Genomic DNA, 57,671 nt, shown 5'->3' on the forward strand with positions numbered 1-57,671 from the left:
AGGCCGCCCCCCCATTGGGAACGGGCGCAGAGTCATAACCATTTCCAAGTGGTGAAAAGTTCACCGCCTGAACACTTTTTTTAAACAATGCTTCTAACTCCTTCCTAAAGCAAAAAGCCCGGCGCTGTCGGCCGGGCTTTCTGATTCATGTTTTATACTTTAAGCTGTCTTCGGCTTCTTATATAATGGTACCGTACTGCACGGCTCTCCATACATCAAGCTGCTTGTCACCGGCAAGAGTTTTCTCATAATCTCCACATAAGCATACGTAGGGACAGGTATACTTCCACAACCTTTCACTACTATTTTAGCATCGCGGTACTCCTCTACATCTATTTTAGCAATTGCCTCTTGCATTAGTGCCTGCTCTAGTGCCTCCAGATCTCCGAATACAAAGTAATTTGCATGGCCGGTAAGCTTAGTCGCCAATAGCATGTATGCCCATGTTGGTACTATGGCATCAGCAGAACAAATGATGGCTACGTTCTTTCCATCATACATAGACCAGTCGTGCTCTTTTACAAATGCTCTGAAATCTTTCTCCTTTAGTATAAGACCGTGAAACAGGTTTTCCTTTATATCATAAACCACTCGCTCTCCCGGGTGGAGCAGCTCTTCCAGGTTTATCGTAACCAATGCGCTTTGCGCTACTCTATTTATAAACTCAGACATTGTGTTAGTTTTTAGTTCGTGCTTTTGCTTGCACTTGTTATATAAACATCCTTTAAATAGAAGGGTTCATAGTAGGCAACATCTTCGAATATTTGTTTCTCATACTTGCGAAGGGCCAACTTACCTACTGGTATCGCCGACGGAACCACACCATCTACAAATAATGCATTGACATTGTTTTTGGCAAAGGTCTTGAACTTTTCGGCACCGCTGCCAAAGAAGATCACCTGGTTATTTTGCAGTAGCTCATGCAGAGAGTCTTCAGTAAGTATAACTGGTGCTATTGGCATCACTTCTTCTAAAGTATGGCTGAGCACACAAGTATAAACTTCCATTCTGCGGGCATCCAGCATGGGGCAAAACAGAAAGCGCTCGGGATTAGCTGTGTAATTTATAACCTGTGCCGCCATACTATATAATGTAGATACCTCTATCAACGGAATGTTAAGTGCATAGCATAATCCTTTGGCGGTTGATGTACCTATTCGCAAACCGGTATAAGAGCCTGGCCCACCTGAAACAGCCACTGCCTTTAGGTCATCCATTTTAAACCCGCAGTTATTTACGAGTTGCTCCATCATAACAGTGATATGAGAGGAATGAGATTTCTCGATCCGAAGCTCTGATGAACCTAAGAGGTGCTCCCCCTGATAAAGCGCTACTGAGCATACAGTGGTTGAAGTTTCTAAGGCAAGCAGTAATGGGCTTTCCATTTATATAGTATAGTATAAGTTCACGACAAAATTAAGTGATGCTTCTTAAGCTGCAAAACCCTAAGCTTTATACTTAAACTATAAAGCAGAAGAGCCACACTTAAAGTATGGCTCTTCTGCTTTATCAATCTATTATTACTTTACTTTAAGGTATGCATTATACTTCTGAGAATCATTTAACACCTGCTTTGCCATCAGAATATCCGGATCATCATCAAAAGTAGATTCGATGTAGCCTTTCTGCAGGTAGTAACGCGAAGCGATTTCCGCCTCCAGCATTTCCTTTATCTCAGGCTTAAAGCGTGTCAGGTCGTTTGCTTTATTATGCGACACCTTTTTCTTGATCGCCTCAAGTTCTGCTTTGATGTCATCGTAATGCTTACCGTCTTTTGCTTTTGCAGACAGATCCTGAAGCTCGCTTTCTATAGCTGTAGTATAGCTTACATCTTTGTTACCCAGGTAAGAAATAAACTGCTGGTACTCGTCATCAGTAAGCTTAAACTTTTTGGCAGCAGGTATAGAAGGATGCTCGGCTCTATACTTATTAGCAAACTCGAAGAAGTAGCCTTTGCGTGCAATGGTCTTCGTAATCTCTGAATAGTTTTGTTGCTCAACTTCTACATCCGGGCTTATACCGCCACCATCATATACTACACGGCCTGCCGCTGTTTTGAACGCTACACGCAATGAGTCAGCAATTTTGCCTACGCTACCATCTTCGTTGCGGTGCGCATAATCTATAGCCTGAATGCAACGGCCACTTGGGGTGTAATATTTAGCAGTAGTTACCTTTAGCTGAGAGTTGTAAGACAGCGGACGTGTAGCCTGCACCAAACCTTTACCAAATGTACGCTCGCCTACCAGCACAGCACGGTCGTAATCCTGCATTACACCAGCCACAATCTCAGAGGCCGACGCACTGCGCGAGCTAGTAAGAATAACTAGCGGTATTTCTTTATCCAGTGGCTCGTCTAATGCCTTATATGTTTTGTTCCACTCTTTTACTTTTCCTTTTGTGCTTACGATGTCCTTACCTCTGTCCACGAACACGTTAGAGATGTTAACCGCCTCGTGCAATAAACCACCTGGGTTATCGCGTAGGTCGAACACGATTTTCTTGGCACCCATTTCCTTCAGCTTCTGCACAGCCATCTTCACCTCCTTAGAGGCATCTACTGTAAAACCTGATAACTGGAAGTAGCCAATCTGATCATCCAGCATACCATAGTATGGCACATTATCCACCATTATATTGGCGCGATTAAGCTCTACTGTTTTGGATTTGCTTTGGCCGTAGCTGCGAACCTCCAGCTTTACCGGAGTATTTGCCTGACCTTTCAATAGTTTTGTGACATCACTGGTAGTTTTACCGGTTACGTCTACGCCGTTTACTTTTAAAATAACATCACCGATAACAAGACCTGCTTTGTGCGCGGGCGAGTTTTCATAAGGCATTTGTACCGTTATTTTACCATCGTGGCTGCCGATCAGGGCACCGATACCGCCGTACTGACCAGTAGTCATGGTACGAAAATCCTCGATGTCGTCTTCAGGAATATAGTTGGTATATGGGTCCAGCGACTTTAGCATGGCATCTATACCCGTGCGCATCATTTTGGCAGGAGGTACATCATCCACATAAAATGTATTTACCTCTTTAAAAAGCGTGGCAAAAACATCTAAATTCTTGGCTATTTCGAAATAACGCTCTGATTCTGTTTTAAAGGAGAAAAGCCCCAAGGTAAGTGCACCAATAAGCAGGGCAGCAATAGACTTCTTGTACATAATTTCTAGGTGTAAGGACGTGGTAAGACTACTTACTCAAACAACGTTCCAAACCTGAAATTAGTTTTTTTTGGATGATTTGAAAGGACTTTTTTTCTTTACCAATATAGAGAATACCCAGCAGTTGTGGTGCCTGCTCCGGATTTTGGTAAAGGAGATGCTTGTTAAGGCGATAAGCCTCACGTATTTGCCGCTTAAGGCGGTTACGATCTACGGCACGCTTAAAGTAGCGCTTAGAAACAGAAACGAGTACCTGGGTAGCACCCGAAGTCAAGTCTTGCGGAGTATAATATATAAACCGCAGCGGATACAAATTAAAAGAAGAACCCTTGCTAAACAGCAGCGCAATAAGGCGCTTGCTACACAAGTGTTCTTCTTTCGAAAATGTATAGAAAGTTGGCTGCTCTGCGTTGTGCTCGTTAGCTGGCTCTATTTGCATGAGCGCTACGAATGTACAAGCAAGGCATATCCCCTAAAGGAGATTAAGCCGCCTTATGTCTTTTCTCGTCAGAAACTGTTAGTCTCTTTCTGCCTTTGGCTCTTCTGCTAGCCAATACTCTTCTGCCGTTAGCGGTTTCCATTCTAGATCTGAAACCGTGCTTATTTCTTCTTTTTCTCTGCGAAGGCTGGAATGTTCTTTTCATCGTCTGCCAATGGTTTTATTATGGCCTGCAAAATTAGACAACCTTTTTTAATTAACAAAGCCTGCTTCAGAATTTTTACTAAAATGTATACTAAAGCTGCAGCAGTGCCTCTGTGGCTACACAAATCTGCATTCTCTTGATTACCTAATGACTAACTTGCTGTATCGTTAAACTGTTATATCAGCATCCAGTATACTTTGCAAACCAACAGTTTGACTATTCAGAAAATTTACGACTTTAAACTATGATCACATACCACCTTTCTTACCAGAACCCGCTTAGCCATTACGTTGACATCACACTAACTATAGAGGATAATAAAGCAGACAAGCTATACCTGCAGCTGCCTGCCTGGCGCCCCGGCCGGTACGAATTGCAGCATTTTGCCCAAAAGCTTAAAGCTGTAACTGCCTCTGCAGATGGCCAAAGTATCCATATCAGCAAAACAACAAAAGACCGGTGGCTAATAGAAGCTAACGGTGCAGCTGCCATCGAGGTAAAGTATAGCTTTTATGCCCGCCAAATGGATGCCGGAGGTTCATGGCTGGATGAGGAGCAGCTGTACATAAACCCAATTAACTGCATGATGGCTGTAGACGGTCGCGAATTTGAGCCATATTTTGTGCAGCTTCATATCCCTGAAAACTGGCAAGTTGCCTGTGGCTTACCAGAAGTACAGAAACACACGCTACAGGCAGCAAACTTCGATGAGCTGGTAGATAGTCCTTTTATAGCCAGTGCTAACCTAAAAAAGGAAACTTTTAATGAAGGTGGAGTAGACTTTCATATCTGGATACAAGGCGATTGCCAGCCGGACTGGGAGAGGATAAAACATGATTTTGCCGCTTTTACAAAAGAGCAGTTGGAGGTATTTGGCGATTTTCCGGTGCAGGAGTATCATTACCTGAATGAGATTCTGCCTTACCGCACCTACCATGGCGTGGAGCACGGCAATTCCACCGTCATCACATTGGGCCCCGGAGAACTGTTGATGACGCCTAGCCTGTACAAAGAGTTTCTGGGAGTAAGTTCGCATGAGCTATTCCATACCTGGAACATCAAGAAAATTCGCCCTGCTGAAATGATACCTTATAACTTTGCGCAGGAGAACTACTTTAAAACCGGCTACGTGGCCGAGGGCATTACCACTTACTACGGCGACTATATGCTGGCCAGATCAGGGGTATTTACAGCAGCGCAGTATTTTGACGAACTGAATACTACCCTGCAACGCTACTTCGCTGACTATAGCCGTGATAACCTCTCCGTAGCTGACTCCTCCTTCGATCTTTGGCTGGACGGCTACAAACCCGGCGCACCAGACCGAAAGGTATCTATCTATATAAAAGGCGCCCTCACAGCCTTGCTCTTGGATATGCAACTGAGACAGCAAACGAATAACAACGCCAGCGTGGACACTGTGATGCGCCTGCTTTGGGATCGTTTCGGTAAAAAAGGCAAGGGCTACACAGAGGCTGACTATGCTGAGTTGGTGGATGAAGTAGCTGGTACTTCTTTTGCTTCATACTTTGATAACTACATAAACGGCACTGCCCCTATTGAGCAGGCTTTGGATGAGGCTTTATACTTAGTCGGCTGCACGCTAAAGGAAACAGAAAACCCGATCATCAATGAAGGCAATTATGGCTTTAAGGTAACATCGGAAGGTGCGGCCAAAGTAACTGCCGTTGCACCAGGCTCTCCGGCTAGCGGTGTGTTAAGTATAGATGATGAGCTTGTTGCCTTGAATGGCCGCAAAATAGAAAATAACCTGCAGCACCTGCTGGCACTGCAACCGCAGCAAATAGAACTGACGCTGTTCAGGGAAAAGCAGCTTCGTAGTATAAAATTGGGTGCTGATAGTAACAGCTACTATAGCAAGTATACTGTGGAGAAACGTGCCGATGCGACTGATGAACAGAAGCAGAATTTTAAAGCATGGCTGAAGCAGGAGTTTTAAATGATGTGTTAACCGTTAACCCACTCCTAACCCCAATGCCATCAACTTAAGCTCTTTTGTCATCTCGACGATAGGAGAGATCTTTATAGAACTCCTTCTGCACTAATTCCAGATAGATTTCTCCCAGAGGTCGAAATGACAACTTAGCTTATATTTTCTCAAGTTGACAGCATTGGGGCTGGAGCGGATTGATAACTAGACTAGGCGCTAATTAAATAGCAACTTAAAGTAAAACGATGGCTGCTTCAGCTTTTCGCGTAGGTCCAGGTCGTTGAACATGCAGGAAATGGTCTTGGCTAGGGCTTGGTTTTTGGATGCTTTATCGGCGATCTGGTTGAACAGCCAGGGGTAATTGAGCAGCTTCTGCATCTGGCGGCTAAGTCTTAGCTCTTTCCAGAGACGGTTGTAAACGGCTTTGTCGTAGGCTTGCATGAAGCTGGCTGAAAAGTCCTGGTGCTGCAGGCAAAGCGCTGCCTGTGTTGCAGCCCAGCGGCCACTGATCATAGCATTGCTTACTCCTTCGCCAGTAAATGGGTCTATCAGCGCGCCGGCATCACCCACTAACATGTAGTTATCTCCGGAAAGGCTGCGTTTTTTAGAACCCAGTGGCAAGCCGTACCCTTTTATATCGCCCACCAACTCTGCATTAGCAAAGCGCTTCTGAAGCTCCGGGTGCGTTTCTATCATGCGCAGCATTTCCTTTTTCAGGTTAATCTTTTTGCTGCTGATGGCGCTGCTCAACATACCCACACCTACATTGGCAAAACCTCCCGGCAACGGGAATACCCAGAAGTATCCCGGCAGAAAATCCTTGAAGAAGTGAAGCTCTATAAAGTTATCGCCATCCAGATCCTGAACTCCTTTGTAATAAGCCCGCAAACCGGCACAGTAGTGCTCCGGCTCCTGCTGCAGACCTGCTACATGCCGCGCAAACCCCGACTGCGCTCCGTTTGCCACAATCAGCAATTTGGCCTCTACTTGTGGCTCACCTTCTTTTCCGGAAAGTATAAAACCCCCACCTGATAGCTGCTCATACTTTGCAAGCTCTACGCCCTCCAGCAACGTAATCTCAGAGCGCTGCTTTACCTGCTCTACCAGAAAGTTATCGAAGTGCAGGCGTTTGGAAATATAACCTGCCGGAGAATCCACATCACGGTTATAATTATACTTGAACGGCACACTCAGCTTTTGCCCGCCCGGCGATACAAAATGAATACCCCACGAAGGCAGCTGCTCCTCTTGCTGACTGAAGAGCCCAGGCAATTCATCAGAGATACGGCGCAGTTCATTTACTACTTTGCCGCTCAGGGCATCGCCGCACACTTTATCGCGCGGGAAGACAGCCCTATCCACTAATAGGCAGGATATGCCCATTTGCGCCAGGTGCAATGCTGCCGTAGTGCCACCGGGACCAGCACCAAGTATACAGATTTCAGTTTTGTACATGCAGAAAAGTATGAACAGAAGAAAGATAAGCAATTAGCCACACAACCTACACCTATAGGCACAAAAAAAGGAGGAAAACCTGTATGGCTTTCCTCCTCTGAGTTTTCATAGCTTATTTTGTTTACAAGTACACCCTACTTTTTATCATAAGGGGTATTGTTACCACCCTTCGCTAAGTTGCGATTAGGGTTCTGCACTTTGGTTGCGTCTTTGTTTAGTGCATTGCGGTTTGGACTATCGTTGATGTTACCCATCGGCTTCTTTGGATCGGCCTCGTTAGGGTTATTCTTCTTCAACTCATCCATTTTATTTTTATTCTGATTCTTTATGCTCATAATCCAATCTCCTCATTAATGTATACTTAGTTTTACCGCTTCCGACTGGATTTTGTTACAAATTTGACTAAAGTATACTCTACGTTAACCATTGCTTTAAACGAAAAAAGGAGAGGCCTCAGCCTCTCCTTTTCTGTGCAATTTTGATTTATACTTACTGCAGTACGGTATCGAACTGAACCAGGTTAACGAACTGCTGCACGCGGTTCTCAATCTCCTGGTGGCTCAGGTTTTTCAGGCGCTCAGTACCGAATTTCTCAACACAGAACGAGGCCATAGCCGAACCATAGATGATGGCGCGCTTCATGTTCTCGAAGCTGATATCACCAGTGCTGGCAATGTAACCGATAAAGCCACCCGCAAACGTATCGCCGGCTCCGGTCGGATCGAAAACTTCTTCTAACGGAAGGGCTGGTGCAAAGAATACTTTGTCTTCGTTAAACAACAGGGCACCGTGCTCACCTTTCTTGATGATCAGGAACTTAGGACCCATTGCCATTATCTTTTTAGCAGCTTTAACTAAAGAGTAGTCACCGCTAAGCTGGCGCGCCTCCTCATCGTTGATAGATAACACATCTACCAGCTTCAGCGTCTCTTTCAGCTCATCCAGGGCAATGTCCATCCAGAAGTTCATGGTGTCCATTACTACCAGCTTTGGCCGTTCGGTCAAGCGCTCTATCACTGTCTTCTGTACCTGTGGCGCCAGGTTACCCAGCATCAGGTATTCGCAACCCTGGTATGCATCCGGAATAATCGGATCGAAATCGCCTAGTACGTTAAGCTCAGTAACAAGCGTTTCGCGGCTGTTCATATCGTTAAAGTAGCGGCCAGACCAGAAGAAAGATTTCTCGTTCTCCTTTACCTGCACACCTTCGGTGCTGATACCGCGCTGGTGCATCAGAGCAATGTGGTCCTGGTCAAAGTCACCGCCTACTACTGATACTACATTTACCGGCTTCACAAAGTATGAAGACGAAAGCGAAATGTACGTTGCCGCACCACCTACAATTTTGTCTGTTTTTCCGAAGGGTGTTTCCAGCGCGTCAAACGCCATCGAACCTACTACTACTAAGCTCATATTTTTAAATTATGAATTACAAATTAAGAATTATGAATGGGTTTATACTTTAGATCAGCAGTTTAACCCTCCAGCAAGTTAGCAATTAAATAAATAAAAAAGCCCCTGAAGGTTTGCTTCAAGGGCTTGGGGTGGAAGATGGGGCTCGAACCCACGACCCCCAGAATCACAATCTGGTGCTCTAACCTACTGAGCTACAACCACCGTGTCTCATTTGAGAGTGCAAATATACGCATCAAATCACACAACGCAATACCTGAGGCGCAATTTTGTGTAAAAAATTTCAGCTACCTGCTTTGTACTTATGGTAACAGCGTAGAGTGTAAAGCAGTTCTGCAGCAAGCAACGGTAACGGCGCCAGGAACCATTTTGGCAGAGCTATCTCTGTCATAAATACTTGCAGAAGTATAAACAGAAGCCATACAGCAACAGCAGCTAACAAAAGCTGCATTCTACTTCTGCTGTTGTAGTTACTCTTGTAGATGTGCCAAATGGTAATTTTGCTCTCCATTCTAATTGAGTTTATACAGAATACTACTTATTCTTATTCGCTCAGTTTGCTGCCGCACCATGGGCAGTAGTTTATTACCACCATCGTAGCGCTGCCGTTATGCACGGGTATACCATAAAAGCCCTCATCCCACTTATTAATGATTACTTCTGGATCGTCGTACTTTATCTCTCCCTCCTCGTCCAGGCTTTCAAATACTTTATCAGCCATCATTATGCAGCAGTAGCTTTTATAGTCGAAGCCTTTGCTCTTTAGCTTTTCTGCGGTGGCCCAGTTATAACACGCCTCGTTTTCGTGAATGGCATCCAAATAAGCTTCATACTCCTCCGACTCCAGCACCTCCTGCGGCAGCTCTTTCCCGAAAAAGCGGGTGTGCAGCTCTTTAAATTTCTCCAGTTCCATACTACCTGTCAAATAGTAGTCTCTCCCCTTTTTTGCTCTCATCAAAAGTACCGTTGGTGAAAGCTAAATGTCCGGATACGATAGTATGCGCTATAGTTGAGTTGAAGGTCTGGCCTTCGAAAGGCGACCAGCCGCATTTGAAGTAGGTATTTTCTTTGGTAACAGTATAAGGTTTGTTCAGATCTACCAATACTAGATCAGCCCAGTAGCCTTCACGGATATAACCACGCTCGCGCACATTAAAAAGTATGGCCGGCGCATGGCTCATCTTCTCCACCATCTTCTCTAATGTCAGCTTGCCTTGCTTCACAAACTCCAGCATCATCTGCAGCGAGTGCTGCACTAGTGGTACTCCTGATGGCGCTTTTTTATACTTGCCCTGCTTCTCCTCCCAAGTATGCGGTGCGTGGTCGGTGGCAATCACATCCAGTTTATCCTCCAGCAGGCCCTTAAGAAGTGCTTCTTTGTGACGATGCTCTTTAATGGCCGGGTTACATTTTATCTGCGAACCATACTTATCGTAATCCTCTTTATCGAACCACAGGTGGTGCACACATATTTCGGCTGTAATGCGCTTCTGCTCCAACGGAATGTCATTTCGGAAAAGCTTCAGCTCTTCTTCGGTGGAGATGTGCAGGATGTGCAGGCGCGTATTGTGCTTTTCGGCCAGCTTCACGGCCAGGTAAGATGATTTAAAGCAGGCTGCCTCGTTCCTGATTTCTGGGTGGCATTTTACCGGAATATCCTCGCCGTACTTTTCCTCATAAAGTGCCATGTTGTCGCGGATGATCTGCTCATCTTCGCAATGCACAGCAATAGGCAGTTTGGCTTTTTCAAAAATCTCCTCAAGCGTCTGCTCATTATCTACCAACATATTGCCTGTAGAGGAGCCCATGAATATCTTAATACCACAAACAGTGTTGGGGTTAGTAATCAGCACTTCGGCCAGGTTATCGTTAGAGGCTCCCATGTAAAAGGAGTAGTTAGCCAGCGACGTTTCGGCAGCAATATTATACTTATCCTCCAAAAGCTCCTGCGTTAGCGCGTTAGGTACCGTGTTCGGCATCTCCATAAAAGAAGTGGTACCGCCTGCTACAGCTGCTCTGGCTTCAGTTTCTATGTTAGCTTTATGCGTAAGGCCTGGTTCGCGGAAGTGCACCTGGTCGTCGATTACGCCGGGCAACAGGTGCAAGCCTGTGGCATCAATGGTTTCGTCGGCTTCAGCGGCTATACTTTGCCCGATCTGCGCAATGCGTCCGTCTTTTACCATTACATCGGCAGTGGTTATACTTCCTTCGTTTACGAGTTGTGCGTTTTTGATGAGGATAGATTTCATGCTGCTAAGATACGGGAAGTGGGCGAAAGGGTAAAAGTTCTTATAACCTATTATTCAACAACATGCCTCCGTAACCATCATAGGTAGCATCAGTACATGTACACAGGCAGCACGTGCAATATATAAATCAAATGGAATCACAACACCTAACACTAAGAAGATTTAACCAGATACTGCTAGCCCTTTTGCTGCTTTTCGGATTGCTTTACCTGGGCAAAGGCTTCTTGGTACCGGTTGCCATTGGCGGATTGCTTGCCATGCTGCTGGACCCAGTGTGCCTGAAGCTTGAAAAATGGGGTCTGCCAACTACAGTTGCTGCTATACTCTGTGTACTTGTTTTGGTAGTGCTGTTGGTAGCTATGTTTTCTGTGCTGATAGACCAGTTAGTACAACTCGCAAACGACCTGACGGCGCTTGACGCAAGATTGAATGCACTGCTGGATGAGATCCATCGGTTTGTTAAGCGCACCATGGATGTCTCCAGAGAAAGACAGAATGAGTACATCAGGCAGAGCCTGAGGAATGCACTGCAGTTTACCGGCATCTATATCAGAAGCATACTCCTTTTTGCCGGATCTATCTTTGTAAGCTTTACCATTGTCATGATTTATACATTGCTGTTTCTGCTCTATCGCAGGCGGCTCAAGAACTTTGTGATCCAGCTGGCAAACTCTTACAACACAGACGCCAGGAAACTTATGGATAAAATTACTACCGTCGCCAGCTCTTATATTGCAGGCGTCTTCTTGGTTGTACTTATCCTAACGATTATCAACACGCTTGGGCTAATGATTATTGGCATAGAACACGCCCTGTTCTTTGGTTTACTGGCAGGCATCCTGAATATCATACCTTATATTGGATCGTTAACAGGAAGCCTGATACCGGTTGTGTTTGCCCTTCTAACCAAGGAGTCACTGCTCGTTCCGCTTGTTGTGGCCCTCTTCTTTTTAGTAGTGCAGCAGATAGAAAGCTATTTTCTCACCCCTAACATTACGGGTGGCAAAATTAAGCTAAATCCTATGGTAACGCTTATGGCGCTTTTGTTAGGAGGATTTGTGTGGGATGTAGCTGGCATGATCCTTTTTATACCCTTTCTGGGCATCGCCAAAGTTATTTTCGACAATATAAATCACCTTAAACCCTATGGCTACGTGCTCGGGAAAGATGATGAACAGCATAAGCTGAAGCACAGAGTTTTTAAGCCAGGCAAGAGGAACCGCCACTGACACGTAACCTAAAAATGGTAAATCCGAAGTCTTGTTACAGGAGAGGATGCTTACACCTTCAGGCCTACAATAACCTCCTTAAACTGCATTTGCCTTTTTTCCCGTACCTTTGTAGATCATCACTAAGTATAAATGATTACCGCCATGGCAGAAGAAGCAGAGAAAGAAGTGACTACCTTTGAGGATTTTAAGCTGAACAAGCAACTGCTAAACGCCATTAACGATGCCGGTTATGAGAAACCGACGCCTATTCAACAGCAGGCCATACCAATAATAAGCGGAGGTCACGATGTGCTAGGCATCGCCCAAACCGGAACAGGTAAAACAGCGGCCTTTTTACTCCCGCTGCTTATGAAGGTTAAGTATGCGCAGGGCCAGAACCCAAGAGCTTTAATCGTGGCGCCTACCCGTGAACTGGTGATGCAGATTGAGGAGAATATCACGTTGTTGGCTAAGTATACTGACATCCGTCACACCGCCATTTACGGAGGTCTTGGCCCTAAAACACAGATCGAAACCATTAATAAAGGTATAGATATACTAGTAGCCACACCTAAGCGTCTGATGGAGCTTTACCTGAAAGGTGACCTGATACTAAAAGAGCTAAAAACACTTATCCTAGACGAGGCTGACAAGATGATGGACATGGGCTTTATGCCTCAGATCCGTCAGCTGTTGGAGGTAATTCCGCGCAAGCGTCAGAACCTGCTTTTCTCGGCTACCATGCCCGATAAAGTGGTGCAACTGTCGGAGGAGTTTCTTGAATTCCCGACCCGTGTAGAGATAACACCACAGGCTACACCTGTTGAAACCGTAACCCAAACGCTTTACCGTGTGCCTAACCTGCGCACAAAAATAGAGTTGCTCGAACACATTATACAGGATGAGGAGACATTTAACCGCGTGATTATCTTTACCAGAAGTAAGAAAAATGCGGAGAGCGTGTCAAAATTCCTGGAGCACCGTAACTACGGCGAGGTAAGAGCTATACATGGCAACAAAGGCCAGAACACACGCATTAACTCGATGGAAGCCTTCAAGGGTGGCGATGTGCGCTTTCTGGTGGCTACCGACGTGGCTGCAAGAGGTATTGATGTAACCATGGTGAGCCATGTGATCAACTTTGATGTGCCTTTGATTTATGAAGATTACGTGCACCGCATTGGGCGAACAGGCCGTGCTGAGCAGGAAGGAGCTGCCATTACTTTTGCCACTGATGCCGAGATGTACCATGTAAACAAGATTGAGAAAATCATACGCATGCAGATACCGGAGGTGCCAATGCCTGCTGAAGTAAAGGTATTTGAAACGCCTTTCGAAGAACAGCAGGAAATGGCCATGGACATAGACCGCCAGAAGCGCCGCGAAAACCCTGACTTTAAAGGCGCTTTCCATGAGAAGAAAGGCAGGCACAAGTCTAACTTCGAGAAAGGCAAAAAGAAAGGAGATCCTAAAAACTCATTCTGGCAAAAGACGAAGAAGAAGGGTAGCCGTAAGAAATAAAAGCAAAAGGCCCGAAGTATAGACTATACTTCGGGCCTTTTACTTTACAGCTCTATGAACTGAGAGGCAAAATCGCCAAACTCAAACACCATCAGGTTGAGTAAGGTGCTCCACACAATAGCACTCCAGAGCATGTGCAGAAAAATCTGTTTGCGCGTAGCTCCAAATAAAGCAGCTACAACGGTTCCAACGATTGGTGTTAAAAGGATAGGTGTTAAGAAAGCAACTCCTGCCACACCAAAGTTTTTCCAGATCTTAATGATACGGCGGTTGCTTTTATTGAACACCGGTTTGTTTTTTGCACGGCGCCGCGCAGATATCCATTTAGAGAAGGCCCTGCCAATAATAGAGAAAATAATTACTGTGGTCATCATCCCCGCAATCGTTAATAAAACAGATTCCAGGTAAGTCAATCCCACAGTAACACCTGTCAGAGGCCCAGCAAAAAACTTAACCATACTTACCAGATACACCGACAGATACTTTAATATCTCTACCACTTCTATTCTCTCTTAAATTGTACTTTCACACAAAAAACACTCCTTACTTTATACTATACGCAATAAGCCTAGTTTAAAAGTATAAGTATATCAACAATCTATAGTTATTAACAAACTAAATCAAGCGTTTTATGGCTGCATTTGTAACCGGCCTACCCCACAATAAGTTCAGGATCAAATTTTTGGCCCAAATGCCAGGTCGCCGGCATCGCCTAAGCCAGGCACAATGTAAGACTTTTCGTTCAGCTTCTCGTCAAGCGCCCCAAGCCACACATTCGCCTCCGGAATCTCTTTTTGTATATACGCAAGTCCTTCGGGAGCGGCAATAGCAGCAGCAATATGCACCTGCACCGGCTTGCCGTGACGCAGCATTCCTTTGTAAGACTTAACCAAGGACCTTCCAGTTGCCAGCATAGGGTCAGCCAGGATCAGGATCTTGTCGTGCAGATCGGTAGAAGCCAGATACTCCATGTTGATCTGCAGTTCTGTGTTCTCCTCCTCTACACGGTAAGCGCCAACAAACGTGCTATACGCTTTATCAAAATAATTAAGCATGCCTTGGTACATAGGCAAACCCGCACGAAGTATGGTTGCCAGTACCGGCTGGTCGGCTAGTAGCAATGTTTCTGTTGTGGCCAGCGGAGTGGTTATCTCAACGGCTTTATAAGGCAGCGTTTTAGATATCTCGTAGGCCAGCAGCTCCCCGATACGCTCCAGGTTTCTGCGGAACCGCAGGCTATCGCCTTGCACGTGTATATTTCGCAGTTCTGCCACGTAGTGGTTAGCCAGCGAGGGCTTTTCGGTCAGGATATAGAGATTGCTTCTTTCCATTTTAGATACCAAGGCGTGTGTTGTCGTGATAAAGATAAATAGGTAACGGGCTCCGCACCAAAGTTAGCATAAAAATTAGCCACCGATGGTACCATACTGCCCTCAAAGTCAAGTATAATATTGTTGCCGGCAAACCGCTGTATCATGCTATCTAAAAGCAAGGTCATGGCGGCAGTGCGGCGCCCTTCTTCGCTAGCCCCCGAAAACAGAAAGATAAGCTTATCTGGCTGAAGTATAAAAAACGCGGCCACCACGGCTTCCCCTGCTTCGTTTACTACTTGCCACAGTTCTGCAGCTTTTCTGGCCTTTAAAACCTCATGAAGTTGCGCCAGTAGCCGGTAATGCTTTGCCTTTACCTCCGTCAGCTCCCTGCCTTTTGTATTCTTAAAAAGACGGATCAGCACTTCGATATTCTCCAGCGGTTTTACCTCTAAGCCACTGCGCCTGGCCTTGTTTAGCTTGTGCCGGTTTTTATAATTTTTCACCAGATCGTTGTAAGGCTGCCCCAACGGCAGGTGGTAATTGGTACGCTTACCTACTGCCAGGCCGGTGGCAGCTTCTCCAGCTTCAGTGTTGGCAGTATTTAGTTGCAGGTATACTCCTTTATACTTTGCAGGTATAAGCGCCAGGTAACTATCTATACTTTTATACTTGCTACAGGCTGTTGTAAACAAGCCCAACTGCTGTGTAAAATATGGTTGCAGCACTCCCAACTGCCCAAGGCGCCGGCCAAGCGGCAACGGAAAAACAGAAATATAATTCCCTTGCTCATCCTCCTCCACCACGGCATCCCAGCGTTTGCACACCACGTTCAGGTACCACGAGCAGGCATAGATTATTCTTTCGGCAGATGCCTCTAAGCAATTATCCCAGCTTTTTTCGTTGATCTCGTGGTGTGGCAGGTAGCGCAACATATAAGTTTGTGAGTAATCTTCCTGCTAAAGTATAAATTATACCCCGTTTATACAGAACAATAATTTTATAAAAGAGTACATTCGCACTTTAAAAGCTCCCACTTTCAGATCTTTATATGTCTAGAAGTATACTTTGTGCTGTAAGTATAGCACTACTCTCAGGTTTTGCCGCACAGGCTCAGGACACGTATGTACCCTACAACCGCGACGTTTACCATTGGATAGACCGCTATCAGATACTTTACGGTGACCAGGTGCCATCGCTGCAGACGGCAGTACACCCTTATGGCCGCCAGGACGTAGCAGACCTGGCTGAGGTAAGTGCCCGCAATGCCCGCACTGCAGTAGATGCATTTAACACACAGTACTTGCTAAACGACAACTGGAACTATACTAACCAAGAAGACAACAACAGCGACAGGCCAGTTCTAAAATACTTCTACCAGAACAAAACCGACCTGTACCACATTGAGAGCAACGACTTTACGCTGCGTGTGAACCCCGTGCTGCACTTGGAATTGGGCCACGACGGGGATGACTTAACATACGTGAACACACGAGGTGTGCAGATAGAAGGCTCTATAGATGAACGATTTGGATTTTATACTTTCATAGGCGAAAATCAAGCCCGCTTTCCGGGTTATGTAAATGACCGCATTTTGCGCGACGGAGTGGTACCACACGAGGGCTTCTGGAAAAGATTCAAAGAAAACGGATACGACTTTATTACAGCACGCGGCTATTTAAATTATGCCCTGAGCAAGCATGTAGAGATACAACTAGGCCACGACCAACATTTTATAGGTGACGGCTACCGCTCTTTGGCTTACTCCGATTATGCACCGCCTGCCTTTTTCCTGAAGCTAAACACCCGCGTTTGGAGGTTACATTATATGAACTTGTTCCAAGAGCTTATTTCAGAATTCGAGAGAGGCGGCGGCGACAAATTGCTACCAAAGAAATATATGGCGCTACACCGCCTGGGCATCAACATTACTGATAACTTTAATGTAGGAGTATTTGAGCAAGTGGTATTTGCCCGCGAGAAAGGAAAATTTGAGTTGCAATACCTTAACCCGGTAATTTTTTACAGAGCCATCGAGCAGGCCTTAGGCAGTGAAGACAACGCCATGCTGGGAGCAGATTTCCGCTGGAATATCTACAATCGCTTTCAGGTGTACGGGCAGTTGCAACTAGATGAATTCGTGCTGAATGAGGTAAAAAGCGGCAATGGCTGGTGGGCTAACAAACAGGCAGGACAGATCGGCGCTAAATATATCGACGCCTTTGGCCTGAGCAACCTGGACCTGCAGGGCGAGGTAAACCTAATCAGACCTTATACTTACCAGCATCGCAGCTCTGTTACGAATTACCAGCACTACCGCCAGCCGTTGGCACACCCTATGGGGGCAAATTTAGCCGAGTTTGTGGGTATTGTTTACTACCAGCCTATTCCGCGCCTGATGCTAACAGGGAAAGCTATTGCCACACGTTTTGGACAAGACATTGTTACCTCCTTAGATACGCTTAACTATGGCAGCAATGTATTGCTGCCATACACTACACGCGTATCTGACTATGGCAACGAAATTGGCCAGGGCATCACAACCAATCAGGTACATCTCGATTTAACAGCTACTTATCAGTTGCGCCACAACATGTTCCTGGATATCAAAGGTATAGTTCGCCGTACTGATGCGGAAGTAAATACCCTAGACCGTAATACCACCTTTGCCTCCTTCGCCTTCCGCTGGAACATACCGCAAAGACTGCACGAGTTTTAAGCTTTAGCCATAATAAGTTCAGACGAAGAGGTAGGGAAGAAATTTTCTACCTCTTTACTTTTCTACCTTTCTACCTTTAATTAAGTATCTTTGCGCCGGATTAGGCAAGACTGTCCATTTTTAACTTAAGTATAACTAAATCAGAATATTTACTGCTGCAGCTGTTGCTGTAGTTATAGTTGCAGGTTAGCCCCGGAGGCAGTGTGCAGAAGACCTAACCCCAACAAGACATACATCCATGAAGACATACCTTCGCATACTTCAGTTTGCCAAGCCTTACAGCAGGTTCGTACCGCTTTATACCATTTACACGGTGCTGGGCATCATCTTCGGTATTTTCAACTTTACCCTGATTATTCCGCTTTTGAACGTGCTTTTTGCACAGGTTGGCACCGAAGAGGCTGCAACAATGATAACACAACGCCCTGAATTTAGCTTCGACCTGAGCTTCTTTACTGATTTCTTTAACTACTACTTCGGGCAGGTAATACTGGAGCATGGTCGTGAGGGTGCTTTGCTTTTCGTGTGTGTGGTAGTAATCATCTCTATTTTCCTGGCTAACCTGTTCCGCTACCTAGCTTTCAGAATTGTGGGTGAGTTGCGGGCACACGTGGTAAAGAAAATGCGCCATGCCGTTTACCAGCGCGTAACAGAGATGCACCTGGGTTATTTTTCCAATGAGCGCAAAGGTGACCTGATGACGCGACTCACTGTGGATATCCAGGAAGTGGAAAGCTCTGTGGTGAGTACATTAACCGTTGTAGTGCGGGAGCCGATCGCTATCATAGCCTTTTTCACAGTGCTGTTTACCATGTCGGTTAAGCTTACTTTGTTTACCCTTATACTTCTGCCCCTGTCGGGTGGCGTAATTGCCGGCATTTCCAAAAGGCTAAAGCGCAAGGCACAGCAGGGCCAGGACTCGCTTAGCTTTATACTTACCATCATCGACGAGACCCTGAGTGGCATGCGTGTGATAAAAGCTTTTAATGCTGAGCCATTTATACTTAATAAATTTCATAATCAGAACGACCGATATGCCCGCATCCAGCGCTCTATTGCTCACAAACGCGATTTAGCATCTCCGTTGTCAGAGTTTCTGGGTGTAACTGTAGTGGCTGGTCTTTTATACTATGGCGGCAATCTGGTGCTTAATCAGCAGTCAGAGCTATCTCCGGCAGAGTTTATTACATACATCATCCTGTTCTCGCAGGTGCTGGTACCTGCAAAGGCTATGTCGGCCTCGTTCAGCAATATTCAGCGCGGCCTGGTTTCCGGCGACAGAGTGTTGCAAGTGATCGATACCGACCCTCAGATCAAAAACAAGCCAAACGCCAAAGAACTACCCGAGTTTAAGCATCAGATCGAGTTTATTGATGTAAACTTTGGCTACGGCAACAAAACAGTACTAAAGGACATTAACTTCACCATTGAGAAAGGTAAGACAGTGGCATTGGTTGGTCCATCGGGTGGCGGTAAATCTACACTAGCCGATCTGATACCTCGCTTCTATGATCCAACTGCAGGCGCCATACTTATAGATGGACATGATATCCGCAACTATACTATGGAGTCAGTGCGTGATAAGATGGGAGTGGTAACGCAGGAGTCTATACTTTTCAACGACACGATCTTCAGCAACATCGCCTTTAACAAGACCGATGCCACCATGGAGGAGGTAATCGCTGCTGCCAAAATTGCCAATGCCCACGATTTTATCATGAACACCGAAAACGGCTACGAGACTGTGATCGGCGACAGAGGCAGTAAACTTTCCGGTGGACAGCGACAGCGCCTAAGTATAGCCCGTGCCATACTTAAAAACCCTCCGATCCTTATACTTGACGAAGCTACCTCTGCTCTGGACACGGAGTCGGAGAAGCTGGTACAAGAGGCGCTAACAAACTTGATGAAGAACAGAACTTCTATCGTGATCGCGCACAGATTGAGTACTATTCAGCACGCAGATGAAATCCTGGTGTTGCAGGAAGGCCGCATTATTGAGCGAGGCACACATGAGGAATTGCAGCAACACAGCGGATTGTATGCTAAACTGACACAGATGCAGCTCACAGCATAACGGATAAATAGCATTATTTACAAACCAACAGTGAGCATATCAATGAATTAAGGGCATCGGTTACAAAATAACCATATTTTATTTGTAGCTTTAAGAGAACATGTTGTTGTACTAAAAATTCTACTTTAACATGAGAGCACTTAAAGCCACACTGGGGTTTCTTATACTCGTGTATGTTATCTTTACAGCATTGCTGCTTACGGCAATTCTTAACGAGCACACCATCTTCAACATTCGAACCGAAGAGCAGATCTTAACCATGTATAAAGCTTTGGTCGCCATCGGAGGTGTGCTGATGCTGGCCAGGCTACTGGTAACAAGGCTATACATTGCAGACATGAAGTATGACCGGCACATGGCGCAGCTAAAGATTAACGAACTGAAAGCTGACCTGTACGAGAAACGCCAGGCATTCCGAAGCAACAGTTATAAAGAAAGAGCCTCAGAGCCTGAAGTAGAATATTTAAAACAAGCATGACCGCTAAAACCATATTGGCAGAACTAACGCAGGCACAGGAAGTGCTTAGCGCCTTTTTATCAGACTCTAAAAACATTGCCGCCATTGAACTGGCAGCCGACGCCATGGCAGCATCGGTGCAGCAGGGCGGCAAAATCTTAAGCTGCGGCAACGGCGGCTCTATGTGCGATGCCATGCATTTTGCCGAAGAACTTACCGGCCGCTACCGCGAGGACCGCAAAGCCATCCCCGCCATCTCTATCTCAGACGTAAGCCACATGAGCTGTGTGGGCAACGATTATGGATATGAGTATGTATTCTCTCGTTACTTAGAGGCTTTGGGCAATAGCGGCGATGTGCTGTTAGCCATCAGCACCAGCGGTAACTCCGGCAACGTGCTAAAAGCAGCAGAGGCTGCCAAGGCTAAAGGCATGAAGGTAGTAGGCTTAACAGGCAAAGACGGTGGCAAACTTGCTCCGCTTTGCGATGTAGAGATACGTGTGCCGCACTTCGGCTTTGCAGATCGTGTGCAGGAAATTCACATTAAGGTCATTCACATACTTATACTTTTGCTGGAGCAGAAGTTAACATAGCAGATCATACAAAAGCTATACATCATTAGGAGAAGCCACGGTTAGTACCGTGGCTTTTTGACTTGTATGATAAAAGCTACTTACCGTTGTTTTCCAAAACTTATACCTATTATGCATTCTTTTATACTTTTAAAGTATAAACCGGAATTAAATGCAGGCACAGGGTGTTCCGCATCAAATTATATTCCTAATAGAACATGTTGATCAAAACGTACGGAAGTGCCGTTCAGGGCGTAAACGCCTATACTATTACCATCGAAGTAAATGTAAGCGCAGGAACAAAGTATACTTTAGTAGGCCTCCCGGACAACGCAGTTAAAGAGGGTGAACTCCGCATTGAGTCTGCGCTAAAGCAGTACGGTTATAAAGTGCCGCGCCAGAAGGTAGTGATCAATATGGCTCCCGCTGATATCCGGAAAGAAGGCTCAGCCTACGATCTGCCCATCGCCATGGGCTTACTGGCAGCTTCCGGGCAAATCAAACCTGACAGAGTCTCGCAATACATGATCATGGGCGAACTGTCGCTGGATGGTTCGCTTAGGCCAATAAAAGGAGTGCTGCCTATTGCCATACAAGCCCGCAAAGAGGGCTTTAAAGGCATTATACTTCCGGCACAGAATGCGCAGGAGGCGGCTATCGTAAATAACCTTGATGTAATTGGTGTTGCCAATATTTTGGAAGCAATTGAGTTTTTAGATGAGCACCGCAACATAGAACCGCTTGTTATCGATACCCGTGAGGTATTTCAAAATACCGTGGACCAATATGCTGCTGATTTTGCCGATGTGCAGGGGCAGGAGAACATAAAGCGCGCTCTGGAGATTGCTGCGGCTGGCGGCCACAATGTGATCATGATCGGCCCTCCGGGTGCAGGTAAAACCATGCTGGCCAAGCGCCTGCCTTCGGTGCTTCCTCCGCTGTCTATGCACGAGGCGCTGGAAACAACTAAGATACACTCTGTAGCAGGCAAATTAGGCGAAGCTGCCTCTCTGCTAACTACACGCCCTTACCGTTCGCCACACCATACTATATCGGATGTAGCTTTAGTTGGGGGTGGCAGTATCCCTCAACCCGGAGAGATTTCGCTGGCACACAACGGCGTACTTTTTCTCGACGAGCTGCCGGAGTTTAAGCGCACCGTGCTGGAGGTAATGCGGCAGCCACTAGAGGAGCGTCGTGTAACCATCTCCAGAGCCAAAACCACTCTAGATTTTCCGGCAAACTTCATGCTGATTGCAAGTATGAACCCGTGCCCCTGTGGCTACTACAACCATCCGGAGAAAGAATGTGTATGCGGCCCCGGTGTAGTACAGCGTTACCTGAACAAAGTTAGTGGCCCGCTGCTAGACCGCATAGACCTGCACGTAGAAGTTACGCCTGTTACGTTTGATGAAATGACAGCTACCCGCAAGTCAGAAGAGAGCGCTACAGTACGAGAGCGTGTGGTACAGGCCCGGGAAAGACAGACACACCGTTTCAAGGAGGTTCCGCAGATACATTCTAATGCTATGATGCCCTCGCAAATGGTAAAAGAAGTTTGCCAGATAAATGATGCCGGTCGCACCTTGCTAAAGACGGCTATGGAACGATTGGGTCTCTCAGCCAGAGCCTACGACCGTATACTTAAAGTTAGTCGCACCATTGCCGATTTAGCCGACAGCCCTGAAATAAAAATTGAACATTTAGCAGAGGCCATTCAATACAGGAGCCTTGACAGAGAAGGCTGGGCAGGATAAAACACTAGTTACCAAACAACTGTTAAATAACTATTTACACATATCAAGCGGCCTTTTGAGCCGCTTTTTTGTTTACTTTACTTATCAAAGCCTCCGTTCAACGCGCAGAATCGTCAACTATAAAATTGCACTCCATTTCATACCCGCACGTATAGCTTCATGGCTTTGGCCTTTACATTTTTAGTTGTAAAGCACCAAAGCCGCTATTTTTAACTAATGTGTTGAATCATGAAAAAGACTATATTATTATTTGTATTTGCTATAGTAACAACATTAACTGCACAAGCACAAATGCAGGCACCTGGTGTGGGCATCAGGGCTGGTGCAAACTATTCCGGCTTCTCCGGCGATGATGCAGACAATCTGGATAGGATGTTTGGCTTTCATGCAGGCTTGACCTCACAGTTTTACTTAACCAGCGACAACTTCTTTGCCATACAGCCAGAGCTACTGTTCTCCACAAAGGGAGCTGAGTCTAAAGACGATACTTTCAAGTATAAAATAAGCTATTTGGATGTGCCCGTGCTGGCACGTATTAATGCCGGTCCGCTATATTTTGAAGGTGGCCCACAAGCCTCTTTCAGAATTGGCGGCGACATAGAGTCTAATAACGTGAACATTGACGATGACCTTGATCAATTTAAGAGAACCAGCTTTGGCTATGCTGCTGGCATAGGCCTGGCCGCTACTTCACTCGGTTTAAGTATAGGTGTACGTTATAATGGCGATATTTCAAAACTAAATGAAAACGATAACGTTTCAGATGCAAGAAACGACGTTTTCATGTTGACCCTTGCCTACATGTTCTCAGGCAGATAGCGATGAACTGTCTTTAGTATAAAATATAAACTATGGAATGGAAAAGCCCTGCCCTAGCAGGGCTTTTCTCTTTTTGCCAGATAAGATTATATTATCTGTTCCACCCGCTGCCACCCCATTATAGTATCCTCTAAACAGAGCTTTTATATTTAGATTAAAAATATTTATGCTAACTATATAGATTTACACTATACTTTTGGCCTACTTGTTGCTATGGGTGTATCTGCATGCGAAGAGGCTTTAGACACTAAAATTCTAGTATTCTAGATTTCAACTGTTTACAGCATCAACTAAAAATTTGTACTAAAATTTAAACCTTAAAGTATCTTATTAACCGTATACTGCTCGTTTAACAGAGCGTAACAAACAATTTATGATTATGAAGAAGTTATTATTTGTATTCGTTTTTGCACTTTCAGGTATCTCGGTTGCCCAGGCGCAGTCGTTTGGTGTCCGTGGTGGTGCTAATATTTCTAACTTGTCTGGCGACCTTCGCGACGAGAGCAGATTTGAAAATAAAGTAGGTTTCCATGCAGGTGCCATACTTAACTTCGGTATCGTTGATGACTTTTTCTCTATCCAGCCAGAGTTACTGTACTCTGTAAAAGGATTTAAGAACAGCGACGAAGTTTATACTACCGTTCTGCTGCAGCAGAGAAGACGAGAAGGCAAAGTAAATTACAATTACCTTGACCTACCTGTACTGGCCAAAATTAAGGCTGGTCCATTATACTTTGAAGCAGGCCCGCAGGCTAGTTATTTATTGAGCGTAAACAACGAAACCAAAACCTACGACGGCAACGGCAACCTGATTACCAGCACCCGCGATGAGAAGAGCAAAGAAGGTATCACTGAGTTTGAGTTAGGCTATGCTGCTGGTATTGGTTTAGCCTCTAGAAATGGTATCAGCTTTGGTGTGCGTTACAACGGAAGCTTAACTGATTTTGCCAAAGATGCTCCGTCAGATTACTTTGATGGAGATCTTGCCAATGCAAGACATTCTACAATTATGGTTACAGTAGGCTTCTTATTACCATCAGCTAAGTAACACAAGTATAACCTAACACAATTGCCGGCCTTATCAAGTATAAGGCCGGCAATTTTATTTTAACTGGAGATAGCCAACAATTTTATAGCCGGTTTAGTAAAACATAGTGCCGTACCCCATAACCTCTAGCACTATGAAAAAGACATTACTCCTCCTGTTACTTATACTTTCTGCAATACAACTGGCACAAGCCCAGTATGCACGTTTTGGCGCCAAGGCTGGAGGTGGCTACACCAGAATGTATGGCGACGATAGTTCATCGGATGTGATCAATTCCTTACCGGGCTTTCATGTGGGACTTATAGGCAGCTATGAGTTTGTATCTAGCCTGGCACTGCAGGCTGAACTGCTTTATGAGCAAAAAGGCCTCACTTACGACGGCTACCCTATCAGCACCTCCGAGGCCCTGATTGATGACCAACGGCTGCACTACATTACGTTGCCGGTTTTAGCCAAACTACAGAAGGGCGGTTTTTTTGTGGAGGCTGGGCCCTATGTCGGTTATCTAATTGAAGAGACCACAAAAGTAAACATTATAGACCAGGCCAGTGTAAACGATCCGAATCCTGTTATACTTGGTGAATATGGTTTTGAAATGAGTGACTTTGAGCGCTGGGACTACGGCTACAGAATTGGGTTGGGCATTCAACTGGAAAGTGGCTTTTTTATGAGTGTACACAACACAGGCGGCCTTAGATCATTCTCGAAACAATTAGACCAGAAGAACCTCGGGTTTATGCTAAGCGTGGGATACATGCTGGCCCCTCGCCTGCCATAGGCAACAAAAAAGCCCGCTTTAACAGCGGGCTTTTTTGTTGTTATACTTATACTTGCTATTTCTTCTACTTGCTATTTCTTCATCTCAGCAAAGTGCTTGTAAAACATCGGTATTGTCTCGATGCCTTTCATGTAGTTAAAAATACCAAAGTGTTCATTTGGCGAGTGTATCGCATCAGAATCTAACCCGAATCCCATCAGCACAGAGTCTAAGCCTAGCTCAGACTTAAACATTGCCACAATCGGAATAGAACCACCGCTGCGTACCGGAACAGGCTTCACGCCAAAGGTATCTTCATAAGCTTTGGCGGCAGCCTGGTAAGCCACAGAATCAGTGGGTGTAACAACCGGCTCACCACCATGGTGCGGCTTTACCTCTACCTTCACACTTTTTGGTGCTATACTTTCGAAGTGCTTCTTAAATTTCGCTGTGATCTCTTCAGAAGTCTGGTCAGGCACCAGACGCATAGAAATTTTAGCATAGGCCTTTGAGGCAATAACTGTTTTGGCACCCTCGCCGGTATAACCACCCCATATACCATTCACATCAAGTGTAGGGCGGATAGAGTTACGCTCCATGGTTGAGTAGCCGGCTTCGCCGTGCACATCACCTAAGTCCAGCGCTTTTTTATACTTATCCAGATCAAAAGGTGCACGGGCCATTTCTGCACGCTCCTCCTGGCTTAGCTCCTGCACATTGTCATAGAAACCAGGTATGGTAATGTGGTTATTCTCGTCATGTAAAGAGGCAATCATCTGGCAAAGTATGTTGATCGGGTTTGCCACAGCACCACCGTACAAGCCGGAGTGCAGGTCGCGGTTTGGTCCTGTTACTTCTACCTCTACGTAGCTCAGGCCACGCAAACCAGCCGTAATAGAAGGCGTGTCATTGCCCAGCATACCTGTATCTGAGATCAGGATCACATCGCCGGTTAACCTGTCTTTGTTCTCTTTAACAAAAGTAGCAAGGTTTACAGAGCCTACTTCCTCCTCGCCTTCGATCATAAACTTCACGTTGCAGGTTAGTGTGCCTGTCTGCATCATGGTTTCAAAGGCTTTTACGTGCATATACATCTGGCCTTTGTCGTCGCAGGCGCCGCGCGCGTAAATCTTCCCGTCTTTTATTACCGGCTCAAACGGAGGCGAAGTCCAAAGTTCGTACGGGTCTGCTGGCTGCACATCATAGTGGCCGTACACAATTACCGTTGGCAGGCTTGGGTCTACTATCTTCTCGCCGTATACTACAGGGTTTCCGGCTGTTTCTACCAGCTCTACGTTGTCTGCACCGGCATCTATCAGTCGCTGCTTCACAAACTCTGCTGTGCGCATTACATCCTGCTTAAACTTTGGGTCGGCGCTTACAGAAGGTATGCGCAGCATATCCAGCAACTCGTCTACAAAACGGTCTTTGTTCTTGTTGATATATTGGTTTACCATAGCTAGTGGTTACGTTTTGGTTCTGACTTAAAGTTACAAAAAAAAGCCACCCTTGTATGTAAGGATGGCTTTTTAGCATATCGTTAAAGTATAACTCTTATTTTTTTCGGCCTATACCGATGTTGGCTTTGCTTTCTTCGCCGGCTATCAGGCGGTTTATGTTTTTGCGGTGCGTTAAAACCACTACGGCAAAAAGCACAAATCCGAAGATGATCAGGATCGGGTTATCCGGGTGAAAGCGAGGATGTAGCAGCAACAGCATCGGGAAAGCAAGTGCTGCGATCATAGAGCCAAGCGATACGTAGCGCGAGGTAAACAGCACGATCACGAAGATCACCATACACACCAGCGCCACTTCCGGCTGCACCGCCAGCATCATACCTAATAAGGTAGCTACGCCTTTACCGCCTTTAAAACGCTCATACACCGGGAAAATGTGACCAACTACCGCCAAAGCACCAAAGATCAACTGGAAGATAACGAGGTTATTTGCAGGTATGGCATCAAAAATAACCAACAGCCCCGCTAGGGAGGTTGCAGCCCAGCCTTTAAAGATATCGATCAGCATTACAATGGTTCCCGGCTTTTTGCCCAACACCCTGAAGGTGTTGGTGGCACCGGAGTTTCCACTACCGTGCTTTCTGATATCAATACCATAGTAGGCCTTGCCTAACCATACAGCCGTGGAAATAGAACCAATAAGATACGCAACTACGGCTAAAACCGCTATTAACAGAAAATCCATGTGTAATCTAATCTTTATCCCTAATTAGGGTGCCCTTGTAACTGCAAACTATATATTTTTAGTTCACGCAGTGCTTCGGCAGAAACAAGCCCAAATATAGCTAAAACTTAATTTAAACTCCAAAAATCAAGCTTTATACAATCGTATACGCGGTGCTTATAGCTCCTGGTTATTGGTTATTGCTGCCCTCTTCTTCAATGGGGTCACCTTTGCCCTTCTTGCGCTTCTTCTTCTTTTCCTTACCCGTATCTTCCTCTTCGGCAAAATTTACATTGTTTACTGGCTCGCTGGATGGCTGTCCCGTCGCAATTTTAAATCCGTCTTCACCGTTCAAATAGTTTTTACGGAAGTGCTCCAGGAATGTATTCTTATCAATGTCACTGCCTTCGTAAACTCCGTAGCTAGAAGTAGATCCTCTACTGCCCTTCGACTTTGACCTAACCTGCTTGTTCAGTTTTTCGTCGGCAGAGGCAATTGTTAAGGAATTCTCCAGGAAGCTAATGTAATACCACGAATAAGGGTTTGCCTGTAAGTATAAATTTACTGCCGGTTCGCCGTTCATGTCCTGTCTTACTTCAAGGTAACCATTTAGTTGTGCGTTAATGTCTTCTTTCAGCATGCTGGCCACGCTTATCTTGCCCACACTGTACCATGCCTTCAATTCATTAGACCAACGCAGGTCCGCTTTATTTATAACTAGGCTACGGATTAATTTCTTCGATAGCTTAGGCAGCGGAACATACTCTATACTTGCACCATAGTCTCTCGCTCCCTTATCACCGATAAATTCGGCAAGCTTATACATGGTGGCATCACTCTTATCAAGTGCTTCGCCTGCTCCTCCTACATTTTCTTTTAAAGAGGAGGCCATTGTATTTAGGATGTTCGGGTGTGCAGATAGGTCAAAGGCCATAAAAGCATCTAACTTATAACGGCTGCTATCCACATTGGCATCGCCACTACCAGAAGCTTCTACATTGAAGTTCTTCATTGGTTTAACCAGGTTCATCTTACCCTCAAACCTAACTGTGTTGGAAGCTTCGTTGTAGAGTAGCAGGTTGCCTTCATAAGACCCTTCGTAGGCACGGCCCTCTCTGCCCATCTTAAACTCTGTTTTCTCTTTGTTATAAGATAGCAGTCCGTCCACTGTAAAAAGATCAAGATCTTCGGGAGCCTGTTTTTTAGATACGAAAGTGTTGTACAGCTTAGAGCTTCCTACTGCAATGTGCAAACCAGTGTGAAGCGGCGTACCATCGGCAGCTTTAGGCTTTGTGATCGGGATACGTACGTTAGCCGGGTTAAGCGAGTCCTTCTTGTATGAGAACCAGTCAGAATCGGCCGGGTTACCAGTAAAGTTAAGCTTCAGGTCGCCGTCGAAATCGAAGTGCTCTTTTGGTGCATGCATTACAATCTTGCCGCGGTACAGGATTCTCGGGAAGATGTAGAACTGGCTCTTTTCATCTGCCTGCGCCTCAGCGAAAGTAAAGATCGGCTTCTTCTTCTCGCGCGGATTGCCATACACATAGTTCGTGAAGGTCAGCTTAAATGAGTCGGAGGCAGCGTTGAAATAATCATGTACAGCGGTTCCCTTGAAAGCCTTCCGCGATAGCACATCAATGTTACCTGCATATAATTTGTGGTACTGCTGCAGCGTATCGGCGATGATACGTGAATTGCGAAGTGTTTTGATGGTAGCATCGGCAGCAACGGCCACTTTACCACTATCCGGCACTACCCAGGCATCACCAACGGTAATGTATGGTACACCGCCGGCAAGTATCGTATTTGCTTTCAGGTCATACTCTCCGCTGGCTGCTGCAAACTGCAGTCCCTCCTGCTGCGGATGCTGCGAGTAGAACCAGTTCTTGTTGCCGCTTTCGTCGGCCTTGAGGCTTACACGCTGTTTGTTCATGTCCCAGCGGGCACTGCTCATAGATGTTTTATACTGCGCCTTCGGGAATTCTATACTTGCGGCTCCTTTTACCTCACTTTCAAAATCCACGATACCCTTTACAAGGTCGTATTCAAAGGCCATGTCCTGGGCTTTGATGGCAGGTCTACCGGCCACGTCTGATTTTGCGATCATGGTGGCGTGGTTACCGCTCAGGTTGCGCTGCTTAAAGTGAAGTTCTGCAGAGGTTACGTTTGCAACAGGGTTATCTACCACACCGGCTCCGTACAGGCCGCCCGGCGACAGTTTAGCCACACCTTTAAAAGAGAACTCCTCCTTGTACACCTTCATCGGCTCTTTTTGCGTTTTGATGTACATGGTATCGGCCTGTGGAAGCCAATTCATCTGGAAATCAGACACCTTGGCAACAGGGAATTTGGTGCCACCCAGTGTTTCTTCGGCTATCACGGCAGATTTGCCCGCTTTTGTGATTACCGCATTCTTATAGTAAGTATAAACAGGAGCCTGTAGCGTGGCTGTGAGATAAGTTAGCTTTCCTTTGCTTTGAATACCACTGGAGCTCATCATGATAGTATCGTAAGCCATGCCCTTGCCTCCGAATGCTGCTAATCCTTTTGCGCCTGGCTGGTAATAAAAGCCCAGTGTCTCGTCCGGCATCATGATCAGCTTCGTTTTGATTGGCGGGAAAATGCCTCCGGAGTTAAAAGTACCGTCAAAGCCAATCGTGTTCTTGCCCGAGGCTAAACTATCAAGCTTAAACGGTGGCATATCAAAGTATACTGTGCTGTCGTAAGCGCCGCCGGCTACGTCTGGCCTGGCAAAGGCTACCTGTGCTCCCACCGGCGCGTCAAACTTAGGGTAATCGGCAAAGTAGTCTTTCCCGGATTTGTTGTTTGGCTTGTTGATGTAGAGTTTACCTGTTATTGACCCGTTCTTACCTGTCAACACCTGGTCTGTTACCTCGCCACCCTGCGCCCTGCGCTTTCTCGACATCAGGGCTACTGTATCCAACTGGGTAAGGTCAATAGAAAACTCATCGTAGTTGAACTTGAACTTAGAGCCTTTAAACGCGAGACTGCTGGCAAATACCTGCCCATCAAATTCTATATCGCGGTTTTTAAGTATATGTACCTCGCTTTTGCGTGGCATAATGTACACAGCGGCTGTATCGTTGTTAAAGGTGATTTTCTCCACACCCCGTACCGTCAGCTTGTTGTCAGCCAGATTCAGCGTTGCGTTTCGGCCTGATGGCACTATTGATTTTATAACAAGATGATCGTAATCGTTGAGATTGCGCGAAGAACGTACGTAATGCCAGGCCTTCTCCTTGATCTCGATGTAGCCAGAAGCCGGATCATAATTAATGTAGCCGGCGTGCTGCATGGCCAGTGCTGCCTCGTTTATAGCTTTCTCGCTAAGTTTGGTTGACCTGGCTACCTCTGACACAAAGAAAGTATTGCTTTTAGCTTTGGCAGCATAGCCTACTAATACCTGCAAAGGATGGAAAGGCGCTATGCCCACCAGCTGCTGATAGCGGTTGTTAGAGTAATAATGCGACGACTCTATTTGCACCGGCACCAGTGCCTTGGAGTTGATGATGGAGAAGTCGATATCCTGCGAACGAAGGTCCCAGTGCAGTCTCTCTGCTGTAATTTCCAGCTTATGATAAGTATCGTAGAACGGCGTGCGTGCGTAAGGACCTTTGTCTTTAGTTAGTGTGAGGGTTTGCTTTGGCTTGGAAAAGCGCAGCTGCATGGCCGGATGCGTGAGCGAGTCTTTTTGCTGGTAAATTGCCACAGACGCACGGTTAGCCATTATCAGCGAATCATTTATCGTATAGTTTCGTGCCATGGAGCGGAATTTGCGCTCGCCGGCATGCGATACCACGATCTCTGAAAGGCTGTTATCAAGAGGTCTGCTGCCCAGCAAATTGCCCTGCATGGAGAAACCACCAGTGTAAACGATATTCTCGCCTAGGGTTTTTAGCTTGGCATCGTTTGTAAAGGATGAGAACTTTGGATAAGGGTACTCACTTGTTTTGCGCTTCCCACTGATCCACTCCATGGCACCTTCTACCGGCGAAGCCAGTACAGACGGGTAAGTTACCGTTACATCCGGGGCCTTAAAACCTGAAAATGAAGTGTTAAAGCTATACTTCCTGATCTCGGCAGAAGCTGGTGCTCCGTCTGCTGTCCAATCAAAAGTGCCGCCCTCGCCAACAAACATGTTGCTGGCAAGCATCAGCTCTCCGTTGGTTTTCTTTATACCTGTAGAGTCCCAGGGGGTAACAAAAGTGAGGTTTACATTCTCCAGCTTAAGTACCGGTCCGCTAACTTTTGGTTGAGCAGGTATAAACTGGCGCTTCAGGCTTTCCTTTCTATTCTTTTCGGCTTTTTTCTTGTCCTCTTTTTTAGGTGTTGGTGTAACAGTGCCCCAGCCATCATCTTCAATTACTTCGCCTTTATCGTTTACTTCATCATCCCAGGATGTTCCCCAGGCGTCTTCAGCTTTCTCATCGGTTGCTTTACTGGCACCTTCATAGGCAAAGCTAAAGCTGCCGCCAGAGGTATTTAACCTGTAGTAGGTATTTTGGTAAATGCGGTTGGTTTTCAGAAAGAGGCTGGCTGCATGCAAAAACGTTTCCAAGTGTTTGCCGTCTTCGTTTTGCACGGCTTTGGCTGTTACATTCAGCATGTCGTCGAGCTGTTTGCCGCGCATGTTCTGGTTGTTTACCCCGGCCGTAACCATGGTAAAAAAGTTCTCCATGTGCGGGTTTACACGCATGCGCTTGCGGTATAGTCCTTGTGCAATGTCGATGATCTCCTTTTGCTGCTTTGTTGTAAGCGTGCCACCGTTCCAGACAGCTTCCAGATCAGCGCCAAGCTTTTCGGCATTCGTCGCTTTACCAGTCACTAACATCGCTTTCACATCCGCCACAAATTCAGCAGGCTTATCCGAGATTTTGGACTGAGCCTGCGCCACCACTATCGATAAAAATAAGAAAAAGGGTAAAAGTCTATGCCTCATAGGAGTAAGGTTAAGGTTAGCTTGCTTTAAAAATTGCCGACACCCAGTTGTTTTTAACCCGGTGCGAAGTATAGTCCAGTCCAAGTTCAGATGCGCGTTCCTGTATCATCGGGAGGTCTTCAGTATAAAATCCGCTTAGCAGCAGCCAGCCCTGCGGTGCCAGTACAGCTTTATAAGCCGGCATGTCTTCTAATAGAACGTTTCTGTTGATGTTGGCTAGTATAATATCGTAAGGTTTATCTCCTGCTATAGTCTCAGCGCCGCCCAAACGCACATCGATACTTGCGTAGTTATTCAGTTCAGCGTTTTCGCGGGCGTTTTCTACGGTCCAGTCTTCTATTTCTACAGCTACGATCTCAGAAGCGCCTAGTTCGCCGGCCATAATTGCCAGAATACCAGTACCGCAACCCATATCCAGCACGCGTTTGCTCTGATGGTCCAGCGTCAGCTGGTTCTCGATCATGAGCGTAGTGGTTTCGTGGTGGCCCGTACCAAACGACATTTTCGGGTTAATTACAATATCATACTTGGCATTAGCCGGCTTCTCATGAAAAGAGGCTCTTACTGAGACCTGGTCTCCAATAAACAGCGGTTCGAAATTGCGCTCCCACTCCTCATTCCAGTTCTGGCGCTCTATTTTTTGCACAGCGTATTCTACCTGCGCAAAATCAGCATAACGCTCCAGCACCTCCTGCAGCGCCTCCTCTGAAAACTTGTCTTCGTCTATGTAGGCACTAAAGCCATCTTCTGTCTCTACAAAAGCGTCAAAGCCTAGCTCTCCCAGCTCGGCGGTAAATATGTCCGCGAAATCCGCGTTTACTTTGAGGGTTACTTCTATAAAATCCATATATGTGTTATTCGCGGCATGTGGCAAACGACCGCACATTAGTATAATGCACGCTAAAGTCTGCAAAGTTGCGGTTGTCGGTTACATAAAGTATGTGGTCGGCAAACGCCTTATTAGGGGTAAGATACCAAATTGCCGTAGCATCGGCAAACAGTTTATTGTTCTCCCGGTACACGATCATGTTGGCAAAAGCCTCCTCTTCGTTCAGATAAACAGTATAAGCTGCAGTATTTTTATACTTTGGGTCGCGCTCCAGGTACACTGCACCGTATATCTTGCAATAATCGCGGGCAACAGCTGCTTTTTTAGCCTCTGCAGGAGCCGCTTTCGGTGTTAAAAACATCGGCGCCAGAGCCAACCAGAATGTAATCAGAATTTGCATACTTCAAAGTTACTTAATTTAGCTTTATACGCTACAAAAAAGGCTGCCAACTATTTACGCTGGCAGCCTCTCTGTTTACTTTATTTCCTTTCTTAGAAGGACTTAATGATATCTGTAAAGTCGCGTGATTTAAGTGAGGCACCACCGATCAAACCGCCATCAACATCTGGCTGCGCGAAAAGCTCCTGGGCGTTACTCGGGTTGCAGCTGCCACCGTAAAGTATGCTGGTGTTGTGTGCTGCCTCTGCATCAAACATGCGCGATAGCTGCTCACGAATGTACGCGTGCATCTCCTGTGCCTGCTGGCTGCTGGCTGTGCGGCCTGTGCCAATTGCCCAGATCGGCTCGTAGGCTACCGTTACCTGGTCAAATTCTTCGTTGCTCAGGTAAGAAAGGCTATCGTGCAGCTGCTTGCCTACATACTCAAAATGACGATCTGCATCGCGCTCTTCCAAAGGCTCACCGCAGCAGAAGATCGGCTTTATACCTTGGGCAATGGCTGCTTTTAGTTTTTTATACAGTGTCTGGGCATCTTCGTGGTGGTACATGCGGCGCTCACTGTGGCCAATGATCACATACTCTGTACCCACAGACTTCAGCATACTTGCCGACACCTCACCGGTGAATGCGCCGCTGTCGTGCTCACTTATGTTCTGGGCAGCCAGGTGCATCAGGTCGTTGCCTTGCGTTAGTTTGCCCACGCTTTGCAGGAACGGAAACGGAGGAGCCACGATCACGGTCACATCGCCGTTTACTTCGTCTCTCACCATGTTGTCGATCTCCGACACAAGCGAAAGCGCCTCCTCGTAAGTTTTATTCATTTTCCAGTTTCCTGCAACTATACGTTTTCTCATGTTCTATACTTTGATGTTTGTTTTTATTTGAATTCAGGTACGGCAAGTTAGTAAATTATGGTTTATACTTTCTTCTATACTTTGTAGCAGACGCAGACCAACCACCCCTGCCCCTCCTTAACCAAGGAGGGGAGCTTGATACTACTGCTTCTTCTGTCATCACCATAGTACTTACTTTTCTCTTTCATTCTATAAAGATATAGTGTGAAGAAAGATTAAACTGGAGCAACAGCGTTTATACTTTTGCTAAAATAAAGCTAGAATTCCCCTCCTTAGTTAAGGAGGGGCTGGGGTGGTTTGACCCGGTACTGCAGAAAAAGCAAAAGCCGCTGCAACTATATGTGCAGCGGCTTTTTATACTTATACTTTATACTTCAACTACAACCTGGTCTTTAGAAATCTGGCGGTATGGTTATCTTCCAATTTAGCCATATCCTCTGGTGTACCTTCAAACAGCAGGTGACCACCATTTATACCACCTTCCGGCCCAAGATCTATGATCCAGTCAGCAGATTTGATGATGTCCATGTTGTGCTCGATAATAACAACGGTGTTACCATTCTCGATCAGGGCATTAATAGAAGTTAATAACTTGCTGATATCGTGGAAGTGCAGGCCTGTGCTTGGCTCATCGAAGATAAATAGGATGTTCTCCTGGTGTGGCTGTGCGCCTTTAGTCAGGAACGATGCCAGCTTTACACGTTGCGCCTCACCACCTGAAAGTGTATTGCTCGACTGCCCCAAGCGGATATAGCCCAAACCAACATCATTCAGCGGCTTCAGTTTATCCACAATTTTATTCTGATCGGCGAAGAATTGAATACTATCGGCAATGGTCATGTCCAGTACTTCAGAGATGCTTTTCTCTTTATACTTTACATCCAGCACATCCTGCTTAAAGCGTTGGCCGTGACAGCTCTCGCAGGTCAGGAAGATATCAGCCATAAACTGCATCTCAATCTTTACCTGCCCTTCGCCCTGGCATACTTCGCAGCGGCCACCTTCTATGTTGAAAGAAAAATGTGATGGCTTAAACCCACGTGATTTTGCCAGCGGCTGATCAGCGTAAAGCGTACGGATGGCATCATAAGCCTTTACATACGTTACCGGGTTAGAGCGCGAAGACTTACCGATCGGATTCTGATCCACGAACTCTACGTGCTCTATCTTACCATAATCACCAGCCAGTTTATCAAACTTACCGGTAGCCTCGGATGATGAACCGTGCAGCTTTTGCATAGCCGGAGCCAAAATCTTTTTAATCAGCGTTGACTTACCCGAACCACTCACACCAGTTACTACCGTCATCACGCCTAGCGGCACTTTCACGCTTAGGTTTTTCAGGTTATTCTCACGAGCACCTATGATCTCGATCGCATTGCGCCACTTACGGCGCTGCACCGGCACCGGCACCTCCATTTTACCAGAGAGATACTTTGCAGTATAAGTATCGGCACTTTTGGTCATCTCCTCAAAAGAACCCTGGAACATCAGGTTACCACCTCCCGAACCGGCCTCAGGCCCGATATCGATCAACTGATCGGCAGCACGCATCATCTCTTCTTCGTGCTCCACCACAATTACAGTGTTACCCAGTTGCTGCAGCGTGCGCAACACACTGACCAACTGTTCTGAGTCTTTTGGGTGCAGGCCTATACTTGGCTCATCCAGAATATACATAGATCCCACCAAAGCACTACCTAATGAAGTAGCCAAACTGATACGCTGACTCTCGCCACCGGAAAGTGTGTTGGAAAGGCGGTTAAGTGTTAGATAACCCAAGCCAACACGCACCAGGTAACCTAGTCGGTTGGTCACTTCCGTTACAAGGCGCTCTGCCACTTTATGGTCGTGCTCCGATATCTCGAGGTTCTGGAAAAAGGCTAGCACCTGCGTAATCGGCATTAGCACTAGATCAGTTATACTTTTGCCATTTACTTTTACATAGCTGGCATCTTTGCGCAAACGTGAGCCTTTGCAATCAGGGCAGGTGGTGCGGCCACGGTAACGCGACAGCATAACACGGTACTGAATTTTGTGTGTTTGCTGCTGCACATACTTAAAGAAATCGTTCAGGCCCTCAAAGTACTTGTTACCGGTCCAGAGCAGTTCCTGCTCTGCCTCCGACAGTTCATTGTATGGCCTGTGAATCGGGAAGTCGAAACGGATGCCGTTCTTGAGCAGTGGCTGCAGCCACTCGTTCATTTTATCAGAACGCCATGGCGCTACTGCTCCTTCATAAACTGTAAGACTTTTGTCTGGTATAACCAGGTCAGGATCTATGCCTAGTACGCTTCCAAAGCCTTCGCAGGTTTGGCAGGCACCGTAAGGGTTGTTAAAGCTGAAGAAGTTTACCGACGGCTCTTCGAACAAAATGCCGTCCAGCTCAAATTTATCCGAAAACACACGCTCCTGCTCATCGCCATACTTTAAACGACACTCGCCGTGTCCTTCAAAAAAGGCAGTCTGTACCGAATCGGCAATCCTGAACTGCAGGTCCTCGTCTGATTTGTAGATAACGGCACGATCAATCAGGATATATACTTCCTTGCCCAGATTCGGCTTTTTCTCTTCCAACAGCTCCTCAATAAAGTATACCTGCCCATTGGCATAAACCCTGGAGTAACCCTTCTGTAGTAGCAGGTCTAGCTCTTTAGCCAAAGTACGCTCCTTGTGCTGTAGCAGCGGCGCCAGTATCATAACACGGGCCTCATCCTCCAGCGAAAAAATAAAGTCTACCACATCAGCCACAGAATCTTTCTGCACCACCTCTCCCGAAATCGGGGAGTAGGTTTTACCAATTCGTGCATAAAGCAGCTTCAGGTAATCATAGATCTCGGTGCTGGTGCCAACGGTAGAGCGGTTGTTTTTTATACTTACCTTTTGCTCAATGGCAATAGCCGGACTAATGCCTTTTATGTAATCTACATCCGGCTTATCCATGCGGCCCAGGAACTGGCGGGCGTAAGAGCTAAGGCTTTCCACGTACATGCGTTGCCCTTCGGCATACAGTGTATCAAAGGCCAGCGATGATTTACCAGAGCCGGAAAGGCCTGTTACAACAATAAATTTGTTACGCGGCAGGGCCACGCTCAGGTTTTTCAGGTTATGTACCCGCGCACCTTTAATGATGATGTGCTGGCGCGCGTCGAGTTCGTCTAAGTTATAATCAGGAATATTTGCCATAAAAGCACTGGCCGTAACAGCAGGAGTTTGTACTGCTTTACTTGCCTTTTTCTCTTTAGATAATTTTGTAAAGTTACAAATAGCTGCTCTCTTTTTGAAAGAGTTTCTGTGCCCTGCGCAAAATGACTGTCATAGCTAAGATAACCCGTTTATGAAGTGAGAGAAGCATCTTTTTGTAACAGCCGCCGCTGTAAAAAGGTTTAGGAATTTCTCTTCATTTCAGTTCTGCTTGTACTATAATAACACAAGCCCTCTACTATAGTAGCTATTCACCAAAAAGCCAGCATTAATATTAACAGGATAGCATATAACTCGTACACACCTATATAGCCGCTGCATATGTTTGGATGCCACAAGGCTGTGCCGTTAAACTTATAGTAATTTAAGACACACTTTGCCTGGCAGCCATCATAGTACCAGGTTCCGTTACCCTTCCTGGACTGTGCGCAGCCACGACCTTATATCTTGCTTTAGGACTCCCACCCTATCTCTAAGGCATATCGCCCCCATTATCCCTATACCATGGATATGCAGCTGATGCTATGTAAGAAAGAGAGAGAATTAAAGACAATTGCTATGAAAAAATTTACAAGTATACTATACAGCACACTTCTTATGCTTTTCTGCAGTTATATACCACTGCAGACACAGGCACAAAGTAACAACCTGGGAGAAATGGATTGCATGTACATTTCTCCGGACGGTTGCTTTGCGGTGGGATATGTTAGCGTAACACCAAGTACTAATAGCCCAGGCAATTCCAACAAAGTCAAACTCTATGATGTAGAGTTGTTTTTCCAAGATGTTTGCGGCGTTATAACAGAGATAAGGATTCCTCAATCGCAAGGAAAACCTTTTGTAATTACAGACGCTGAAATTACCGCCACCTTAGATACCAGGATTATTCAGGTAAATGCTAATGCGTTCGATAATAACGGTTCTTTAAAGCTTACAATTGAGTTTGATAATAACCAAAAGGAGAAAGTTGAAATAATATTTGCTGAGTCATTGAATTGCGGCATTATTGAGCCACTAGCTGTTGAACTCACCAGCTTTAAAGGCATTGCCACAAAAAGCGGCGTTAACCTGAAATGGGAAACTGCCAGCGAAGAAAACAACAGCCATTTTGAGGTAGAACGCAGTGCAGATGGAAAAGCTTATGAGCAAATAGCTAAGATAAATGGCCACGGCAACTCCAACATTGCCCAGAAGTATAGCTTTGTGGATGTAAGTTCGATGCAAGGCACAAATTACTATAGACTAAAGCAGGTAGACTACGATGGCAAATTTGCTTACTCCAACACAATTGCGGTGGAAAACACCCTGGCAAGTGCTATGCAGGTAACCATGTCGCCGAACCCGTGCCGAAACGGAGATTGCGAAGTACTGATCAGGAACAGCAACCGGGGCACAAGAAGCACTTTGCTGGAACTAAAGGATATGTCGGGTAAAGTAGTGCTTACAAAAGTGGTGCAGCCAGGAGCCGTGAGGCTAACGCCAGAGGAGGTAAGAAACTACAAAGGCCTGTTTATACTTACTGCTACCTCAGGTAATGAGGTAGTACACCAACGGGTAGTGCTGGAGTAGTATATGTTGGTACACCCGCCTGTATACTTAATGCGTATGGATGTTATAAGCTAATACACTAACTACATTACTTATGGGAAAAGGCGATAAAAAATCTAGAAAAGGAAAAATTACAAAAGGCACATACGGCAACAGACGCCGTCGCAAAGCCAACAAAGCACAGTCAGAAAAAAAGGAGACAGCTAAATAGAGTTTCCTGCACTGGAAAAGAAGCGCCCCGGACGATACCTGCTCTGGGGCGTTTCTGTTTCAGGTTAAGCCATTTCAGGTTTGGGTGTCAGGTCCAGGTTCCGGAGTTTATCAGCTTTAAAAGCGGTAACGCCTACTACCAGCAAGGTCATTATACCACCAAACACTACCGCTGGCACCGTACCCATCAGTCTGGCCGTGAAACCAGATTCAAATGCGCCAATCTCGTTAGAGGACCCTACAAAAATGCTGTTCACAGAAGATACTCTGCCTTTCATGTATTCCGGCGTTAAAGTATGGATTAGCGTTGATCGGATGATGACACTAATACTATCAAAGGCACCACTCAAGGCGAGTAGCACCATTGAGAACCAGAAATTTGTTGAGAGGCCAAACAGCACGATACACACCCCAAACCCGGCTACGCACCAGAGCATTTTTTTACCGGCATTGTGTGAGATAGGGTGGTAAGCAACTACTACTGCCATCAGCACAAATCCTATGGCCGGGGCTGCACGCATAAAGCCAAGCGCTTCGGGGCCCATGTTAAGTATATCTGATGCAAAAACTGGTAACAGCGCTACCGCGCCTCCGAAAAGCACGGCAAACAAATCCAGTGAGATAGCGCTAAGTATAACTTGATTGCTAAAAACAAACTGAAGGCCGGTGCGCAGGCTGTCTTTGAAATTTTGAGGATTGGCGTTTTCGGGCAAAGGCCTGGAAGCAATTAGCGAGAAAAATACAAGAGAGAGCAATACAAGTATGGCATCGGCGGTGTAGGCTATACTTACTCCCCAGAAACCGTAGATTAAGCCGCCCAAAGCAGGTCCTGCCAGCGAGGCTGCCTGCCATGTAGTGGAACTCCAGGTAATAGCGTTTGCATAAAGCTGCTTTGAGACCACCAACTGGGGCATAAACGAGAAAACAGCAGGCCCCATAAAGCCACGGGCAAGGCCACTAAGAAAAATTACCGCATAGATAGGCATTACCCCATGCTGCTGCAGTACCTGGCTTACATCCAACGTAAAAAACAAAAGTGCAGCAGAACAGAGCAGCAACACCGAAATAACCGTTACAATTATCTTTTTACGGGCAACCACGTCGGCCACATAGCCTGCATAAAGCGACACGAAAATGGAGGGCAATGCCTCAGCCAGGCCGATCAGTCCCAGCGAAAGCGGATCTTTGGTGATCTCGTAAATCTGCCAGCCCACAATAACGGCCTGTATCTGCATGGCAAGTGTAATACATAGCCTTGCCGTAACATATAATCTGAAATCCGGGATGCGCAGCACTGCAAAAGGATCGTGCCGGAAGGTACTCTTCATGAACAGCAAAAGTAGAAAATGCGAAGGTGCAAAGCTACACAAACCCCTGCTACTAAACACCAGTTCATGTTAATCATAATTTAACAACTCAGCCTTCATCTTTTATCCTTATTCTTCGTACTTCTACTACAACAGCTCACGAAATCAGCCCTTAATACAATCCTGATACTACAGACTTTACAATATTTTAGTGCGCCTGCCATTACCTGAGTAGCTTTAAGTTAAACAGCTGTAAGTTTTACCGGTGGTATGATTTCAACTACACAAGTTGATCTGGCTTTTCTTTCTGTTTCCTTTCAGCAGGAAATGGGGATATTCTTTTGCAGGTGGAACAATAAAGTAAACCTGCATCAGTTTACAGAAGGGTACTATACTTCGCTGGAAGTGGCTAAACAGCACGAGTCGGGTCTATGGCTGCACGACATACGCAAGCGGGACAACTCAGATAAACTAAAAGCCACCTGGTTTTTAATCACTTTTATGCCTTACCTTGAACAGGCGATTAGTAAACCTGTTCTCATTGCCTACCTCATGTCTCCGCACCAAAAAGAGCTTCTGCTTACAACACAGCAAACACAACGTGAAGAGGAAGTGCTTAGCTAGCTGTTAAAAGTAAAGTATTTTACAAGCGAGCACGATGCCTTGCTTTGGCTACAGAAGCATCAGCAAACATCTTAGCTGGTGACTTATAGCCACTTCGCTTCGGGTTTGTAAAATTTTAACTTTTTTATACTTCTAAATAGCAACTCCATAATTTATTTCAAGTATAAAAAGTTTACAGCTAGCCACCTGTGCTATTACTCAGCTATAGCCACTCGGCCATTAGAGTTTTTAACTCAAAGTAACTATTCTGTTATAGTCTTGTTACTAAAACCTGGCGAAGATTAACATATTGCTATTACTGTGTTTTTGCTGAACGCACAGCAGTGCTTAGCGTACTTTAGTAAGCCGAAAGGCCTTTAAAATTTGTTTAACAACTATAAATATTAGACTATGAAGCAACTGGACATCCGATCTTTATTGGAGAGCATTGAGCGGAAGGTGTACCAGCAGGAGATCACAACAGACGCTGACCTGACACAGATGATCAACGTTGAGATATCGAAAGCCATCAACCTGAAGTATAAAACCGAAACAGACACCACCAGTTCAACGCTTAAAAATGTATCCTGCACCACCCTGGAGTGTTACCTCGAGCATTTAAAAGCAGTTGAAAAGAAGCTACAGAAGCCATGCGACATTACGGCGCAATGCAAACCTGTAGAAGAACGTGAAATAAACCGCAAGCTACTGCTAATCCTGAACCGCTTAAAAGGCTACAGCAGGAAGTAATACTTAAAATTTATTATGATTATCCTTCGGCAAGATCCTCAGCTCTTTCGAAGGATTTTTTATGCCTATACCTTTGGCCTTAAATTTCCCAGTTTAGACGCCAAGATGACATAAATCATTTTCTCGGAGCATAAAAGCCACTAAACTTGCATCTTAATTTAGTATAGTATGCGCGCATAAGCTGCCTTACTGGTGTGGTTTGCCTCTTAAAAGCAAGTTTAGCAGGCACCAACTAAGCAGGCTTAGCTTTGCTTAAGCAGAGAAAATATATGAAACGAGAACTGGAAAACGAGGAAGATATAAAACTGTTGGTTGATACTTTTTACGATGCAGTAAACCAGGACAAATTGCTTGCGCCTGTCTTTAACGGTCATGCTAAAGTAGTTTGGGAGAACCACCTGCCGTTGATGTATACTTTCTGGAGCACCGTTTTACTGGGCAGCATGTCTTACAAGGGGTACCCGTTCCAGAAACACATGAACCTGCCTATTGGTCAGGTTCATTTCAGCCGCTGGGTGGAGTTGTTCACACAAACCATAGATGAGTTGTTTGAAGGGGAGAAGGCGGCAGAGGCAAAACATAAGGCAACAAATATAGCCCAGGTTTTTCAGCTGAAGATGGGCATATTAGATCCGTACACCAGACAAGCAGCAGTTTAGCCACTTTAAGATTGTACATCCTGTTTAACATATGGCAACAGCGCTAAGCGCCCTGAAGCTAAAACAAAAGAGCCCTTTTTGAAGGGCTCTTTTGTTTTATAACGTCCTGGAAATTTATTCTTCAATTTGCTGGCAATTTGTAACCACATCACAACTAATGCATCTAAACTACACAAAACAAGCTGAAGCAATACGCTGAAAACCGCTAAATTTTAAAAATAAGCCACCTTTACTATATGTGGAAAACTAAATTGAAGAATTTTAACACTCTTTTATAATATACTACCGTATACAGGAAAACCAACGGAAGGAGCCGCTGACACCAGAGGCTCAGTAATGCAAAAAGCATTGATTTTATTTTGAGACAGGGCAGGCAGTTATACTTGCACAAATAAAAAGCATTACATATATTTGATTCTTCACTTCAAAAAAACTTTGTTTAAAAACTTAAACGCAACAATATGATATAAAGCTCTACGTTAAACTAATGTAGCTTTAAGATGAATACAACTACGCAAGTAAGCGACTCTGCTTTAGTCTCGCTTTACATCGCAGGTAATGAGAATGCGTTTGAACAGCTAGTAAACAGACACAAAAACAAAGTTTACACCACGATCTTATTAATTGTTAAGGACACGTATACAGCCGAAGACCTGATGCAGGATGCTTTTATCAAAGCTATCCACACCATGAAGAGCGGTAGGTATAACGAAGAAGGCAAGTTCTCTTCCTGGATATGCCGTATTGCCCATAACCTGGCAATCGACTTTTTCCGTAAAGAGAAACGTAGCCCGATGATCACGCTGGAAGACGGCAGCAATGTGTTCAATACCATGGCTTTTGCAGAAGACTCTGCCGAGCAGTTGCAGGTAAAAGAAGACACGCATGCCCGCCTGAGAGAGCTTATCCAGACGCTGCCGCAGTCGCAGCGGGAAGTGCTTATGATGCGCCATTACGCAGATATGAGCTTCCAGGAGATAGCCGACGCCACCGGCGTGAGCATCAACACAGCCTTGGGCCGTATGCGCTATGCGCTTATCAACCTGAGGAAAAAGATGCTTAATAGTAATATTGCTTATGATAAAAACCTCTACACAGAATGAGCTGATCCAGTATGTATACAACGAGTTGGCAGATGATGCCTGCGCGCAGCTGGAGTCGACATTTATGCACGACGATGAGCTGGCCGAAGGCTGCTCTGAGCTCCTACAACTCCAAAGCCTTTTAGACAGTGCGCTTAAAAGCCCACATGAGTGTGCTGTTAATAATATACTTAGTTACTCAAAAAGCTTAAGTTTGCAGTCTTAACCGATTGCAAACTTTTTTTATGCTTAAGAAAGAACGTTACAGGCTGCTGGTAGACTACTTTACGCAGAACTTCCCGGAGCCTGAAACCGAACTCGCATACACCAACCCCTACGAGCTTATACTTGCCGTTGTGCTAAGCGCGCAATGCACCGATAAGCGCGTAAACATGGTTACGCCCGCCCTGTTCGAGGCTTTTCCTACACCGGAGCACCTAGCAGTGGCTACTCCGGAAGAGATATTCCCCTACATTAAAAGTATATCCTACCCCAACAACAAGGCCAAACACCTGGCCGGATTGGGTAAGATGCTGGTAGAGCAGTTTAACTCCGAAGTACCCGATACTGTAGAGCAACTGGTAAAACTGCCCGGCGTAGGCCGCAAAACTGCCAACGTAATTGTATCGGTTATCTGGAACCAGCCGGCCATGGCCGTAGATACGCATGTATTCAGGGTAAGCAAGCGCTTGGGGCTGGTAACGAAAAATGCTAAAACGCCCCTAGAGGTAGAAAGGCAATTGGTGGCCAACCTGCCAAACGACCTGGTAGCTAAAGCGCACCACTGGCTTATACTACATGGCCGCTACATCTGCGTTGCCCGCCGCCCCAAATGCGAAGAATGCCCCCTCACCCACTTCTGCGCCTTTTTTCAGAAGAACTTCCCCAACATTCCGGACGACCCTGAGAATAAAGTTGGGGGTATATAAAATTTGAAAGTATAAAGTATAAAAGCCTGCTGTAGCTCTAGTTGCAGCAGGCTTTTTTGTAGTTGTAGGTTGATATAGTTTATACTATATTGTATAGAGCTATTCGGCTTATCTGTCGAAAACAACAGATAAGCCGAATAAGATTTTGTTTAGCCAGTAGTTAGGTGCAATAGGTAATTATTAAAATGAACATAGATGATTTTGCTGGATATGCAGCTGTACTTATTGGTTTAATTCTTAGTGTGGGAATTATGTTGAAAGCTTATTACCACTTTAAGTTTTTCAAGGCAGCAAACAATCTGGATATAAGCTTTATTGACTTCTATATTAATCCTTTCAGCTATTTCTTTACAAAATTGATAGTGTACTTTCCTTTCATACTTACTAAATCGGTAAACAGTAATGACAAGAACCTTCAGAAGTATAAAAAGTATGTAGTAGCACTATCTTGGGTAAACCTAATAAGCTGTTTTATACTTGCTACCATTGTATTAATTAAAAACTAAAGCACCTAACAAAGTTTAGCAGTACGGCTTGCTGACGCTGCGCCATTCTGCTACACGAGTAACGTTAGCCTTAATTTAAATGAAGAAGAAACTCTTATACATTTTTGCTTTCATAGGCTTAATTGCTACCGTTAAAACCATATATGATTTTCTGAAATACGAGAATGACGCTTCCCAATACTTATCTATGTGTGGAAGTGTGAAAGTAGGTATGACGCTGGAAGAAGCGAAGAAAGTGATGGGAGACTATGAATATTACAGAAGGGGAAATAGAAGTGAGATATGGACCAGCTTTAACAACAGTAAAGAAAAAACATACTACCTTACTTATCCTTCAGTATTTCTTGCTTCGACAGGAACAGAAATATACTTTGATCCTGAGACACAATTGGTGACAAAGGTAGTTTGCGGAGAATAAGTAAAAATCAGGCTAACAATGTACATGTGCAAAGCTTCAGCAGAGCATCGCTCAACTCATGTACGAGACCGGTAGCTGGCATACAAATGAATAAAATGGACGAAAGACTTAAATATATTGGATGGTATCAAATAGCGGGAGGTGTGATTGGCATTGGGCTGACTCTCTGGCTAGTACTCACAACAGAGACGATGTCCAACCTAACAGTTTTGGTTATTCTGTTGGCACTAGGACTCTACAGCTTTTCTATATACAGTGGAAATTTGTTGACGAAGCCGGAGCGAATCGAGAAAGGAATCAAATTGACAATAGTTCACCAATTATTACAGGTATTCTACATAAGCCTGTTTGGCATGACATACCAGTATTACTCTGGCTTTCAACTTTCTGTCGGAATGGATTTGACCAACAGCTTTTTGTTTAAGTTTAACTTCTCTTTCTCAGGATTTAACTTCTCTTACAATCCAAACGCAGACAATCTCATAGTTATGCTCAACATAGTCCCACTCATTCTGATAAGTTTTTTAGAAAAAGTTAGGAGCAAGAAAACGGAGATTGATATGCATGAGCCAAAACATGAAAAAGTAAACAGCATGGGCAGATAATAAAGGCTAAAGCACCCTTGAGCTTACCTTAGCCAAACACATTACAGCCCCACCAAACAAAACCATAAATGCTAAAAAGAGAAATAACAAAGTGGGAGCTGGTTTTGCTTTTGATCAACAGCACCATCGGGGCCGGTATCTTTGGCTTGCCTTCTAAGATCTACAGCCTATCCGGTATTTACAGTCTTCCGGCTCTCTTTTTGTGTGCCATTATTGTTTTTGTACTGGTACTCAATTTTGCTGAGGTTGCCAGTAGATTTTCCAAAACAGGCGGCCCCTATCTTTATACTTTGGCTGCTTTCGGAAAAGTGCCGGCTTTTATTATCGGTTGGCTTATACTTATTACACGAGTAGCTACCTATGCTGCACTCATAAACCTGATGGTTACCTATCTCAGTTACTTTAATCCGCTATTCCTGGACCAGGTCTATAGGTTTGGCCTTATGATTGGCATTACGCTGGTACTAACATGGGTAAACTATCTTGGCATAAGAAGCTCCACTAACCTTAACAACACACTAGCAATTGCGAAAATCCTGCCGCTCCTGCTCTTTGTAGTAGTAGGGTTCTTCTTCATTAATCCAAGCCTGATCGATCTGGAGCAGGCGCCACCTCCAATTTCCAACTTCTCGTCTACTGTGCTGATGCTGGTGTTTGCTTTCACAGGATTTGAGGCCGTGCTTGTTAATACCGGAGAAGTCAGGAACCCTGGCAAAAACATCCCTTTTGCGCTTATTCTGTCTATTTTATTTGTAGCTGTTTTTTATGGGCTGATACAATTTGTAAGTATAGGTACTTTGCCAACCCTTGCCTCATCTGATAGACCCATAACAGACGCTGCTCAGCTGATAATAGGAACACCGGGAGCAACTCTGATCACACTTGGAGCAGTCGTCTCTATCGGGGGCACCCTGAATGCTGTAATGCTGATCGGCTCAAGAGTACCGTTTGCCTTAAGCAAAGAGAAGCAGTTCCCGCGCCTGTTCTCTGTGCTGCACCCTAAAAACCGTACGCCTGTTTATTCGCTGGTGATCTTTTCGGCAGTCTCACTGGCAGCATCTCTTACCGGCTCGTTTGTTTATGCTGTTTCAATCAGCGTTATCAGCAAGGTTTTGATTTTCCTGATGGTCTGTTTCGCCATGATCAGGCTACGGCAAAAAGATGATGCAAAAGCAACTTACTACAGGCTCCCGTTCGGACATCTTTTTGCCACAGCTGGTATCATAGCCTCTGTTTGGCTACTGTCCAGTTCTAAAGTATCGGAGTTAACCGATGTGTTTATAACAGTGGTAGCCGGTCTGGTATTATTTGGTATTTATAAAGCTACCTCAAGAAGTAAGGTGAAGTAAAGCTTCTATGGGCTCCAATTTGTCATTTCCACCTTAAAATAGCACTTGCTGCTTTAAATTTAGGGGCAATTATACTTTATACTTCCTATATTAGAAGTTTCGGTTTAACCCGACAAGTATAAAACCAACATTACAAAAATCTAACCTTACTGCATGCACCCTGTTTTAAACCAGAATTCATACTTTGTAAAAGAACACACCGGCATTTTTAAAGCTGCTAACAACTTCGACATCTTTAACCCGCAAACGCAGGAACTGATCCTGACTTGCCGCGAAGAAAAGCTTGGTTTCTTTACCCGCCTTCTGCGCTTCACTGATTACAAACGAATAACACATTTTAACATTGAAGTAAGAACTGCCGCCGGCGAAAAAGTATTAACAGTACGCAGAGGGCTGGCCTTTTTTGTATCCACTGTAGAGATACTGGACGAGAACGACGAATTAGTTGGCCGCCTGAAGCAAAAGTTCTTCTCTATTGGGGGCAAGTTTAACATTGTAGATGCGAACGACAACTACCTGTTTACGCTACAAGGCAAATGGACCAGTTGGGACTTTAAGTTTGTGAAAGATAACCTGGAGTTTGCGCACGTCAGCAAAAAGTGGGCTGGCATTGGCAAAGAGTTTTTCACCTCTGCCGACAACTACATACTAAACATTACCGACCACGTGCCACAAGACAACAACATACGCCTGCTTATACTTGGCGCCGTTATGTGCATCGATATGGTTTTAAAAGAGTAAGCCGTAGTATAGCTACAAAAGAAAAGGGGAGGCCATTCAGCCTCCCCTTCTGCATTCTCTTATCTTTAGCTCTTGTGCTGCTGTCTTTCTCCTTTGTGCGCCTTACGGTGCTCGCGCTTCTGATCATGCCTGGCACGTTTCTCTGCTTTATCAGCCTCGTACTGGGCATACTGCTTTTTGTTCATGATGTCCTTTAGCTCGGCTTCATAGCGCGCCCTGCTAGCCTGCATTTCGCCACGTGCACTCCTGTGGTTTCTGGCTTCGCCGCGGTTAGCATGCAAGGCATGTTTCTCCTGGGCATGCTTCAGGTTAAGTGCCTGTAACTTCCTCTGCTGCGATTTGCTCAGGTCATACTTTTGGGTAAGTTTCTCAGTTCGCTTAGCAGCCATTTCTTCTGGCGATTTCCTGTGCTTCTGCACTCTTTCACCACGCTGCTCTGTGCGTTGCTTTCTCTCTTTCTGTGGTTCCTGCTGCGCATAGGTTGTACCCGCCATTAGCACACTAAGCGATAATACTGCTATAAACTTCTTCATCTTCTTTCTCTTTAGGGGTGAATGTTATTCATGCAGAGCATAAATCTGGTATTTCAGGCTCTGTTGTCTTTCCTAAACCAAAAGCTATGCCAGAAAATGTTTGGAGATTGAAAGGCAAACCTATCAAATATGTAGTTTGATGCTACTACCTTTATTTGGGTTATACTTTGGCGTATTTTCTTTAAACTTATACATCGTTTCATCTCTAAAAATGCGCTTATGCCAGCAACCACTCATGAGATAAAGTATAAAGCCCATATCAATAAATTGGCTCACCTGGTGGGCATGCATTATGTAGAAGTGCCCCAGGAGGTAGTCCAGCAATTAGGTGGCAAGTATAACGTGCGCCTGCTCTGCACCGTTAACGACAGCCTTACCTTCCAGGGCGGGATAGTGGCCTTAGGCAATGGCAGTGGGTACATCAGCATAAACAGTAAGCGCCTGAAGCAGCTGGCACTGCAAGCTGGCTCCGAAGTATGGGTAAAGCTGGAGAAAGATGAAAGTAAGTATGGCATGGAAGTACCCGAAGAGCTGGAAGAACTGTTGCAACAAGACGCGGAAGGCAAAAAGCGCTTTGATGGCTTAACACCCGGCAGACAGCGCTACATTATCCATTATGTAGCAGGCGTTAAAACCAGCCAACTCAGAATAGAGAGAGCCATACTTTTAATTGAGAATTTGAAGAAGCTACCTGTGGGTAAAGAGTCTTTTAGAGAGATGCTGGGGAAATAGATAAACCTTTACCTCTCCCTGCTAACAAATTATATTTTAGCAGCCTTTACCAACACCTTCTCCATCTCCTTTACCAAATCCTGCCTGTTAAACATTTGGCGCGCAATAGTTTTACCTCTGGCACCGGCTGCACTTAGCTCCTCTGGCTTGCTTAGGGTAAGTTTTATAGTTTCAGCCAGGGCAGCTGCATCTTCAGCAGGTGTATACCATCCTACTTTATGCTCCTCCACAAATCGCTTTGTCCAGCCTGGGTTGGTTACAATCACAGGTGTGCCGCTGGCCAAACTATCGAAGAACTTAGAGGGAGAATTAGTAGCCAGCACAGGTAAATTATTGAAAGTTACCAGAGCGATATCTGCCAGCTTAAAAAATTTAAAGACACCATGCCGCGGCTGTGGCTCCAGCAACAATAGATTTGGCACCTGCTCTGCCAGCTTCCTTAGTTTAGGCTCATAGTAACCGTTGCCGATAAGTATAAACTTTATACTTGTATCAGTGCTCATACTTCGGATCGTCTGCATCAGCGTTGGTATACCATTAGCGCGACCATAAGTACCGGCATACAGCGCCACCTTTTTGCCTTGCAGGTTATAATTTACACGCAGTTCTTCTACATCCTGCTCTGTCGCAGCATCCGCCTGCTCTATGTCGGTTCCGTTATAGTTTGTTGTGATCTTTTCTGCAGGTATGCCCAAACTTGCTACATAGGCAGTCATATCCGGAGAAACTGTAACAATTTGACTTGCGCTATGATAGAGGCTTTCTTCTATGCGAAACAGCAGTTGCTGCATCCACTTGTACTTGATGGCACCCATTTCTATCGGGAAACTTGGCCATAAGTCCTGCATTTCAAATACCCAGGGTACATTACGCATGCGGGCTACCTGCGCAGCTACCCAAGGAGTGGTAAGAGGCGTAGATACCGCCCAGATAACATCTGGCTTTGGCATGGTTATACCTTTCCAGAGACTACAGATTGTATAGCCGGAAAAAGAGAGCAGCCGCTGCAAAACACCCATCTCATTTGCATAGGGCACGTTGCACTCGTCTAATTTTACGCCTTTAGGCACCCAGCTATACTTATTGGTTATTCTGAATCTGCGCCAGCCTTTGCCCGTAATAAGCGTTATCTGGTGGCGTTTTACCAACTCATTCATAAAAGAATAGTGCCTGCACCAGGCGGGGCAGTCAGGATTATGGTGGTGTTGGCTAATAATGGCTATGTGCATCAGGGGCTAACCCGTAGGGCTACTTCTTCTTAGGCTTGTACCTCGATTCGTTGAAAATCTTTCGATAGTCTGTTTCGGCCATCAATTCCGGCAGCGTTACATTGGGGTTGCGCTCCATGTAAGTGTTTACTATTTGCCAGCCAACCCATGTACCCAGGCGGCCTGGAGCTTTGCTGTCAATCTCCGGTGTAGAAGGGCGCTCTCCGATATACTTCTGTATCTGGAACGGGTTTTTCTCATACAACAGACTTTTCTCTATAAAATGAGCCCAGATGCGGCCTTCGTTATGGTGTATATCCGCTAGTTGCTGGTCTGTGTAGCTAATGATAAGGGAGTCTGGTGTGCAAGGCATTACTGCTTTTACAAAGTAGTACGCTTTACCCATGTTTATCATCTCAGAAAGCAGGTTTCTGTCTGTAAGATTTGCTTTGTTAAAGCGGTTAGACAACAGCAGCATGGCGGCAGGCACCATTTTCTCTCTTTCATAACGCGTTAAGATATACTCGTAAGCCTGCGGACGGTATGTGGCATTTTTACCGATAAAATAATCGATACCGAAAACCAAAAGCGAATCCGACACAAACAAGTCGTTTCCCAAAGTGCCGAGGCCGGTAACAAAGGTTTTTACCTGCGGCGGATTAAACTCCGGGTAATAGTGTTTTATAAATTTGAAAGCAGTTTCCAGTTGCTCCCTCTCCTGCTCCATGTCTCCGAACCGCTTGTTTGCCTCCTGCACCAGCGTATCCAAAGAGGCATTGGTCGTTAATGGCAGCAGCGAAGTTACCAGCACAGAGTCAGCAGGGTATTCGCTGCGCTGCAAATACTTTTCTGCAAACAGCGGGTTCTCGTTTAGAAACTGTGCTACCTCCTGCTTGGTATCGGCTTCGAAAAATGACTTCTCTAGACGCTCTATTTTTACCTGCACAGGTATTTCAGCCACTTCTTCGGGTATATCGCAGCCTTTCTTTTTGCACCCGAAAGAGAGCAGCAGTACCGCGAGTATTAGAAATCTGTAATACATTATCGTGTATATTTGTACAAAAATAGAGGGTTCTTACGTATTAGTGTAACACTAATGCATCAATTTAATTATGCTCATGAAGAAAATCACATTCTTAGTACTCTTTTTACTTGCTGGGTTCACATCTATGGCCCAGGTTGAAATTGGTTTAATGGTATCACCCACTATCTCCAGTCCACGCTTTATAGCCGAAGATAAGTATAACTTTGAAAACGAAGGTAGTAAACTGGGATTAGGTGTAGGTGTTGTAGCTGATTATTTCTTTGCTCAGAACTATGCCTTTAGCACCGGACTTATTTACCGCAGCAAAGGCGGCGAGATTTCTTACCGTTATGTGCGCGATGAAAATGGCAGCACCATCACAACTCAGGGGCAAGATGATAACTCATTACAATACATCGAGCTACCTGTATCGCTTAAGCTTTTTACAAATGAAGTAGCGCCGGGCACTATTTTATACTTCCAGGTGGGTGGTTCTTTAAATACAAGAGTATCTGCCAACGTGAACGATGAGAAAGTGATCAATGGTGAAAAGGTATCGAAGCGTTTCAGCATTTTCGAAGCCGATGCCATACTTGGTGGCGGAGCTGAGTTCCAGATGGGCGAGAGCACAAAGCTATTCGCAGGGCTTACTTACCACAGAGGTTTATCAAACGTTGATGATTTTTACCGCGATGTGCTGGTAGACAAAAACATTGGTATCAAAAACAATGGATTCTCACTAGATGTAGGTGTAAAGTTTTAACCTAAAACAATAGAATAAAAAAAGCCGCTCTGATAATTATCAGAGCGGCTTTTTTTATTAAAAAGTATATTATTTACTCTTCGTCTTTATCCAGTATTTCTTCTGGCTCTACTAAAGTAGTACGTAATTCAATCTCATCACCCCGATCGTCCATTACTTTAAAGTCTGTAATACCCAGTGATGTATCTTTTATCAGCTTTACCCACTTAAAGTACTTAAAGAACCATTTCGTTTGCTTTGATATCATACCTTTGGTATAATAATCGTATACAAACGGGTGCAGGTAAATTGTAAGCCCTTTGTGGTTGTGGCTGGTCAGCAGGTCGTCTACCGCTGCTTCAATTTCGTCTGTAACCAGAATACTGGCTGTTATTTTACCGGTACCGTTGCACGTAGGGCAAACCTCTCCGGTAACAATATTTTGCTCTGGCCTTACACGCTGACGCGTAATTTGCATCAGGCCGAATTTAGAGATCGGAAGAACTGTGGATTTAGATCGGTCTCGTTTAAGTTCTTCTTTTACAACCTCATATACTTTCTGGCGGTTTTCCGGCGACTTCATATCAATAAAGTCCACTACTATGATACCACCTATATCCCGGAGGCGAAGCTGGCGTGCCACTTCTTTGGCAGCCATCATGTTCACATTCAGCGCTGTAGCCTCCTGATCGGTTTCGGTATTAGATTTATTCCCACTATTCACATCGATTACGTGCAATGCCTCGGTGTGCTCAATTACCAGGTATCCGCCTCCTGGTATCGTCACTGTTTTACCGAATGCAGCTTTTAGCTGTTTCTCGATGTGGAAGTGTTCGTAGGTTTTGGTTTTACCGGTATACTGCTTCAGGATCTTTAACTTATCCGGTGCAATACTGCCGATGTATGTTTTGATCTCGTCATAAAGCTGACTATCGTCAACCACTATGTTATCAAAACTCTCGTTTAACAAATCCCTCAAAATGGAAGAAGAACGGTTCAGTTCCCCAATAACCTTATCACAAGGTTTGGCTGTTTTCAACGCCTTAAAGCCCTCTTCCCAGTTAGCGAGCATGTTGCGCAGGTCTCTGTCGAGCTCTGCCACCTCGCGGCCTTCTGCCACGGTTCTGATGATCACACCAAAGTTCTCCGGCTTGATCGACGTGATCAAACGCTTTAAACGGGTGCGTTCTTCTTTACTGACAATTTTCTTGGATACGCTTACCGTATTTGAGAACGGCACCAGCACCAAGAAACGGCCTGCTAAGGATAACTCGCAGGAAAGTCTTGGCCCTTTAGTTGAGATAGGTTCTTTTACAATCTGTACTAACAGCTGCTGTCCTTTTTTAAGTACATCAGCTATTTTGCCCAGTTTATCTATCTCGGGCTCAAATTTTATCTGGTTTAGCTTAGGCGTTGCGTTCTTCTGAGTCTGAGCTGCTTTTAGATACTTGTTAAGCGTTTTGATATTGGCACCCAGATCATGGTAATGCAGGAAAGCATCTTTCTGGTACCCGATATCAATAAAAGCAGCATTTAGGCCTGGCATTACTTTTTTTACAGTGCCCAGAAAAATATCACCAACGATGTAATTTGTGTCCTTACGTTCGAAGTGATACTCTACTAGTCTCTTATCCTGTAAAAGCGCAATACGCTCTCCATCCTGAGTAGAATTGATAATTAGTTCATTACTCAATTTCTCTCAAAGATTAGTTGGATGTATAGACCAAAGCCCACTATTGCAGAAGCAATGTGGGCCTCAATTAACGCAGAAGAAATTACTTCTTCTTATGTCTGTTTTTTCTTAGACGCTTCTTTCTTTTGTGTGTAGCGATCTTATGTCTTTTTCTTTTCTTTCCGCAAGGCATAGTCTTGTACGTTTATGTTTTAAAAAATCTTTAACTCTAGTTCAGTTTAGCCAGTTCTTCATCTACAGAGGTGTTAAGCGCAGGATCATTGCTCATGCCCTTTACCTTGTTAAATAAAGTCTTGGCCTCTTCTTTCTCGCCTGTGTTGGCCAACGACAAAGCTAAGTAAAATGTACCCTCCACGTGCTCCGGGTTAACGGCCACTAACTGGCGGAAGCGGTCTACTGCTTTATCATACTGCCCTGACTGGATAGAAAGTATACCCAGGTTGAACAGCGCCTTCTGGTTGTTAGGATCAGTTGCTATCACCTCACGCAGCAGCGTAATTCCCTGCATCGGGTTTGAGCTGGCAATATAAGTCATCGCAACGTTTGTCTTCGCATCCAGGTCAGACGGGTTGTTTTTAAGCACCTGCTCATACATGTTACGCGCCTTTGCGCCTAACTCGCCGGCACGCTGTTGTGTAGCTGCAAATGTAAAAGCCTCATAGTAGGCATCACCGGCTTTCTTATAGCTCTTCTCGCCACCACGGGCATTTGCAGCTATTTCGTAATAGTAACCAGCGCTGTCATACTTAGAGGCTGCTGCATAAGCAGCTGCCAGCTCAGTTGCCAAACGGTTCTTTGTCTGAGTATCAGTTGCCTTGTTATACTTGGCGCGTGCCGTGGTTAAAGCCAGCAGTTGCTCTGGCGTAGCCTTTGTATGCACGTCAGCCGCAGCTTCGCCTTCTGCACCGTGGTTGTGACCATCGTCTTCTGAGTGGCCTTCCGGCACGGCAGCAGTAGTTTCACCTTTAGCCAGGCTCTCTTTGTCGTCGTTAACAACTACTTTAGGCAAAAAGAACATAGCGGCTACCAACGCGACAGCTATAACAACGATCAGTATTTGGGACCGGGACATTCTTTTTGCCTTAGTAATTATTTAATGATTTCAAATTTTGCGCAGCAAAGATACAAAAAATTAAGCAGTAGCTAATTCTTTGATTTTTTTGCTGTTTTTGATTTTCTGGATGAAAGTTTTAGACGGCTTAAAGCTCGGAATAAAGTGCTCATCGATGATGATAGACGTATTTTTAGAAATGTTACGTGCTACTTTCTTCGCGCGCTTCTTGTTCACAAAGCTACCAAAACCTCTCACGTAGATGTTGTTACCATCAGCCATAGAGTCTTTAACTACTTTGAAAAAAGCCTCAATTGTAGCCTGTACATCCGCCTTATCAATCCCTGTTTTATCAGCAATTTCTGATATTACTTCTGCTTTAGTCACTTTCTTAGATTTTTATAAATTAAATAATAAGATAATTTCCACTGTTTCAAAATCAGTTAGTTACGCCAACTGACTAAATTCGGGGCACAAAGGTAGTTTTACTTTTCGATAAGTAAAAGCATTCGTGCAAATTATTAAAGGCTGATACTTACCTTTTTAACCCGATATTTTGAATTAACGCAATACCCGTGCCACATAACACATAACTAAACACAGCATGCGCTGTTATATTTCGGTGTATCTGCTGATGTGGCCGCGTTCAGAACAAATGATTACTTTTACCTGTTCCATCTCAACACCAAAGAAGTCAATTAATTAATAATATGGCATTTACGCCAAACAAACATTTTGCCCAAGCACTTATTAAATGGTACCACCAGCACAAACGTACCTTGCCTTGGCGCGAAACAACTAACCCATACTATATCTGGCTCTCCGAAGTCATACTTCAGCAAACAAGGGTAGCACAAGGGCTGCCATACTACCAGAATTTTGTAGAAAACTATCCAACTGTACAAGACTTAGCAGCGGCACCTCAGGACGAGGTACTGCGCCTTTGGCAAGGGTTAGGCTACTACTCCCGTGCCCGCAACATGCACCACACAGCACAGTTGGTAGTAGAAAAGTATGGCGGCCAGTTTCCGGGCAAGTATGAAGAACTGCTAAAATTGAAAGGAGTAGGCAGTTACACTGCCGCAGCCATTGCTTCTTTTGCTTTTAAAGAACAGGTAGCTGTGCTGGATGGAAATGTGTTTCGGGTGCTGTCACGTGTTTTTGGACTTACAGAGGATATAGCGGCACCAGCATCCCGTAAAGTATTTCAGAAACTTGCCGATGAGTTGGTGCCTGCCGACGAGCCGGATACTTTCAACCAGGCTATCATGGAGTTTGGCGCTATACAGTGCACACCAGTCATGCCTGATTGCCTATTTTGCCCTTTGCAGCAAAGCTGCTTTGCGTTTAACCATGGCATGGTGCAGGAGCTACCAGTAAAGTCTAAGGCAAAGGCGGCGCGCCCAAGGTTTTTCCACTACATCGTATTGGAGTTTGATGGTGCTTATTACTTACGCAAGCGCCTGGAGGGAGACATCTGGCAAGGATTGTACGACTTTTACCTGTTTGAGTCGGGGAGTAAAGATCTGGCATATGAGACCTTTATGCAGGAACTTTCCGGAGCAGGTATTGAGCTTGATAAAACACAGGCCATATACTCCTTCAAAGACTATAAACATATACTTAGTCATCAAAAAATAACGGCTCGTTTCTACCATTTTAAACTTAAAAATCGTTTAAAAGAAGAGGTGCTACAGGAAAGCAGGCTGGTACTATACAGCCCGGAAAAAATAGACGAACTTCCGAAGCCTGTTTTGATCAGCAACTATTTGAAAGATGCAAAGATTTTAGTACATTTATAGACTGAACTATTATACCTGTATATTTGTAGTTCAGTAAGCCATATTGCCTCCGGCTTGGTTGCCGGAGTAGCCCAAATAACTTAACTATTAAAGACAAAAAAGCATGGCAAGTGTAAACAAAGTAATCCTTATCGGAAATCTGGGCAAAGACCCGGAAGTACGTCATTTAGAAGGCGGCGTGGCTGTGGCCCGTTTCCCTTTGGCAACCTCTGAAACCTTCAAAGACAAAAGCGGCCAACGCCAGGAGAAAACCGAGTGGCACAATGTTGTATTGTGGCGCGGTCTTGCTGAAGTAGCCGAGAAGTACCTTAAAAAAGGACAGTCTGTTTTTATCGAAGGAAAAATCAGAACCAGCCAGTATCAGGATAAGGAAGGCAACCAGCGCTATAGCACCGAAATTGTAGCCGATAGCATGACCATGTTAGGCGGGCGCGGTGATAGCGGCAACGGCAGCGGTGATTACCAGCAGTCTGCCTCTTCGTCTGCATCGTCAGGCGGTGGCAACTATGGTGGTGGCGCATCGGCCTCTCAGAACGACGAGCCCGACGATCTGCCGTTCTAATGTATGTTGGACCTAATTAGGTAATTTTGGAAAGTACAGATCCCGGAGACCCCCTGAGT

Annotated in this window: 55 protein-coding genes and 1 tRNA gene (1 of these 56 running past the window's edge); 28 read left to right on the plus strand and 28 right to left on the minus strand. The window is 45.2% G+C overall.

From position 1 onward, the window contains the following. Positions 1-159: 159 nt before the first annotated feature. From H8S84_RS17620 to rpmH, 5 genes are all read right to left on the minus strand, one after another. A complete protein-coding gene (locus tag H8S84_RS17620) occupies positions 160-672 on the minus strand; it encodes a DUF2480 family protein (protein WP_187068705.1) in 513 nt (170 codons plus the stop codon). A gap of 11 nt (positions 673-683) precedes the next feature. Continuing rightward, on the minus strand, positions 684-1,385 hold the full coding sequence (tsaB, locus tag H8S84_RS17625; protein ID WP_187068706.1) for a tRNA (adenosine(37)-N6)-threonylcarbamoyltransferase complex dimerization subunit type 1 TsaB: 702 nt from the start codon (positions 1,383-1,385) through the stop codon (positions 684-686). A gap of 135 nt (positions 1,386-1,520) precedes the next feature. Continuing rightward, complete coding sequence (locus H8S84_RS17630; RefSeq protein ID WP_187068707.1) at positions 1,521-3,170, minus strand: S41 family peptidase; 1,650 nt, start codon at positions 3,168-3,170, stop codon at positions 1,521-1,523. A gap of 28 nt (positions 3,171-3,198) precedes the next feature. Then, the gene (gene rnpA / locus H8S84_RS17635; protein WP_187068708.1) at positions 3,199-3,609 is read right to left on the minus strand and encodes a ribonuclease P protein component; all 411 of its coding nucleotides are present in this window, start codon (positions 3,607-3,609) and stop codon (positions 3,199-3,201) included. 43 nt (positions 3,610-3,652) lie between these two features. After that, positions 3,653-3,814 (minus strand): 50S ribosomal protein L34, encoded by a 162-nt coding sequence (gene rpmH, locus H8S84_RS17640; protein WP_162347583.1) that lies wholly within the window; start codon positions 3,812-3,814, stop codon positions 3,653-3,655. A gap of 244 nt (positions 3,815-4,058) precedes the next feature. On the opposite strand from rpmH, the gene H8S84_RS17645 reads away from it, so the two are divergent. Then, on the plus strand, positions 4,059-5,774 hold the full coding sequence (locus H8S84_RS17645; RefSeq protein ID WP_187068709.1) for a M61 family metallopeptidase: 1,716 nt from the start codon (positions 4,059-4,061) through the stop codon (positions 5,772-5,774). A gap of 207 nt (positions 5,775-5,981) precedes the next feature. On the opposite strand, the gene H8S84_RS17650 is transcribed toward H8S84_RS17645, so the two are convergent. The 6 genes from H8S84_RS17650 to H8S84_RS17675 all read right to left on the minus strand — a co-directional run bounded on the left by H8S84_RS17650 (position 5,982) and on the right by H8S84_RS17675 (position 10,882). Further along, complete coding sequence (locus H8S84_RS17650; RefSeq protein WP_187068710.1) at positions 5,982-7,220, minus strand: geranylgeranyl reductase family protein; 1,239 nt, start codon at positions 7,218-7,220, stop codon at positions 5,982-5,984. Between the two features lie 134 nt (positions 7,221-7,354). Continuing rightward, complete coding sequence (locus H8S84_RS17655; RefSeq protein WP_187068711.1) at positions 7,355-7,555, minus strand: hypothetical protein; 201 nt, start codon at positions 7,553-7,555, stop codon at positions 7,355-7,357. A gap of 154 nt (positions 7,556-7,709) precedes the next feature. After that, the gene (locus tag H8S84_RS17660; protein ID WP_187068712.1) at positions 7,710-8,633 is read right to left on the minus strand and encodes a PfkB family carbohydrate kinase; all 924 of its coding nucleotides are present in this window, start codon (positions 8,631-8,633) and stop codon (positions 7,710-7,712) included. A gap of 127 nt (positions 8,634-8,760) precedes the next feature. Next, positions 8,761-8,837: transfer RNA gene (locus tag H8S84_RS17665), tRNA-His, on the minus strand. Positions 8,838-9,177: 340 nt separating this feature from the next. Next, positions 9,178-9,588, minus strand: coding sequence for a DUF6980 family protein (locus H8S84_RS17670; RefSeq protein WP_187068874.1), 411 nt, complete (start codon positions 9,586-9,588; stop codon positions 9,178-9,180). Further along, a complete protein-coding gene (locus tag H8S84_RS17675) occupies positions 9,548-10,882 on the minus strand; it encodes a dihydroorotase (RefSeq protein ID WP_187068713.1) in 1,335 nt (444 codons plus the stop codon). The genes H8S84_RS17670 and H8S84_RS17675 overlap by 41 nt, the downstream gene beginning before the upstream one ends. A gap of 131 nt (positions 10,883-11,013) precedes the next feature. On the opposite strand from H8S84_RS17675, the gene H8S84_RS17680 reads away from it, so the two are divergent. Both H8S84_RS17680 and H8S84_RS17685 read left to right on the plus strand, forming a co-directional pair. Further along, positions 11,014-12,111 (plus strand): AI-2E family transporter, encoded by a 1,098-nt coding sequence (locus H8S84_RS17680; protein WP_187068714.1) that lies wholly within the window; start codon positions 11,014-11,016, stop codon positions 12,109-12,111. Positions 12,112-12,255: 144 nt separating this feature from the next. Continuing rightward, positions 12,256-13,614, plus strand: coding sequence for a DEAD/DEAH box helicase (locus tag H8S84_RS17685; RefSeq protein ID WP_187068715.1), 1,359 nt, complete (start codon positions 12,256-12,258; stop codon positions 13,612-13,614). A 44-nt stretch (positions 13,615-13,658) separates the two neighbouring features. Here the strand turns inward: H8S84_RS17685 and H8S84_RS17690 are convergent, their stop codons facing one another. The 3 genes from H8S84_RS17690 to H8S84_RS17700 all read right to left on the minus strand — a co-directional run bounded on the left by H8S84_RS17690 (position 13,659) and on the right by H8S84_RS17700 (position 15,859). Next, positions 13,659-14,072, minus strand: coding sequence for a hypothetical protein (locus H8S84_RS17690; protein WP_230407248.1), 414 nt, complete (start codon positions 14,070-14,072; stop codon positions 13,659-13,661). A 216-nt stretch (positions 14,073-14,288) separates the two neighbouring features. Further along, positions 14,289-14,945 carry a uracil phosphoribosyltransferase gene (gene upp, locus H8S84_RS17695; protein ID WP_187068716.1) on the minus strand — a complete coding sequence of 219 codons (657 nt, stop codon included), beginning with the start codon at positions 14,943-14,945 and terminating at the stop codon, positions 14,289-14,291. Then, positions 14,918-15,859, minus strand: a complete 942-nt coding sequence (locus H8S84_RS17700; protein WP_187068717.1) for a GNAT family N-acetyltransferase — start codon at positions 15,857-15,859, stop codon at positions 14,918-14,920. The genes upp and H8S84_RS17700 overlap by 28 nt, the downstream gene beginning before the upstream one ends. Before the next feature lie 116 nt (positions 15,860-15,975). Here H8S84_RS17700 and H8S84_RS17705 point away from each other — a divergent pair, with 116 nt between their 5' ends. From H8S84_RS17705 to H8S84_RS17740, 8 genes are all read left to right on the plus strand, one after another. Continuing rightward, on the plus strand, positions 15,976-17,643 hold the full coding sequence (locus tag H8S84_RS17705; RefSeq protein WP_187068718.1) for a hypothetical protein: 1,668 nt from the start codon (positions 15,976-15,978) through the stop codon (positions 17,641-17,643). Between the two features lie 238 nt (positions 17,644-17,881). After that, on the plus strand, positions 17,882-19,720 hold the full coding sequence (locus H8S84_RS17710; protein ID WP_187068719.1) for an ABC transporter ATP-binding protein: 1,839 nt from the start codon (positions 17,882-17,884) through the stop codon (positions 19,718-19,720). Between the two features lie 130 nt (positions 19,721-19,850). Continuing rightward, positions 19,851-20,198, plus strand: a complete 348-nt coding sequence (locus H8S84_RS17715; protein ID WP_187068720.1) for a hypothetical protein — start codon at positions 19,851-19,853, stop codon at positions 20,196-20,198. After that, positions 20,195-20,770 carry a D-sedoheptulose 7-phosphate isomerase gene (gene lpcA / locus H8S84_RS17720; protein ID WP_187068721.1) on the plus strand — a complete coding sequence of 192 codons (576 nt, stop codon included), beginning with the start codon at positions 20,195-20,197 and terminating at the stop codon, positions 20,768-20,770. The genes H8S84_RS17715 and lpcA overlap by 4 nt, the downstream gene beginning before the upstream one ends. A 197-nt stretch (positions 20,771-20,967) precedes the next feature. After that, positions 20,968-22,506, plus strand: coding sequence for a YifB family Mg chelatase-like AAA ATPase (locus tag H8S84_RS17725; RefSeq protein WP_187068722.1), 1,539 nt, complete (start codon positions 20,968-20,970; stop codon positions 22,504-22,506). A 228-nt stretch (positions 22,507-22,734) separates the two neighbouring features. Beyond that, entirely contained in the window at positions 22,735-23,325 is a 591-nt protein-coding gene (locus tag H8S84_RS17730) for a porin family protein (protein ID WP_187068723.1), read from the plus strand. Positions 23,326-23,704: 379 nt separating this feature from the next. Beyond that, positions 23,705-24,373 (plus strand): porin family protein, encoded by a 669-nt coding sequence (locus H8S84_RS17735; RefSeq protein ID WP_187068724.1) that lies wholly within the window; start codon positions 23,705-23,707, stop codon positions 24,371-24,373. A 133-nt stretch (positions 24,374-24,506) separates the two neighbouring features. Beyond that, positions 24,507-25,151: a porin family protein gene (locus H8S84_RS17740; protein ID WP_187068725.1), complete on the plus strand. Its 645-nt coding sequence runs from the start codon at positions 24,507-24,509 to the stop codon at positions 25,149-25,151. A gap of 71 nt (positions 25,152-25,222) precedes the next feature. Here H8S84_RS17740 and H8S84_RS17745 read toward each other — a convergent pair whose 3' ends face one another. The 7 genes from H8S84_RS17745 to uvrA form a co-directional block, all read right to left on the minus strand. Continuing rightward, positions 25,223-26,587 (minus strand): dipeptidase, encoded by a 1,365-nt coding sequence (locus H8S84_RS17745; protein WP_187068726.1) that lies wholly within the window; start codon positions 26,585-26,587, stop codon positions 25,223-25,225. Positions 26,588-26,684: 97 nt separating this feature from the next. Further along, positions 26,685-27,332: a glycerol-3-phosphate 1-O-acyltransferase PlsY gene (gene plsY / locus H8S84_RS17750; RefSeq protein WP_187068727.1), complete on the minus strand. Its 648-nt coding sequence runs from the start codon at positions 27,330-27,332 to the stop codon at positions 26,685-26,687. 169 nt (positions 27,333-27,501) lie between these two features. Beyond that, positions 27,502-32,271 (minus strand): hypothetical protein, encoded by a 4,770-nt coding sequence (locus H8S84_RS17755; protein WP_187068728.1) that lies wholly within the window; start codon positions 32,269-32,271, stop codon positions 27,502-27,504. 16 nt (positions 32,272-32,287) lie between these two features. Then, positions 32,288-33,118: a 50S ribosomal protein L11 methyltransferase gene (gene prmA / locus H8S84_RS17760; protein WP_187068729.1), complete on the minus strand. Its 831-nt coding sequence runs from the start codon at positions 33,116-33,118 to the stop codon at positions 32,288-32,290. Positions 33,119-33,125: 7 nt separating this feature from the next. Next, the gene (locus tag H8S84_RS17765; protein WP_187068730.1) at positions 33,126-33,500 is read right to left on the minus strand and encodes a hypothetical protein; all 375 of its coding nucleotides are present in this window, start codon (positions 33,498-33,500) and stop codon (positions 33,126-33,128) included. A 92-nt stretch (positions 33,501-33,592) separates the two neighbouring features. Continuing rightward, positions 33,593-34,354, minus strand: a complete 762-nt coding sequence (gene tpiA / locus H8S84_RS17770; RefSeq protein WP_187068731.1) for a triose-phosphate isomerase — start codon at positions 34,352-34,354, stop codon at positions 33,593-33,595. Positions 34,355-34,732: 378 nt separating this feature from the next. Continuing rightward, the gene (uvrA, locus tag H8S84_RS17775; RefSeq protein WP_187068732.1) at positions 34,733-37,540 is read right to left on the minus strand and encodes an excinuclease ABC subunit UvrA; all 2,808 of its coding nucleotides are present in this window, start codon (positions 37,538-37,540) and stop codon (positions 34,733-34,735) included. A 576-nt stretch (positions 37,541-38,116) separates the two neighbouring features. Here uvrA and H8S84_RS17780 point away from each other — a divergent pair. Further along, complete coding sequence (locus tag H8S84_RS17780; protein WP_187068733.1) at positions 38,117-39,127, plus strand: hypothetical protein; 1,011 nt, start codon at positions 38,117-38,119, stop codon at positions 39,125-39,127. Positions 39,128-39,200: 73 nt separating this feature from the next. Next, positions 39,201-39,317 carry a 30S ribosomal protein THX gene (locus tag H8S84_RS17785; RefSeq protein WP_187068734.1) on the plus strand — a complete coding sequence of 39 codons (117 nt, stop codon included), beginning with the start codon at positions 39,201-39,203 and terminating at the stop codon, positions 39,315-39,317. Positions 39,318-39,381: 64 nt separating this feature from the next. Here the strand turns inward: H8S84_RS17785 and H8S84_RS17790 are convergent, their stop codons facing one another. Beyond that, positions 39,382-40,644 (minus strand): MFS transporter, encoded by a 1,263-nt coding sequence (locus tag H8S84_RS17790; protein ID WP_187068735.1) that lies wholly within the window; start codon positions 40,642-40,644, stop codon positions 39,382-39,384. A 249-nt stretch (positions 40,645-40,893) separates the two neighbouring features. On the opposite strand from H8S84_RS17790, the gene H8S84_RS17795 reads away from it, so the two are divergent. From H8S84_RS17795 to H8S84_RS17840, 10 genes are all read left to right on the plus strand, one after another. Beyond that, complete coding sequence (locus H8S84_RS17795) at positions 40,894-41,247, plus strand: hypothetical protein (protein ID WP_187068736.1); 354 nt, start codon at positions 40,894-40,896, stop codon at positions 41,245-41,247. Between the two features lie 390 nt (positions 41,248-41,637). Further along, a complete protein-coding gene (locus tag H8S84_RS17800) occupies positions 41,638-41,976 on the plus strand; it encodes a hypothetical protein (protein ID WP_187068737.1) in 339 nt (112 codons plus the stop codon). 269 nt (positions 41,977-42,245) lie between these two features. After that, the gene (locus tag H8S84_RS17805) at positions 42,246-42,635 is read left to right on the plus strand and encodes a group III truncated hemoglobin (RefSeq protein WP_187068738.1); all 390 of its coding nucleotides are present in this window, start codon (positions 42,246-42,248) and stop codon (positions 42,633-42,635) included. Between the two features lie 500 nt (positions 42,636-43,135). After that, positions 43,136-43,738 (plus strand): RNA polymerase sigma factor, encoded by a 603-nt coding sequence (locus H8S84_RS17810; protein ID WP_187068739.1) that lies wholly within the window; start codon positions 43,136-43,138, stop codon positions 43,736-43,738. Then, positions 43,713-43,943, plus strand: coding sequence for a hypothetical protein (locus tag H8S84_RS17815; protein ID WP_187068740.1), 231 nt, complete (start codon positions 43,713-43,715; stop codon positions 43,941-43,943). The genes H8S84_RS17810 and H8S84_RS17815 overlap by 26 nt, the downstream gene beginning before the upstream one ends. Before the next feature lie 19 nt (positions 43,944-43,962). After that, a complete protein-coding gene (nth, locus tag H8S84_RS17820) occupies positions 43,963-44,646 on the plus strand; it encodes an endonuclease III (RefSeq protein WP_187068741.1) in 684 nt (227 codons plus the stop codon). Between the two features lie 585 nt (positions 44,647-45,231). Continuing rightward, positions 45,232-45,570 carry a hypothetical protein gene (locus H8S84_RS17825; RefSeq protein WP_187068742.1) on the plus strand — a complete coding sequence of 113 codons (339 nt, stop codon included), beginning with the start codon at positions 45,232-45,234 and terminating at the stop codon, positions 45,568-45,570. 95 nt (positions 45,571-45,665) lie between these two features. Continuing rightward, entirely contained in the window at positions 45,666-46,175 is a 510-nt protein-coding gene (locus H8S84_RS17830; protein WP_187068743.1) for a hypothetical protein, read from the plus strand. Between the two features lie 68 nt (positions 46,176-46,243). Next, complete coding sequence (locus H8S84_RS17835; protein ID WP_187068744.1) at positions 46,244-47,524, plus strand: APC family permease; 1,281 nt, start codon at positions 46,244-46,246, stop codon at positions 47,522-47,524. A gap of 153 nt (positions 47,525-47,677) precedes the next feature. After that, entirely contained in the window at positions 47,678-48,265 is a 588-nt protein-coding gene (locus H8S84_RS17840) for a phospholipid scramblase-related protein (RefSeq protein ID WP_187068745.1), read from the plus strand. Positions 48,266-48,330: 65 nt separating this feature from the next. Here H8S84_RS17840 and H8S84_RS17845 read toward each other — a convergent pair whose 3' ends face one another. Then, on the minus strand, positions 48,331-48,798 hold the full coding sequence (locus H8S84_RS17845; protein ID WP_187068746.1) for a DUF4890 domain-containing protein: 468 nt from the start codon (positions 48,796-48,798) through the stop codon (positions 48,331-48,333). A gap of 219 nt (positions 48,799-49,017) precedes the next feature. Between H8S84_RS17845 and H8S84_RS17850 the strand changes: the two genes are divergently transcribed. Continuing rightward, entirely contained in the window at positions 49,018-49,530 is a 513-nt protein-coding gene (locus H8S84_RS17850) for a YdeI/OmpD-associated family protein (RefSeq protein ID WP_187068747.1), read from the plus strand. A 29-nt stretch (positions 49,531-49,559) separates the two neighbouring features. On the opposite strand, the gene H8S84_RS17855 is transcribed toward H8S84_RS17850, so the two are convergent. Next, complete coding sequence (locus tag H8S84_RS17855) at positions 49,560-50,759, minus strand: glycosyltransferase family 4 protein (protein ID WP_187068748.1); 1,200 nt, start codon at positions 50,757-50,759, stop codon at positions 49,560-49,562. Between the two features lie 19 nt (positions 50,760-50,778). Further along, positions 50,779-51,780, minus strand: a complete 1,002-nt coding sequence (gene gldB, locus H8S84_RS17860; RefSeq protein ID WP_187068749.1) for a gliding motility lipoprotein GldB — start codon at positions 51,778-51,780, stop codon at positions 50,779-50,781. A 76-nt stretch (positions 51,781-51,856) separates the two neighbouring features. On the opposite strand from gldB, the gene H8S84_RS17865 reads away from it, so the two are divergent. After that, positions 51,857-52,525 (plus strand): porin family protein, encoded by a 669-nt coding sequence (locus H8S84_RS17865; protein ID WP_230407249.1) that lies wholly within the window; start codon positions 51,857-51,859, stop codon positions 52,523-52,525. A gap of 73 nt (positions 52,526-52,598) precedes the next feature. Here H8S84_RS17865 and H8S84_RS17870 read toward each other — a convergent pair whose 3' ends face one another. From H8S84_RS17870 to H8S84_RS17880, 3 genes are all read right to left on the minus strand, one after another. Continuing rightward, positions 52,599-54,197, minus strand: a complete 1,599-nt coding sequence (locus H8S84_RS17870) for an Rne/Rng family ribonuclease (RefSeq protein WP_187068751.1) — start codon at positions 54,195-54,197, stop codon at positions 52,599-52,601. A gap of 208 nt (positions 54,198-54,405) precedes the next feature. Further along, positions 54,406-55,269: a tetratricopeptide repeat protein gene (locus H8S84_RS17875; RefSeq protein WP_230407250.1), complete on the minus strand. Its 864-nt coding sequence runs from the start codon at positions 55,267-55,269 to the stop codon at positions 54,406-54,408. A gap of 60 nt (positions 55,270-55,329) precedes the next feature. Continuing rightward, positions 55,330-55,635: an HU family DNA-binding protein gene (locus tag H8S84_RS17880; protein ID WP_187068752.1), complete on the minus strand. Its 306-nt coding sequence runs from the start codon at positions 55,633-55,635 to the stop codon at positions 55,330-55,332. 323 nt (positions 55,636-55,958) lie between these two features. On the opposite strand from H8S84_RS17880, the gene mutY reads away from it, so the two are divergent. The 3 genes from mutY to gldE form a co-directional block, all read left to right on the plus strand. Beyond that, positions 55,959-57,050 (plus strand): A/G-specific adenine glycosylase, encoded by a 1,092-nt coding sequence (gene mutY / locus H8S84_RS17885; RefSeq protein WP_187068753.1) that lies wholly within the window; start codon positions 55,959-55,961, stop codon positions 57,048-57,050. Positions 57,051-57,153: 103 nt separating this feature from the next. Beyond that, positions 57,154-57,612 (plus strand): single-stranded DNA-binding protein, encoded by a 459-nt coding sequence (locus tag H8S84_RS17890; RefSeq protein WP_187068754.1) that lies wholly within the window; start codon positions 57,154-57,156, stop codon positions 57,610-57,612. A gap of 26 nt (positions 57,613-57,638) precedes the next feature. Further along, positions 57,639-57,671, plus strand: partial view of a gliding motility-associated protein GldE gene (gene gldE, locus H8S84_RS17895; protein ID WP_230407251.1) — the start only. 1,338 nt of this gene lie beyond the right edge of the window; only the first 33 of its 1,371 coding nucleotides appear in the window; the start codon lies at positions 57,639-57,641; its stop codon lies beyond the right edge, outside the window.

Origin of the sequence: Pontibacter cellulosilyticus (genome assembly GCF_014306105.1) — a bacterium.
Lineage (GTDB): Bacteria > Bacteroidota > Bacteroidia > Cytophagales > Hymenobacteraceae > Pontibacter > Pontibacter cellulosilyticus.

Excerpts from the sequence above, each read along its gene's own strand:
- H8S84_RS17620 (WP_187068705.1), bottom strand. The coding sequence starts at position 672 with ATGTCTGAGTTTATAAATAGAGTAGCGCAAAGCGCATTGGTTACGATA.
- tsaB (WP_187068706.1), bottom strand. The coding sequence starts at position 1,385 with ATGGAAAGCCCATTACTGCTTGCCTTAGAAACTTCAACCACTGTATGC.
- H8S84_RS17630 (WP_187068707.1), bottom strand. The coding sequence starts at position 3,170 with ATGTACAAGAAGTCTATTGCTGCCCTGCTTATTGGTGCACTTACCTTG.
- rnpA (WP_187068708.1), bottom strand. The coding sequence starts at position 3,609 with ATGCAAATAGAGCCAGCTAACGAGCACAACGCAGAGCAGCCAACTTTC.
- rpmH (WP_162347583.1), bottom strand. The coding sequence starts at position 3,814 with ATGAAAAGAACATTCCAGCCTTCGCAGAGAAAAAGAAGAAATAAGCAC.
- H8S84_RS17645 (WP_187068709.1), top strand. The coding sequence starts at position 4,059 with ATGATCACATACCACCTTTCTTACCAGAACCCGCTTAGCCATTACGTT.
- H8S84_RS17650 (WP_187068710.1), bottom strand. The coding sequence starts at position 7,220 with ATGTACAAAACTGAAATCTGTATACTTGGTGCTGGTCCCGGTGGCACT.
- H8S84_RS17655 (WP_187068711.1), bottom strand. The coding sequence starts at position 7,555 with ATGAGCATAAAGAATCAGAATAAAAATAAAATGGATGAGTTGAAGAAG.
- H8S84_RS17660 (WP_187068712.1), bottom strand. The coding sequence starts at position 8,633 with ATGAGCTTAGTAGTAGTAGGTTCGATGGCGTTTGACGCGCTGGAAACA.
- H8S84_RS17670 (WP_187068874.1), bottom strand. The coding sequence starts at position 9,588 with ATGAGAGCAAAAAAGGGGAGAGACTACTATTTGACAGGTAGTATGGAA.
- H8S84_RS17675 (WP_187068713.1), bottom strand. The coding sequence starts at position 10,882 with ATGAAATCTATCCTCATCAAAAACGCACAACTCGTAAACGAAGGAAGT.
- H8S84_RS17680 (WP_187068714.1), top strand. The coding sequence starts at position 11,014 with ATGGAATCACAACACCTAACACTAAGAAGATTTAACCAGATACTGCTA.
- H8S84_RS17685 (WP_187068715.1), top strand. The coding sequence starts at position 12,256 with ATGGCAGAAGAAGCAGAGAAAGAAGTGACTACCTTTGAGGATTTTAAG.
- H8S84_RS17690 (WP_230407248.1), bottom strand. The coding sequence starts at position 14,072 with ATGGTTAAGTTTTTTGCTGGGCCTCTGACAGGTGTTACTGTGGGATTG.
- upp (WP_187068716.1), bottom strand. The coding sequence starts at position 14,945 with ATGGAAAGAAGCAATCTCTATATCCTGACCGAAAAGCCCTCGCTGGCT.
- H8S84_RS17700 (WP_187068717.1), bottom strand. The coding sequence starts at position 15,859 with ATGTTGCGCTACCTGCCACACCACGAGATCAACGAAAAAAGCTGGGAT.
- H8S84_RS17705 (WP_187068718.1), top strand. The coding sequence starts at position 15,976 with ATGTCTAGAAGTATACTTTGTGCTGTAAGTATAGCACTACTCTCAGGT.
- H8S84_RS17710 (WP_187068719.1), top strand. The coding sequence starts at position 17,882 with ATGAAGACATACCTTCGCATACTTCAGTTTGCCAAGCCTTACAGCAGG.
- H8S84_RS17715 (WP_187068720.1), top strand. The coding sequence starts at position 19,851 with ATGAGAGCACTTAAAGCCACACTGGGGTTTCTTATACTCGTGTATGTT.
- lpcA (WP_187068721.1), top strand. The coding sequence starts at position 20,195 with ATGACCGCTAAAACCATATTGGCAGAACTAACGCAGGCACAGGAAGTG.
- H8S84_RS17725 (WP_187068722.1), top strand. The coding sequence starts at position 20,968 with ATGTTGATCAAAACGTACGGAAGTGCCGTTCAGGGCGTAAACGCCTAT.
- H8S84_RS17730 (WP_187068723.1), top strand. The coding sequence starts at position 22,735 with ATGAAAAAGACTATATTATTATTTGTATTTGCTATAGTAACAACATTA.
- H8S84_RS17735 (WP_187068724.1), top strand. The coding sequence starts at position 23,705 with ATGAAGAAGTTATTATTTGTATTCGTTTTTGCACTTTCAGGTATCTCG.
- H8S84_RS17740 (WP_187068725.1), top strand. The coding sequence starts at position 24,507 with ATGAAAAAGACATTACTCCTCCTGTTACTTATACTTTCTGCAATACAA.
- H8S84_RS17745 (WP_187068726.1), bottom strand. The coding sequence starts at position 26,587 with ATGGTAAACCAATATATCAACAAGAACAAAGACCGTTTTGTAGACGAG.
- plsY (WP_187068727.1), bottom strand. The coding sequence starts at position 27,332 with ATGGATTTTCTGTTAATAGCGGTTTTAGCCGTAGTTGCGTATCTTATT.
- H8S84_RS17755 (WP_187068728.1), bottom strand. The coding sequence starts at position 32,271 with ATGAGGCATAGACTTTTACCCTTTTTCTTATTTTTATCGATAGTGGTG.
- prmA (WP_187068729.1), bottom strand. The coding sequence starts at position 33,118 with ATGGATTTTATAGAAGTAACCCTCAAAGTAAACGCGGATTTCGCGGAC.
- H8S84_RS17765 (WP_187068730.1), bottom strand. The coding sequence starts at position 33,500 with ATGCAAATTCTGATTACATTCTGGTTGGCTCTGGCGCCGATGTTTTTA.
- tpiA (WP_187068731.1), bottom strand. The coding sequence starts at position 34,354 with ATGAGAAAACGTATAGTTGCAGGAAACTGGAAAATGAATAAAACTTAC.
- uvrA (WP_187068732.1), bottom strand. The coding sequence starts at position 37,540 with ATGGCAAATATTCCTGATTATAACTTAGACGAACTCGACGCGCGCCAG.
- H8S84_RS17780 (WP_187068733.1), top strand. The coding sequence starts at position 38,117 with ATGAAAAAATTTACAAGTATACTATACAGCACACTTCTTATGCTTTTC.
- H8S84_RS17785 (WP_187068734.1), top strand. The coding sequence starts at position 39,201 with ATGGGAAAAGGCGATAAAAAATCTAGAAAAGGAAAAATTACAAAAGGC.
- H8S84_RS17790 (WP_187068735.1), bottom strand. The coding sequence starts at position 40,644 with ATGAAGAGTACCTTCCGGCACGATCCTTTTGCAGTGCTGCGCATCCCG.
- H8S84_RS17795 (WP_187068736.1), top strand. The coding sequence starts at position 40,894 with ATGATTTCAACTACACAAGTTGATCTGGCTTTTCTTTCTGTTTCCTTT.
- H8S84_RS17800 (WP_187068737.1), top strand. The coding sequence starts at position 41,638 with ATGAAGCAACTGGACATCCGATCTTTATTGGAGAGCATTGAGCGGAAG.
- H8S84_RS17805 (WP_187068738.1), top strand. The coding sequence starts at position 42,246 with ATGAAACGAGAACTGGAAAACGAGGAAGATATAAAACTGTTGGTTGAT.
- H8S84_RS17810 (WP_187068739.1), top strand. The coding sequence starts at position 43,136 with ATGAATACAACTACGCAAGTAAGCGACTCTGCTTTAGTCTCGCTTTAC.
- H8S84_RS17815 (WP_187068740.1), top strand. The coding sequence starts at position 43,713 with ATGATAAAAACCTCTACACAGAATGAGCTGATCCAGTATGTATACAAC.
- nth (WP_187068741.1), top strand. The coding sequence starts at position 43,963 with ATGCTTAAGAAAGAACGTTACAGGCTGCTGGTAGACTACTTTACGCAG.
- H8S84_RS17825 (WP_187068742.1), top strand. The coding sequence starts at position 45,232 with ATGAAGAAGAAACTCTTATACATTTTTGCTTTCATAGGCTTAATTGCT.
- H8S84_RS17830 (WP_187068743.1), top strand. The coding sequence starts at position 45,666 with ATGGACGAAAGACTTAAATATATTGGATGGTATCAAATAGCGGGAGGT.
- H8S84_RS17835 (WP_187068744.1), top strand. The coding sequence starts at position 46,244 with ATGCTAAAAAGAGAAATAACAAAGTGGGAGCTGGTTTTGCTTTTGATC.
- H8S84_RS17840 (WP_187068745.1), top strand. The coding sequence starts at position 47,678 with ATGCACCCTGTTTTAAACCAGAATTCATACTTTGTAAAAGAACACACC.
- H8S84_RS17845 (WP_187068746.1), bottom strand. The coding sequence starts at position 48,798 with ATGAAGAAGTTTATAGCAGTATTATCGCTTAGTGTGCTAATGGCGGGT.
- H8S84_RS17850 (WP_187068747.1), top strand. The coding sequence starts at position 49,018 with ATGCCAGCAACCACTCATGAGATAAAGTATAAAGCCCATATCAATAAA.
- H8S84_RS17855 (WP_187068748.1), bottom strand. The coding sequence starts at position 50,759 with ATGCACATAGCCATTATTAGCCAACACCACCATAATCCTGACTGCCCC.
- gldB (WP_187068749.1), bottom strand. The coding sequence starts at position 51,780 with ATGTATTACAGATTTCTAATACTCGCGGTACTGCTGCTCTCTTTCGGG.
- H8S84_RS17865 (WP_230407249.1), top strand. The coding sequence starts at position 51,857 with ATGAAGAAAATCACATTCTTAGTACTCTTTTTACTTGCTGGGTTCACA.
- H8S84_RS17875 (WP_230407250.1), bottom strand. The coding sequence starts at position 55,269 with ATGTCCCGGTCCCAAATACTGATCGTTGTTATAGCTGTCGCGTTGGTA.
- mutY (WP_187068753.1), top strand. The coding sequence starts at position 55,959 with ATGGCATTTACGCCAAACAAACATTTTGCCCAAGCACTTATTAAATGG.
- H8S84_RS17890 (WP_187068754.1), top strand. The coding sequence starts at position 57,154 with ATGGCAAGTGTAAACAAAGTAATCCTTATCGGAAATCTGGGCAAAGAC.